Annotated in this window: 61 protein-coding genes and 1 tRNA gene (1 of these 62 cut by a window edge); 35 read left to right on the forward strand and 27 right to left on the reverse strand. The window is 52.5% G+C overall.

Features of this window, described 5'->3' with window-relative positions; all coding sequences use genetic code 11:
* Together ABU190_RS10090 and ABU190_RS10095 are read right to left on the reverse strand one after the other, a co-directional pair.
* Positions 1-613 (reverse strand): helix-turn-helix domain-containing protein (locus ABU190_RS10090; RefSeq protein ID WP_354691212.1); only part of this gene is annotated, 613 nt, incomplete at its 3' end.
* Between the two features lie 265 nt (positions 614-878).
* Positions 879-966 (reverse strand) — tRNA-Ser (locus ABU190_RS10095).
* A gap of 271 nt (positions 967-1237) precedes the next feature.
* Between ABU190_RS10095 and ghrA the strand changes: the two genes are divergently transcribed.
* The 4 genes from ghrA (at position 1238) to ABU190_RS10115 (ending at position 4159) form a co-directional block, all read left to right on the forward strand.
* On the forward strand, positions 1238-2176 hold the full coding sequence (gene ghrA, locus ABU190_RS10100) for a glyoxylate/hydroxypyruvate reductase GhrA (protein ID WP_354691213.1): 939 nt from the start codon (positions 1238-1240) through the stop codon (positions 2174-2176).
* A gap of 85 nt (positions 2177-2261) precedes the next feature.
* Positions 2262-2999, forward strand: a complete 738-nt coding sequence (locus ABU190_RS10105; protein WP_296428705.1) for a phosphatase — start codon at positions 2262-2264, stop codon at positions 2997-2999.
* A gap of 20 nt (positions 3000-3019) precedes the next feature.
* Positions 3020-3574, forward strand: a complete 555-nt coding sequence (locus tag ABU190_RS10110; RefSeq protein ID WP_354691214.1) for a molecular chaperone — start codon at positions 3020-3022, stop codon at positions 3572-3574.
* Between the two features lie 102 nt (positions 3575-3676).
* Complete coding sequence (locus tag ABU190_RS10115; protein WP_296428701.1) at positions 3677-4159, forward strand: DUF1097 domain-containing protein; 483 nt, start codon at positions 3677-3679, stop codon at positions 4157-4159.
* A 35-nt stretch (positions 4160-4194) separates the two neighbouring features.
* On the opposite strand, the gene csgG is transcribed toward ABU190_RS10115, so the two are convergent.
* Genes csgG through csgD form a run of 4 tightly spaced genes read right to left on the reverse strand, consistent with a single transcriptional unit; the run spans position 4195 to position 6542 of the window.
* Positions 4195-5031, reverse strand: coding sequence for a curli production assembly/transport protein CsgG (gene csgG, locus ABU190_RS10120; RefSeq protein ID WP_193793778.1), 837 nt, complete (start codon positions 5029-5031; stop codon positions 4195-4197).
* Between the two features lie 26 nt (positions 5032-5057).
* Positions 5058-5471: a curli production assembly/transport protein CsgF gene (gene csgF, locus ABU190_RS10125; protein WP_193793777.1), complete on the reverse strand. Its 414-nt coding sequence runs from the start codon at positions 5469-5471 to the stop codon at positions 5058-5060.
* A 26-nt stretch (positions 5472-5497) separates the two neighbouring features.
* Complete coding sequence (gene csgE, locus ABU190_RS10130; RefSeq protein WP_296428697.1) at positions 5498-5887, reverse strand: curli production assembly/transport protein CsgE; 390 nt, start codon at positions 5885-5887, stop codon at positions 5498-5500.
* 4 nt (positions 5888-5891) lie between these two features.
* Positions 5892-6542, reverse strand: a complete 651-nt coding sequence (gene csgD, locus ABU190_RS10135; RefSeq protein ID WP_354691215.1) for a biofilm master transcriptional regulator CsgD — start codon at positions 6540-6542, stop codon at positions 5892-5894.
* 763 nt (positions 6543-7305) lie between these two features.
* On the opposite strand from csgD, the gene csgB reads away from it, so the two are divergent.
* From csgB to ABU190_RS10165, 6 genes are all read left to right on the forward strand, one after another.
* A complete protein-coding gene (gene csgB, locus ABU190_RS10140) occupies positions 7306-7761 on the forward strand; it encodes a curli minor subunit CsgB (protein WP_041851774.1) in 456 nt (151 codons plus the stop codon).
* 40 nt (positions 7762-7801) lie between these two features.
* Positions 7802-8245, forward strand: coding sequence for a curli major subunit CsgA (gene csgA, locus ABU190_RS10145; RefSeq protein ID WP_041851773.1), 444 nt, complete (start codon positions 7802-7804; stop codon positions 8243-8245).
* A 56-nt stretch (positions 8246-8301) separates the two neighbouring features.
* A complete protein-coding gene (csgC, locus tag ABU190_RS10150) occupies positions 8302-8631 on the forward strand; it encodes a curli assembly chaperone CsgC (protein WP_354691216.1) in 330 nt (109 codons plus the stop codon).
* A 158-nt stretch (positions 8632-8789) separates the two neighbouring features.
* Entirely contained in the window at positions 8790-9101 is a 312-nt protein-coding gene (locus ABU190_RS10155) for a hypothetical protein (RefSeq protein ID WP_354691217.1), read from the forward strand.
* Positions 9102-9205: 104 nt separating this feature from the next.
* Positions 9206-9754 (forward strand): O-acetyl-ADP-ribose deacetylase, encoded by a 549-nt coding sequence (gene ymdB / locus ABU190_RS10160; protein WP_354691218.1) that lies wholly within the window; start codon positions 9206-9208, stop codon positions 9752-9754.
* Positions 9755-9980: 226 nt separating this feature from the next.
* Positions 9981-11465 (forward strand): phospholipase D family protein, encoded by a 1485-nt coding sequence (locus ABU190_RS10165; RefSeq protein ID WP_354691219.1) that lies wholly within the window; start codon positions 9981-9983, stop codon positions 11463-11465.
* A 22-nt stretch (positions 11466-11487) separates the two neighbouring features.
* Here the strand turns inward: ABU190_RS10165 and mdoC are convergent, their stop codons facing one another.
* Positions 11488-12636, reverse strand: a complete 1149-nt coding sequence (gene mdoC, locus ABU190_RS10170; RefSeq protein WP_354691220.1) for a glucans biosynthesis protein MdoC — start codon at positions 12634-12636, stop codon at positions 11488-11490.
* A gap of 273 nt (positions 12637-12909) precedes the next feature.
* On the opposite strand from mdoC, the gene mdoG reads away from it, so the two are divergent.
* From mdoG to ABU190_RS10185, 3 genes are all read left to right on the forward strand, one after another.
* Positions 12910-14445: a glucans biosynthesis protein MdoG gene (gene mdoG / locus ABU190_RS10175; RefSeq protein ID WP_103245499.1), complete on the forward strand. Its 1536-nt coding sequence runs from the start codon at positions 12910-12912 to the stop codon at positions 14443-14445.
* Positions 14438-16966, forward strand: a complete 2529-nt coding sequence (gene mdoH, locus ABU190_RS10180; RefSeq protein ID WP_296428648.1) for a glucans biosynthesis glucosyltransferase MdoH — start codon at positions 14438-14440, stop codon at positions 16964-16966. Before mdoG ends, mdoH begins: the two co-directional genes overlap by 8 nt.
* A 71-nt stretch (positions 16967-17037) precedes the next feature.
* Positions 17038-17265: a YceK/YidQ family lipoprotein gene (locus tag ABU190_RS10185; RefSeq protein WP_354691221.1), complete on the forward strand. Its 228-nt coding sequence runs from the start codon at positions 17038-17040 to the stop codon at positions 17263-17265.
* Here the strand turns inward: ABU190_RS10185 and ABU190_RS10190 are convergent, their stop codons facing one another.
* The 3 genes from ABU190_RS10190 to ABU190_RS10200 form a co-directional block, all read right to left on the reverse strand.
* Positions 17266-17640, reverse strand: coding sequence for a MysB family protein (locus ABU190_RS10190; RefSeq protein WP_041851766.1), 375 nt, complete (start codon positions 17638-17640; stop codon positions 17266-17268).
* Positions 17641-17734: 94 nt separating this feature from the next.
* Positions 17735-18967 carry a multidrug efflux MFS transporter MdtG gene (mdtG, locus tag ABU190_RS10195; protein WP_354691222.1) on the reverse strand — a complete coding sequence of 411 codons (1233 nt, stop codon included), beginning with the start codon at positions 18965-18967 and terminating at the stop codon, positions 17735-17737.
* 149 nt (positions 18968-19116) lie between these two features.
* Positions 19117-20037 carry a Kdo(2)-lipid IV(A) acyltransferase gene (locus ABU190_RS10200; RefSeq protein WP_354691223.1) on the reverse strand — a complete coding sequence of 307 codons (921 nt, stop codon included), beginning with the start codon at positions 20035-20037 and terminating at the stop codon, positions 19117-19119.
* Between the two features lie 217 nt (positions 20038-20254).
* Between ABU190_RS10200 and ABU190_RS10205 the strand changes: the two genes are divergently transcribed.
* Positions 20255-21304, forward strand: a complete 1050-nt coding sequence (locus tag ABU190_RS10205) for a rhodanese-related sulfurtransferase (RefSeq protein WP_354691224.1) — start codon at positions 20255-20257, stop codon at positions 21302-21304.
* 90 nt (positions 21305-21394) lie between these two features.
* Here ABU190_RS10205 and ABU190_RS10210 read toward each other — a convergent pair whose 3' ends face one another.
* The 10 genes from ABU190_RS10210 to mdtH all read right to left on the reverse strand — a co-directional run bounded on the left by ABU190_RS10210 (position 21395) and on the right by mdtH (position 28947).
* The gene (locus tag ABU190_RS10210) at positions 21395-21970 is read right to left on the reverse strand and encodes a YceI family protein (protein ID WP_041851762.1); all 576 of its coding nucleotides are present in this window, start codon (positions 21968-21970) and stop codon (positions 21395-21397) included.
* A gap of 1 nt (position 21971) precedes the next feature.
* Positions 21972-22538, reverse strand: a complete 567-nt coding sequence (locus ABU190_RS10215) for a cytochrome b (RefSeq protein WP_354691225.1) — start codon at positions 22536-22538, stop codon at positions 21972-21974.
* A gap of 269 nt (positions 22539-22807) precedes the next feature.
* Positions 22808-22924 carry a YceO family protein gene (locus tag ABU190_RS10220; RefSeq protein WP_064572418.1) on the reverse strand — a complete coding sequence of 39 codons (117 nt, stop codon included), beginning with the start codon at positions 22922-22924 and terminating at the stop codon, positions 22808-22810.
* A 64-nt stretch (positions 22925-22988) separates the two neighbouring features.
* Positions 22989-24107, reverse strand: a complete 1119-nt coding sequence (gene solA / locus ABU190_RS10225) for an N-methyl-L-tryptophan oxidase (RefSeq protein ID WP_354691226.1) — start codon at positions 24105-24107, stop codon at positions 22989-22991.
* 115 nt (positions 24108-24222) lie between these two features.
* Positions 24223-24477 (reverse strand): biofilm formation regulator BssS, encoded by a 255-nt coding sequence (bssS, locus tag ABU190_RS10230; RefSeq protein WP_354691476.1) that lies wholly within the window; start codon positions 24475-24477, stop codon positions 24223-24225.
* A gap of 270 nt (positions 24478-24747) precedes the next feature.
* Positions 24748-24993 (reverse strand): DNA damage-inducible protein I, encoded by a 246-nt coding sequence (gene dinI, locus ABU190_RS10235; RefSeq protein WP_041851758.1) that lies wholly within the window; start codon positions 24991-24993, stop codon positions 24748-24750.
* A 74-nt stretch (positions 24994-25067) separates the two neighbouring features.
* The gene (gene pyrC / locus ABU190_RS10240; RefSeq protein WP_041851757.1) at positions 25068-26114 is read right to left on the reverse strand and encodes a dihydroorotase; all 1047 of its coding nucleotides are present in this window, start codon (positions 26112-26114) and stop codon (positions 25068-25070) included.
* A 236-nt stretch (positions 26115-26350) separates the two neighbouring features.
* Positions 26351-26911 carry a lipoprotein gene (locus ABU190_RS10245; protein ID WP_271849083.1) on the reverse strand — a complete coding sequence of 187 codons (561 nt, stop codon included), beginning with the start codon at positions 26909-26911 and terminating at the stop codon, positions 26351-26353.
* 115 nt (positions 26912-27026) lie between these two features.
* Positions 27027-27674 (reverse strand): glutaredoxin 2, encoded by a 648-nt coding sequence (gene grxB, locus ABU190_RS10250; protein ID WP_354691227.1) that lies wholly within the window; start codon positions 27672-27674, stop codon positions 27027-27029.
* 64 nt (positions 27675-27738) lie between these two features.
* Positions 27739-28947 (reverse strand): multidrug efflux MFS transporter MdtH, encoded by a 1209-nt coding sequence (gene mdtH, locus ABU190_RS10255; protein ID WP_296428619.1) that lies wholly within the window; start codon positions 28945-28947, stop codon positions 27739-27741.
* Between the two features lie 232 nt (positions 28948-29179).
* On the opposite strand from mdtH, the gene rimJ reads away from it, so the two are divergent.
* The 4 genes from rimJ (at position 29180) to murJ (ending at position 32995) form a co-directional block, all read left to right on the forward strand.
* On the forward strand, positions 29180-29764 hold the full coding sequence (gene rimJ / locus ABU190_RS10260; RefSeq protein ID WP_041851753.1) for a ribosomal protein S5-alanine N-acetyltransferase: 585 nt from the start codon (positions 29180-29182) through the stop codon (positions 29762-29764).
* Between the two features lie 9 nt (positions 29765-29773).
* On the forward strand, positions 29774-30427 hold the full coding sequence (locus ABU190_RS10265; RefSeq protein ID WP_354691228.1) for a YceH family protein: 654 nt from the start codon (positions 29774-29776) through the stop codon (positions 30425-30427).
* 2 nt (positions 30428-30429) lie between these two features.
* A complete protein-coding gene (locus ABU190_RS10270) occupies positions 30430-31353 on the forward strand; it encodes a Gfo/Idh/MocA family oxidoreductase (RefSeq protein WP_354691229.1) in 924 nt (307 codons plus the stop codon).
* A 106-nt stretch (positions 31354-31459) separates the two neighbouring features.
* Complete coding sequence (gene murJ / locus ABU190_RS10275) at positions 31460-32995, forward strand: murein biosynthesis integral membrane protein MurJ (RefSeq protein ID WP_354691230.1); 1536 nt, start codon at positions 31460-31462, stop codon at positions 32993-32995.
* A gap of 60 nt (positions 32996-33055) precedes the next feature.
* Here murJ and flgN read toward each other — a convergent pair whose 3' ends face one another.
* From flgN to flgA, 3 genes are all read right to left on the reverse strand, one after another.
* A complete protein-coding gene (gene flgN / locus ABU190_RS10280; protein ID WP_041851749.1) occupies positions 33056-33478 on the reverse strand; it encodes a flagella biosynthesis chaperone FlgN in 423 nt (140 codons plus the stop codon).
* A gap of 3 nt (positions 33479-33481) precedes the next feature.
* A complete protein-coding gene (gene flgM / locus ABU190_RS10285) occupies positions 33482-33772 on the reverse strand; it encodes a flagellar biosynthesis anti-sigma factor FlgM (RefSeq protein ID WP_354691231.1) in 291 nt (96 codons plus the stop codon).
* A 96-nt stretch (positions 33773-33868) separates the two neighbouring features.
* Complete coding sequence (gene flgA / locus ABU190_RS10290) at positions 33869-34534, reverse strand: flagellar basal body P-ring formation chaperone FlgA (RefSeq protein ID WP_354691232.1); 666 nt, start codon at positions 34532-34534, stop codon at positions 33869-33871.
* 165 nt (positions 34535-34699) lie between these two features.
* Here flgA and flgB point away from each other — a divergent pair, with 165 nt between their 5' ends.
* From flgB to flgL, 11 genes are all read left to right on the forward strand, one after another.
* Entirely contained in the window at positions 34700-35116 is a 417-nt protein-coding gene (gene flgB, locus ABU190_RS10295; RefSeq protein WP_041851746.1) for a flagellar basal body rod protein FlgB, read from the forward strand.
* Between the two features lie 2 nt (positions 35117-35118).
* Positions 35119-35523, forward strand: coding sequence for a flagellar basal body rod protein FlgC (flgC, locus tag ABU190_RS10300; RefSeq protein ID WP_041851745.1), 405 nt, complete (start codon positions 35119-35121; stop codon positions 35521-35523).
* A 12-nt stretch (positions 35524-35535) separates the two neighbouring features.
* A complete protein-coding gene (flgD, locus tag ABU190_RS10305; RefSeq protein WP_041851744.1) occupies positions 35536-36222 on the forward strand; it encodes a flagellar hook assembly protein FlgD in 687 nt (228 codons plus the stop codon).
* Between the two features lie 26 nt (positions 36223-36248).
* On the forward strand, positions 36249-37514 hold the full coding sequence (flgE, locus tag ABU190_RS10310) for a flagellar hook protein FlgE (RefSeq protein ID WP_354691233.1): 1266 nt from the start codon (positions 36249-36251) through the stop codon (positions 37512-37514).
* 20 nt (positions 37515-37534) lie between these two features.
* Complete coding sequence (locus ABU190_RS10315) at positions 37535-38290, forward strand: flagellar basal body rod protein FlgF (RefSeq protein WP_354691234.1); 756 nt, start codon at positions 37535-37537, stop codon at positions 38288-38290.
* A gap of 15 nt (positions 38291-38305) precedes the next feature.
* On the forward strand, positions 38306-39088 hold the full coding sequence (gene flgG, locus ABU190_RS10320) for a flagellar basal-body rod protein FlgG (protein ID WP_041851741.1): 783 nt from the start codon (positions 38306-38308) through the stop codon (positions 39086-39088).
* Positions 39089-39145: 57 nt separating this feature from the next.
* A complete protein-coding gene (locus ABU190_RS10325) occupies positions 39146-39844 on the forward strand; it encodes a flagellar basal body L-ring protein FlgH (protein WP_354691235.1) in 699 nt (232 codons plus the stop codon).
* Positions 39845-39856: 12 nt separating this feature from the next.
* Positions 39857-40951, forward strand: coding sequence for a flagellar basal body P-ring protein FlgI (locus tag ABU190_RS10330; protein ID WP_041851739.1), 1095 nt, complete (start codon positions 39857-39859; stop codon positions 40949-40951).
* Positions 40951-41907 carry a flagellar assembly peptidoglycan hydrolase FlgJ gene (gene flgJ / locus ABU190_RS10335; protein WP_296428381.1) on the forward strand — a complete coding sequence of 319 codons (957 nt, stop codon included), beginning with the start codon at positions 40951-40953 and terminating at the stop codon, positions 41905-41907. The genes ABU190_RS10330 and flgJ overlap by 1 nt, the downstream gene beginning before the upstream one ends.
* Before the next feature lie 75 nt (positions 41908-41982).
* Positions 41983-43623, forward strand: coding sequence for a flagellar hook-associated protein FlgK (gene flgK / locus ABU190_RS10340; RefSeq protein ID WP_335257235.1), 1641 nt, complete (start codon positions 41983-41985; stop codon positions 43621-43623).
* A gap of 14 nt (positions 43624-43637) precedes the next feature.
* Positions 43638-44588 carry a flagellar hook-associated protein FlgL gene (gene flgL / locus ABU190_RS10345; protein WP_354691236.1) on the forward strand — a complete coding sequence of 317 codons (951 nt, stop codon included), beginning with the start codon at positions 43638-43640 and terminating at the stop codon, positions 44586-44588.
* 76 nt (positions 44589-44664) lie between these two features.
* Here the strand turns inward: flgL and ABU190_RS10350 are convergent, their stop codons facing one another.
* On the reverse strand, positions 44665-45879 hold the full coding sequence (locus ABU190_RS10350; RefSeq protein WP_354691237.1) for an MFS transporter: 1215 nt from the start codon (positions 45877-45879) through the stop codon (positions 44665-44667).
* Between the two features lie 118 nt (positions 45880-45997).
* Between ABU190_RS10350 and ABU190_RS10355 the strand changes: the two genes are divergently transcribed.
* The gene (locus tag ABU190_RS10355) at positions 45998-46936 is read left to right on the forward strand and encodes a LysR family transcriptional regulator (protein ID WP_354691238.1); all 939 of its coding nucleotides are present in this window, start codon (positions 45998-46000) and stop codon (positions 46934-46936) included.
* 40 nt (positions 46937-46976) lie between these two features.
* Here the strand turns inward: ABU190_RS10355 and rne are convergent, their stop codons facing one another.
* Positions 46977-50186 (reverse strand): ribonuclease E, encoded by a 3210-nt coding sequence (gene rne, locus ABU190_RS10360; RefSeq protein WP_354691239.1) that lies wholly within the window; start codon positions 50184-50186, stop codon positions 46977-46979.
* Positions 50187-50758: 572 nt separating this feature from the next.
* On the opposite strand from rne, the gene rluC reads away from it, so the two are divergent.
* Positions 50759-51715 (forward strand): 23S rRNA pseudouridine(955/2504/2580) synthase RluC, encoded by a 957-nt coding sequence (gene rluC, locus ABU190_RS10365; RefSeq protein ID WP_354691240.1) that lies wholly within the window; start codon positions 50759-50761, stop codon positions 51713-51715.
* A gap of 30 nt (positions 51716-51745) precedes the next feature.
* Here rluC and ABU190_RS10370 read toward each other — a convergent pair whose 3' ends face one another.
* Together ABU190_RS10370 and ABU190_RS10375 are read right to left on the reverse strand one after the other, a co-directional pair.
* Entirely contained in the window at positions 51746-52990 is a 1245-nt protein-coding gene (locus ABU190_RS10370; RefSeq protein WP_354691241.1) for an MFS transporter, read from the reverse strand.
* A 43-nt stretch (positions 52991-53033) separates the two neighbouring features.
* Positions 53034-53618, reverse strand: a complete 585-nt coding sequence (locus tag ABU190_RS10375; RefSeq protein ID WP_041851731.1) for a nucleoside triphosphate pyrophosphatase — start codon at positions 53616-53618, stop codon at positions 53034-53036.
* Between the two features lie 141 nt (positions 53619-53759).
* On the opposite strand from ABU190_RS10375, the gene yceD reads away from it, so the two are divergent.
* From yceD to ABU190_RS10395, 4 genes are all read left to right on the forward strand, one after another.
* Positions 53760-54281 (forward strand): 23S rRNA accumulation protein YceD, encoded by a 522-nt coding sequence (yceD, locus tag ABU190_RS10380; protein WP_354691242.1) that lies wholly within the window; start codon positions 53760-53762, stop codon positions 54279-54281.
* A 51-nt stretch (positions 54282-54332) separates the two neighbouring features.
* Positions 54333-54506 (forward strand): 50S ribosomal protein L32, encoded by a 174-nt coding sequence (gene rpmF, locus ABU190_RS10385; protein WP_020457446.1) that lies wholly within the window; start codon positions 54333-54335, stop codon positions 54504-54506.
* Positions 54507-54570: 64 nt separating this feature from the next.
* Positions 54571-55605 (forward strand): phosphate acyltransferase PlsX, encoded by a 1035-nt coding sequence (gene plsX, locus ABU190_RS10390; RefSeq protein WP_354691243.1) that lies wholly within the window; start codon positions 54571-54573, stop codon positions 55603-55605.
* A gap of 6 nt (positions 55606-55611) precedes the next feature.
* Positions 55612-55891, forward strand: the start of a protein-coding gene (locus tag ABU190_RS10395) for a beta-ketoacyl-ACP synthase III (protein WP_354691244.1). 674 nt of this gene lie beyond the right edge of the window; the window shows 280 of its 954 coding nt (coding positions 1-280); the start codon lies at positions 55612-55614; its stop codon lies beyond the right edge, outside the window.

A 55891-nucleotide genomic window follows, 5' to 3' on the forward strand; every position in this document is an offset into this window, starting at 1 on the left:
TCATCCGCTCCGGCAGACCGTAACGTTCAAACACCCTCATCAGCTGTTGCCGGACGGTTGTGAGCTGTTCATCAGGGCAGTGCGCGAGGCAGAGTGAGAACCGGGAATGGTCATCCAGCAGGGTGAGCGGGTGGCAACGTCCACCGGCAAAAGGAAAATGGCCTTTAAAATCCATCTGCCAGAGCTGGTTGGGGGCGCTGTGTTCGAAGCGCCCGGTGGCGGGAATACCGGGGGGGCCTCCCGGCAGCAGGCCGTGGCGGGCCATCAGGTTATGCACGGTGCTGAACGCGGGCAGCACGTGTCCGCGGTCCTCAAGCCAGCGCTTAATCTTGCGGGCGCCCCAGCGGTCATGGGCGCAGTGGGCCATGCGCAACAGGTCCGTAATGCTGTCATCGGTTCGCCGGGGCGAATGGAGAGGCGCCCGTGAACGGTCGGCAAGACCGGCTGCACCGTCCTCAGTCCACCGGCGAAGCCACTTGTAGCCGGTGGAAGGCGAAATGTTGAAATGACGGCAGAATGCCCGGAGGTTCGCCCCGTCCTGCGAGGCGAACAGTACAAACTCAGAACGTAATGACATGGTATCTCTCGCATCCCAGGGCATAAGTGACTCCATAAACGGGTTCTTATGCCTCAGTTGTAAGTGTCTACCATGTCCCCGAACAAGCGTTCACTATGTCTCCGGACCGTACAATGATGGCGGTGAGGGGGGGATTGACTCGCTTCGCTCGCCCTGCGGGCAGCTTCCTCGCAGGCTCGTCATCTGTCCACCCGGCTGGCGCCGGTTGTCGCCCCCCGGTCGGGAGTTCTCATCCCCCCTGGTATGGGAGACTATAAAAGAAAAAAGCCCGTACTTTCGTACAGGCTCTTATCTGAAATGATGGCGGTGAGGGGGGGATTCGAACCCCCGATACGTTGCCGTATACACACTTTCCAGGCGTGCTCCTTCAGCCACTCGGACACCTCACCACATTGTCTTCCCGATGTTGTCGGGACGGGCGCTAATGTAGGGAAAACCGGGACTTCCGTCAATCTTCTTTTTCAATAAATTAGTGCGTTTAGACAAACTTCAATCAAGTTGCTTCTTAAATGTTCTGAAACTGGCTTTTTTCCCCGCGAAACACTTTTATGATGACTTTCAGTGATATTTGCTAAGGTGATGTGTGAACATAAGCATCTAATAAAACGGCAAGTAAACCCGACATTTACCGGGAAACAACACCATCAATCTGGAGCAGAAATGGAGATTATCTTTTATCATCCGACCTTCGATCCCACCGCCTGGCTGCCAGCATTGCGCAAGGCATTACCCGGCGCGAACGTACGTGAATGGCGCAAGGGTGATGATGGCCCTGCCGATTATGCTTTGGTCTGGCATCCGCCTGTTGAGATGCTGCGTGGCCGTGAGCTGAAAGGCGTGTTTGCGCTGGGGGCCGGCGTCGACTCTATTCTGAGTACGCTCAAGGCACATCCGGAAATGCTGGCACAACACATCCCGCTATTTCGCCTGGAAGATACTGGCATGGGGTTGCAGATGCAGGAATATGCGGTGAGCCAGGTACTGCACTGGTTCCGTCGCTTTGATGATTACCAGGCATTAAAACAGCAGGCCAGGTGGCTGGAGCTGGAAGAATATCGGCGCGAAGATTTTACCATTGGCATCCTTGGCGCCGGAATACTGGGGGCGAAAGTGGCCGCCAGCCTGAGCGCCTGGGGTTTTCCACTGCGCTGCTGGAGTCGGTCACGTAAAGATCTGCCGGGCGTGGTCAGTTTTGCAGGGGCGGAAGAGTTTGGCGCGTTTCTGCACGGAACACGCGTATTGATCAATTTACTGCCTAACACCCCAGAAACGGTGGGACTCATTAACCTGAGCGTGATAAACCAACTGGCGGACAATAGCTATATTATGAACCTGGCGCGCGGTGTTCACGTTGATGAAGACGATCTTCTGCAGGCGCTTAATAGCGGCAAAGTGAAAGGGGCAATGCTGGATGTCTTTAGTCGCGAGCCGCTGCCAGCCGACCATGCGCTCTGGACGCATCCCCGTGTTGCCATGACGCCGCATATTGCGGCCACCACCCGTGCAGATGAGGCCATTGCTTTTATTGCCACTGCGATCGACAAACTTGAACGTGGCGAAAGTGTGAAAGGTCGTGTCGATCGCATTCGCGGTTATTAATGACACTTGCGTGTCAGACCGGGTTTTTCATTAAAAATGGCGGCGATAACTGCTATCCTTGCAGAAACAACTACAGGAGAGTTTCATGTATCCCGTTGACCTGCATATGCATACCGTCGCCAGCACCCACGCCTATAGCACCCTGCAAGACTACATTACCGAAGCAAAGCAAAAAGGGATTAAGCTTTTCGCTATTACCGATCATGGCCCTGACATGGAAGATGCGCCGCACTACTGGCACTTCATCAACATGCGTATCTGGCCACGCGTTGTGGATGGCGTAGGCATTCTGCGCGGCATTGAAGCCAACATCAAAAATATTGAAGGGGAAATCGATTGTAGCGGTCCTATGCTGACTTCGCTGGATCTGATCATTGCGGGTTTTCACGAACCGGTGTTTGCCCCACAGGATAAAGACACCAATACTCAGGCAATGATTGCGACAATGGCGAATGGCTATGCGCATATCATCAGTCATCCGGGTAATCCAAAATATCCGGTCGACATCCCGGCGATTGCCGCTGCTGCTGCGAAGTACAACGTGGCGTTGGAAATCAACAACTCCTCTTTCCTTCATTCGCGGAAAGGCAGCGAAGCGAATTGCCGAGCGATTGCTGCCGCCGTGCGTGATGCGGGCGGGTGGGTTGCGCTGGGGTCCGACTCGCATACAGCATTTACGCTGGGTGAATTTGCGCAGTGCCGTGAAATCCTTGATGAGGTCGACTTCCCGGAAGACCGTATTCTGAATGTTACACCGCGCCGGATGCTGAGCTTCCTTGAAGCGCGCGGAATGACGCCCATTACTGAATTTGCCGACTTTTAATTAGCCACTGGAATCATTGCATGAACGAATTTTCCATCCTTTGCCGCGTACTGGGTTCACTGTTTTATCGTCAGCCACAGGATCCCTTACTCGTGCCGCTCTATACCCTCATCCGTGAAGGGAAGCTGGCGAAAAGCTGGCCGCTGGAGCAGGATGAAATGCTGGAGCGTCTGCAAAAAAATTGTGATGCGCAGGCGTTGGCCGCTGATTTCAACGCGCTGTTCGTCGGCAACGAATGCCGCGTTTCCCCGTATCGTAGCGCGTGGGTGGATGGGGCTACGGAAGCCGAAGTGCGAGCATTTCTCTCGTCTCGCGGTATGCCGCTGACAGACGCACCTGCGGACCATTTTGGTACGTTGCTGCTGGCCGCCTCGTGGCTTGAAGATCAGTCAGCAGAAGATGAAAGTGAAGCGCTGGAAACGCTGTTTGCAGAATATCTGCTGCCGTGGTGTGGCACCTTCCTCGGTAAGGTGGAAGCGCATGCGACTACCCCATTCTGGCGTACTATGGCGCCGCTGACGCGTGATGCCCTCTCTGCCATGTGGGATGAGTTGCAGGAATCCCCAGAGGAATAAATGTGACTTTAATCACATTTAAACTGCAACAGAGAATGCAATATTGCAATTATTGCGTTTCTTGTCACATAAATAAGGTGCGTATCTGCTAAGATGCGCGCCATGAACATACTCCTCTCTATTGCATTAACAACAGGTATTCTCTCCGGTCTCTGGGGTTGGGTTGCCGTCTCTCTCGGTCTGATCGGCTGGGCCGGATTCCTTGGCTGTACCGCCTACTTTGCCTGTCCGCAAGGTGGTCTTAAAGGCCTGTTAATCTCTGCCTGCACGTTAATGAGTGGGGTAGCCTGGGCGCTGGTGATTATTCACGGTAGCGCGCTGGCTCCGCATCTGGAGATTGTAGGGTATGTCATGACCGGGCTGGTGGCGTTTCTGATGTGTGCCCAGGCGAAAAATCTGCTGCTTTCTTTCGTTCCGGGTACCTTCATTGGCGCATGCGCAACTTTTGCGGGGCAGGGCGACTGGCGCATGATAGTGCCTTCGCTTGTGGTCGGGTTGTTGTTTGGTTATGCCATGAAAAACAGCGGTCTGTGGCTCGCAGCCCGTAACGCTGATGGGATGACAAAAGAACAAAAAAAAGCGTGACGATTTAACCCATCACGCTTTTTCTGCGTTTGCAGTCAGGATTCCGGAGGCATCGCCGCCATCTCGCGATATTTAACCAGCACTTCGTTTTTGTTCTCTGCCTTGTTCTGCAGATCCCAAAGCCCACGGTCGATACCGTCGTTAATCAGCAGAATTACCCCTGTCTCAATCGCTGACATCAGGCAAAGCATGACCGGTTCGTTAGCCGTGTAGCCCACTTCTCCTTCCAGCAGACGCTGATAGTCAATAAAGCGGAATACCCCGGCCTGCACTTCATAGGACAAAATAGTCTTGCTGGTATTCACCGACGAAAGCACTTCCCCGGTACTCACGTTGACCACACGCAGGTTAACGGCAATCTGATCGAGCTGGTATTGCGTATCCGCACCTATACCAAAATAACGCGCGCCAACGCCCCCCGATTTCACGTTACTTTCATAACCGATAATCGATCCCTCAATCATGACATTTGCTGCGGTCAATGACTGGAGCGGGAAGCGGTTATTAATTGCAACCGTGCCATTTTCCTGCGCCGCGCGAATGATTTTGCGCTCATTCAATAAATTCTGCAGTCCCTGGCGTTCCAGTGGAACAAACCAGCGTGAATCTTTTAGCGCCGTCACCAGCATGGAGGTCGCGCTCTGCGGAACGGCGGTCGAGAAGTTACTGGCCGGATAGGGTTTAAACTGCCCGGTTTCATCCTGAATGTTATACACCGACACATATATTTTACCGGAAGGCAGCGGCAAATGTGTCAAATCACTGTAGCTTTGTGCCCGAGGTAATAGCGTAGGTTTGGCGGCTTGTTTTGGCGGCGCAGTTAAGCATCCGCTTAATAAACACACGGCCAGAAGTATTAATAAGCGCTGCATGATTATTGTCCTGTAATGGCGATGCTTTAAAAATCGGTTGAACCGTTTTGTAAACCTGAAACCTGAATAGTCGACGTTTTGCCTGTTTTTCTATCAGTTACATTTAATTGTAACTGTCCATCTTTGTTGGCAATATCAACAATAAAGTCGCTGGTTACCATTCGACCTGGTTTACCGGAATTTATATTTGTTAATAATCCACCCAGTATTTGTGATTGAATAGCCTGAGTGAAATTATCAAGCGCTGATGGGCTATCAACGCCAAGATCTTTATAGCTGGGATCTTTATAAGAATTTTGTGCCTGCGCGCTATTTAATAAAAATGCGCCGTTATTAGGGTTACCACCGAAATTAGGATTACGGAACTGAAAAGTCATTTGTCCCGCCCAACTTAGTGGTGTTATCAACATTAATGAAATGACGGCATATGCGATACGCATGTTACCCTCCGGATATTTATCGTGTTTTAGAATTCATCTGTCGCTAAATCGTGGGTGCTCAGTAATGCCTGATCAATTTGGCGACGGTCGAGTGCTTCGTGTGTCTGTGCAAGTGCAATATCAACGTTTTTTTCAAAATCACGCCGCGTTGGAAACATAAATGTCTGATAAACAACACTTTGATTAATCGTGATGGTTATCCAACTTCCCCAACGAGCACTTGGTCTTTCATTGATAGTTAAATTCCCTGTCCAGGTACTTTCCCATTTATCACTAAAAGCACGATAAAAATCGTGTCCGATCGAAGAAACCGTATGGTCGGTTAATAAACCGGGAATCTCCACTTCGACAGCGTGCAGATTCCCGGCAGCGAGCAATAATGTTGCTGCCGCAAGGTAATGCGATGCGCGTTTCATGGCGTTAACGCCTGAGATTATCGTTGGCCCAGGAGACTGCCTGAGTTCGGTTTTTAACCGCTATCTTTTTGAAAAGATTATAAAGATGCGTTTTTACCGTATTCTCGCTGATAAACAGAGAGCGGGCGATTTCAATGTTGGATGCGCCAATGCGCAGCTTATTCAAAATCTCTTTTTCTCTGTGGGTCAGCAACGCCGACTCCGAGCTGCTGTAACGATAATTTCCAGAGTGGGTAATTAAGTAGCTGGCAAGTTTTTGTGAAAAGTAACACTCGCCGCGCTGGATCCCTTGTAATCCCTCAACCATGCGGGATTCGTCTTCCGAGACGTAAAATACCCCATTGATATGTGGCCAGTTTTCGATTTCACGGAACGGATATTCATCCGGCGTATTCATTAACAATAACTTTAAATTATTGTTTTTTCTGGACAAAACGTCCTGCCAGTATTGAATGATTTTCTTATCCGCTTCCATCATATCGAATAACACCAGACAATCGCCGGGAATATCATCCAGAGAGCGCTGAATATTATGCAATTTTCCTGTCATCGACAGAGAATGCTTCAGATGCTGCAACAAAGCTGTTGCCTGCAAGGAGGGTTTGGTAATTAACAACAATGCATGATTGTACGAACTTTGGACTTCACTAAACATGATGAAACCCCGCGTTAAAGACATCCGCAGCTTCCCCACCCAAAGGTGGGGAACCAGAGGTACTGACAGATGTTGTGTTGCTGTGTGTAGTAATAAATAGTTAATCCCTAACAATTAAGGGAAATTAATAAAACTAAATGAGTGCTGCTAATTCCAATCTAGTCATTGCCATTCTTAAAGCAAGTGTTAAACATGTAACGGAATGTAAAAATAAATATTAAAATATTTCTCATGCGTTTTTTTATTGTTTATTTTTGATAGGTAAGTTGTACACGTAATCATACTTGCACAAATTTAAAAAATCATACAAATTAATATATATCATTGTATTTTAAGTATATTGCTGATACTTAAAAAGTAGCATTGTTCATACCATAACAAAGATTTTGGTATGAGAGATGATGTCCAATTTGTGCAGCGAAGAAAAGGAGGTGTTGTGACGGTCGAGCGAAGAAATGTTATCACCTTCGCAGAACATACTTGCTGATTACTTCGTTACAACCAAATTGTTATAAGCAAATTCACCTTTTTAAAAAGGTTTAAATACTCGCTCTCAATACCCGCGCCCGTAACAATACGATTATTAATACTTTGGTATTAATTAGTGAGTAAAAAATACGAATCACGGGTGAGATATTTTATTTTACGACCTGACCATACTGATTTCCGTAACGCAGCGTTAACAAATTAATTGAGTGTGTTATCGCCAGCGGAACAAATATTTAAACTGTTTTTTATAAACGACCAGGTCCAGGGTGACAACATGAAAAACAAGTTGTTATTTATGATGTTAACAATGCTGGGTGCACCTGGGTTCGCCGCCGCTACAGGTTATGATATGGCAAGTTCGGAATATAACCTGGCGGTGAATGAATTAAGTGCCGCTGCCTACAATAAAGCGGCCATTATTGGTCAATCCGGTGCAAATAATAACGCACAAATTAATCAAACTGGCTCGAAGTTATTGTCAGTTATTTCCCAGAACGGCGGGAGCAATTCGGCAAAAATTGACCAGTCAGGAGCATATAACCTTGCATATATCGATCAGTCAGGCAGTGCTAATGACGCGAATATTACGCAAGGCGCTTACGGCAACACCGCAATGATTATCCAAAAAGGGTCGGGTAACAGGGCGAGTATTACTCAGTACGGTACACAGAAAACAGCAGTCGTTGTCCAGAGACAGTCGCAAATGGACATACGCGTAATACAACGTTGATGTCATTGCGGCTTTAAAATCAATCCGATGGGGGTTTACCATGAAACTTTTCAAAGTGGCAGCAGTAGCAGCGATCGTCGTTTCAGCCAGTGCTTTTGCAGGTAGCGTCCCGCAGTTCTCAGGTCATGGCGGCCATAACTATGGCGGTCCCGATTCAGAACTGAGCATCTACCAGACTGGTAGCAGCAACTCCGCGCTGGCACTGCAATCCGATGCTCGCGACTCTACAACGACAATTCGTCAGAATGGCTCAAGCAACGGTGCTGATGTTGGCCAGGGCTCTGATGACAGCACCATCAGCCTTTCACAAAACGGTTTCCATAACAGCGCAACTATTGACCAGTGGAACAGCAGAGACTCTACAATTTCTGTCAGCCAGTATGGTGGTGGCAACGGCGCGCTGGTAAACCAGACTGCTTCTGGCTCTACCGTAAACGTACATCAGGTTGGTTTCGGCAACAACGCCACTGCCAACCAGTACTAACAGACATACCGTTTGAAGAAACAGGGCTGCGGCCCTGTTTCTTTTTGGGAGGCGTTATGAATACGTTGTTATTACTTGCCGCGCTGTCCAGCCAGATTACCTTCGACACGACCCGCGATGGCGATATGTACACGATTACCCCACAGGTTTTACTCACTGAAAATTGCCTCTGTCAGGTGCAGATTCTGGCAACGCGACAGGGGGAGGGCGGCCAGAGTCGCACCCAGCAGCGTAAGACGGTTCAATTTATCGCGAATCAACCGACATCGTTGATGCGCTTAAGCATGAATATTGAAGCGCAGGATAGTGTCGACATCATAGTTACCGTTACGGATGGCCAGTCAGTGAATTTGTCTCAGCGCTGGACATCACAACAAACGCTGTAACCTATTCATTTAATGAATGTTTCTCAAAAAATAATTTGTTTCATTGCTGTTAAATTTGGTTAATTAATGTATACATAAAGTTGACATCTTGTTTTAAAAAGGTGTCTGCGCGGTGCTCCTCTCACCACCTGCAAAGACCACTCATTATTGAGGTATATATGTCAACTTCCCGTATGCTGCTTATTCCAGCAGCCCTTTTCTGTGCCGCCGTATGCAGCTCTCTTGCAATGGCGGCGACCGGTGGTGTTATCTATTTCGAAGGGGCCGTTGTTGAAACCCCGTGCGAAGTCCGTGTCGACGCCCACCGTGCGACGGTAGCCTGTGACCGCCAGGGACAGGCGAAAACCCAACAATTCTCCCTGAAAAACCTTGCCCAGGAGCAGAGCGGCTTCGACAACCTTGTGACGATGAAAATTAACTACCTCAACCCCGCGCATACGCTGGCTGTAATGGACATCACCTATAACTGATCTTTTTACAGGCTCAATGTGCGAAATAATGCAGACTGGGCCTGATCAATTTTCATACCTGGCTGCGCTACACTTGAGAGAAGAGAAAGCCACGAGGCAGAAACATGCAAGCGACAATGCAGGTTATTCAGGGGGATATCACCACCGTCAGCGTGGACGTTATCGTTAATGCGGCGAATTCATCACTGCTCGGCGGTGGTGGGGTGGATGGTGCCATTCATCGTGCGGCTGGCCCGGCATTGCTGGAGGCCTGTCGGCGCGTACGTCAGGAGCAGGGAGATTGCCCGCCTGGACATGCGGTGATCACCACCGCCGGAAATTTACCCGCAAAAGCCGTAGTGCATACTGTCGGTCCGGTATGGCATGGCGGAGATGACCATGATGTTCACCTGTTGGAAGATGCCTACCGCAACAGCCTGATGCTGACCGAAGCCAATAACTATGAATCCATTGCCTTCCCGGCGATCAGTACTGGCGTCTATGGCTATCCGAAAGCCGCCGCCGCAGAAATCGCCATCAATACCGTCGAGGCCTTTCTGGCTGACCATCCGCAAATACGTCGGGTGGTGTTTGTCTGCTTTGATGAAGAAAACGCCGGGTTGTATCGGCGACTGCTGACACAGCGTGGAACGCAGACGAATGCCGGAGGATAAGGTGCCGGCAGGTTGCTGATATCGCCTTTACGAAAACCATTCTGATCCTGATATGCGGCTCGGACAGCCGCGCTTTATGGAAAACGGGCTGGCCAGCGCATCGTTGCGATACTTTTCCTTTTACAGACCCATTTTCTTGTTAATGAACGCAGGCAACGCCTGCGGCGATGCGTTTCGGATTATCTACCCCACCAGACGCGGCGCTGGCAGATATACTTTGACAGCTATGACAATAAAAATATTCGATGAATCTGATTTCCCCTCGCAAGAGCCTGCGACCCCGCCGCCAGATACGCGGCTGGGACGGGCTGTCACGCCGTTGTGCGCGGGCCACCCTGGCCTGTGCGGTCTGGTGGCGCTTGATGACAGCCTGGATGCTTTTGTGGCGCGTTATCGCCTGGCGGAAATGGCCCAGCGAACCCTGGATGTGCAGTATTACATCTGGGAGGATGACATGTCCGGGCGGCTGCTGTTACTGGCGCTCGTGGAGGCTGCGGATCGCGGTGTTCACGTCCGGTTGTTGCTTGATGACAACAATACGCTTGGCATGGATGATGTTTTACGCCAGCTTGACGCCCATCCGCATATTGAGGTTCGCCTGTTCAATCCCTTCTCATTTCGCACGTTACGAGCGCTGGGATATCTTACCGATTTCGCTCGCCTCAACCGTCGTATGCACAATAAAAGCTTTACTGCGGATGGTGTGGTGACGCTGGTCGGTGGTCGCAACGTAGGAGATGCCTATTTTGGCGCCGGGGAAGAGCCATTATTTACCGACCTTGATGTTATGGCGATAGGCCCGGTGGTGCGTGATGTCAGCGAGGATTTTTCTCGCTACTGGCACTCTGAGTCCGTGTCGCCGCTGCATGCGGTGCTTGATTTGCCACGCGAAGAGATCGCCGGGCGCATCCGTTTGCCGGTGGCCTGGTATCAGGATATCACCGCAGTGCGCTACCGGAACAAGCTGGAATCTACCCCTTTTGCCAGTCAGCTTGAGTCCGGGACGCTCCCCATAGTCTGGGCGAAGACCCGGCTACTGAGCGATGACCCGCGTAAAGGGCAGGGAAAAGCACGTACGCATACCTTGTTACCGGAGCGTCTGAATAATGTGATGGGTACGCCGGAACGGCAGGTGGATATTATCTCGGCCTATTTTGTTCCAGGACGTCGGGGGGTTGCCCAGCTTATTCGTCTGGCGCGCAAAGGTGTAAGTATCGCTATTCTCACAAATTCTCTGGCGGCGAACGATGTCTCAGTGGTTCACGCGGGGTATGCGCGCTGGCGCAAGAAGCTGCTTCGCCACGGAATAGAACTGTATGAACTTAAGCCAACCCGTGATGAGGCACACCCGGTCCATGATCGTGGGCTGACCGGGAATTCCGGCTCCAGTTTGCATGCCAAGACATTCAGTATCGACGGTGAAAAGGTCTTTATCGGATCGTTTAATTTTGACCCCCGCTCGGCCATGCTGAATACCGAGATGGGTTTTGTGATCGACAGTGCCGATCTGGCGCAGCGGATTCACCACCGTTTTTTGCGCAGCCAGCGTGCGGCAGCCTGGCAGTTACGCCTTGATCGCTGGGGACGTATTAACTGGGTGGAGTTGCAAAACGGCAAGGAGACGGTATTGAAAAAAGAACCGCAGACGCGATTCTGGCAACGGATGCTGGTACGGCTGGCGTCACGCCTGCCGGTTGAGTGGCTGCTCTGATTCTCAGGCAGCCACTCTGCGATTAACGCGCTGTCGCATGAGTGTTGCTGGTTTTACCTTCCGGCTTACCCGAGAAGAGGAAACGCAGCACCGGAATACGCAGGTGTGCTTCATAGAGCAGTAGCGCAGAACCAATGACAAACACCAGGCCGGTGGTAAATCCAAGCAAGTTAGAGTGAATGTGTGGGGTTATCCACGCACCGAACAGCAGCGTTAACGGATGATGTACCAGATAGATAAACAGCGATGCGTTAACGAAATAGCTCACGCGGGCAGACTGGAAATTCAGCATGCGATAGCCCAGCGAAAAGACCACATTCACCATCCATAAACCCAGCAGCATGGTAATCACCGATTCGGTTTCATACATCCAGCCATCGCCGCTGCCGTAACGTTGATTCAGCAGATAGGCGGCAAAGCCGATAAGTGAAGCAATAAAACAGGCAGGGGAGGGGTTAATAAAGAGCGATTTGAGGCGCGGATTAATGAAGGTCAGCGCGCCCAGCAGGAAAAATGGGATATAAAACAGCGATTGCATGACGGCGAAATTGAACAGCGCGTCGCGCAATATATCAGGATAAATAATGAATACGAATCGGCGGAATGCCGCGTAAATGATACCGAATGCCAGAAACGCCAGGGAGAGTTTGCCCAGCGTAATGTTGTCGAGCAGACGGGCCGCATTACTTTTAATTCTGCGGAACAGCCACATGCTGACCGTCGTGAGAACGACCAGTACCAGCAAAAACCAGAGATGAGAAATCAATTCCCACACCAGGGTGTTAAATTTGTCGTACAGCGATAACGTATGCCAGTCCTGCGCGCGTCCGTTGACATATTGCAACATAATAAATTGCGGAAGCGTGAGCAGTGGAATGGCGGTCAGCATCGGGATACCAACGCGCTCGACGCGTACCGTCCACCAGCGTTGTAGCGGATAGCGCAGATAAAGCATATAAGAGAAGTAGCCGGAAATGACGAAGAACACCTGCATACGGAAGGCGTGGATCGCGTCATTGAACAAGGTCAGCCACCACGAGGGGTGCGCGCTGTTCACGTGCCACATGTGACTCGAATAAATCAGCGAAATGTGAAAAGGGATCCCAAGCAACATTAACCACGCGCGGATGGAATCAAGGAAATATTCACGTTGTGCGGGTATTCTGCTCATATGACTCCTTTAACTCTCAGACTTTTCGTCTTATCCATAAGACAAATAATGATTACATTCCTAATCAACCCTACACTATGACCGATAGACTGTCTCCAGGATAAGTACGCAAAACGATAAAGGGTTAGTTTCATTTGCTTATTCACTGAGCCAGCGCGCTGAACAAAGCGGGGATTCAGTTGTCGGAATGCCAAAGTTTCCATTAAAATGGATCGGATCGATTTAAGCACACAAAGGGGGAAGTGCTTAGTTATTATGAAACCTAAATTACGAATGATGAAAATGCGTTGGTTGGGTGCTGCGGTTCTGTTGTCACTTTATACGTCATCAGGCTGGGCTTTTTCCATTGATGATGTCGCAAAACAGGCACAATCCTTAGCAGGCAAAGGTTACGAAGCGCCAAAGAGCAATCTGCCGTCCGTATTCCGTGAGATGAAATATGCGGATTATCAGCAGATTCAATTCAACCATGATAAGGCCTACTGGAACGCCATTAATACCCCATTTAAACTTGAATTTTATCACCAGGGCATGTACTTCGACACGCCGGTTGCTATCAATGAAGTGACTGCTACCGCTGTTCGCAAAATTAAATACAGCCCGGATTATTTTAACTTTGGCAACGTGCAGCACGATAAAGACACGGTCAAAGATCTCGGATTTGCCGGTTTCAAAGTCCTCTACCCCATTAATAATAAAGATAAAAACGATGAAATCGTCAGTATGCTGGGTGCCAGCTACTTCCGTGTGATTGGTGCGGGCCAGGTATATGGTCTTTCCGCCCGTGGTCTGGCGATCGATACGGCTTTACCGTCAGGGGAGGAGTTCCCTCACTTTAAAGAGTTCTGGATCGAACGTCCAAAACCGACGGATAAACGCCTGACCATTTTTGCACTGCTGGATTCCCCGCGTGCGACGGGCGCCTATCGTTTTGTGATCATTCCAGGGCGCGATACTGTCGTTGACGTGCAGTCTAAAGTCTATCTGCGTGACAAAGTGGGCAAACTGGGCGTAGCGCCGCTCACCAGTATGTTCCTGTTCGGGCCGTCTCAGCCATCTCCGGCAACCAACTACCGTCCGGAATTGCATGATTCCAACGGTCTGTCGATGCTGGCCGGAAACGGCGAGTGGATTTGGCGTCCGCTGAATAACCCGAAACACCTGGCGGTAAGCAGTTATGCCATGGAAAACCCGCAGGGCTTTGGTCTGCTGCAGCGTGGTCGCCAGTTCTCCCGTTTTGAAGATATTGATGACCGCTACGACCTGCGTCCGAGCGCCTGGATCACTCCGAAAGGCGACTGGGGTAAAGGGAAGGTAGAGTTGGTGGAAATTCCGACCAACGACGAGACCAACGATAATATCGTCACTTACTGGACGCCGGATCAACTGCCGGAACCGGGTAAAGAGATGAATTTCAAATACACCATCACCTTTAGCCGTGATGAAGACAAGCTGCACGCGCCTGATAACGCATGGGTAATGCAGACCCGTCGCTCTACTGGCGATGTCAAACAATCCAACCTGATTCGTCAGCCGGATGGCACACAGGCTTTTGTGGTGGACTTCACCGGTCAGGATATGAAGCAACTGCCGAAAGACACCCCCGTCACCGCGCAGGCCAGTATCGGTGATAATGGCGAAATCGTTGAAAACACCGTTCGCTATAATCCTGTCACGCAAGGCTGGCGTTTAATGCTGCGCGTCAAGGTTAAAGATCCGAAGAAAACCACCGATATGCGTGCTGCGCTGGTCAATGGTGACAAGACCCTGAGTGAAACCTGGAGCTATCAGCTACCTTCCAATGAATAAGACAACTGAGTATATCGACGCGCTGCCGCTTCCGGATGCGGAAAAGGCAGCGCTGCCGACAGAGAGTCTTCGTGCCGTGCATGAAGCCCTGGACGAGGAACGTCATAGCTGGACTCGTGATGATGATTCGCCGCTGGGTTCAGTGAAAGCGCGTCTTGAGCACAGTTGGCCTGATTCCCTCGCGAAAGGTCAACTCGTTAAAGATGATGAAGGGCGTACACAACTGGAGGCGATGCCAAAAGCGAAGCGCTCTTCGATGTTCCCTGATCCCTGGAGAACCAACCCGATTGGGCGTTTCTGGGATCGGCTGCGCGGTCGCGATGTTCAGCCGCGCTATATGTCGCGTTTGACGAAAGAGCAACAGGCCAGCGAGCAAAAATGGCGTACGGTGGGTTCTATTCGCCGTTACATCCTGCTGCTGCTGACCCTGTCACAAACCGTGGTTGCTACCTGGTACATGAAGACCATCCTGCCGTACCAGGGCTGGGCGCTGATTAACCCGTCGGACATGGTGGGTCAGAATCTGTGGGTTTCCTTTATGCAGCTACTGCCATATGTGCTGCAGACCGGGATCCTTATTCTGTTCGCCGTCCTGTTCTGTTGGGTGTCGGCCGGTTTCTGGACCGCGCTTATGGGCTTCTTACAGTTGCTGATAGGAAGGGATAAATACAGTATCTCCGCTTCCACTGTCGGTGATGAGGCGCTCAACCCTGAGCACCGTACTGCGCTGATCATGCCTATCTGTAACGAAGACGTTGATCGCGTTTTTGCGGGCCTGCGTGCGACCTGGGAGTCGGTTAAGGCAACCGGTAACGGTGAGCATTTCGATGTTTACATCCTGAGTGATAGTTACAACCCGGACATCTGCGTTGCCGAGCAGAAAGCCTGGATGGAACTGATCGCCGAGGTGCAGGGCGAAGGGCAAATTTTCTACCGCCGTCGCCGCCGTCGCGTGAAACGTAAAAGCGGTAACATCGATGATTTCTGCCGTCGCTGGGGTAGCCAGTACAGTTACATGGTGGTGCTGGACGCCGACTCCGTGATGACCGGTGATTGTCTGACCGGGCTGGTGCGTTTGATGGAAGCGAACCCGAACGCGGGTATCATTCAGTCGTCGCCGAAAGCCTCCGGTATGGATACGCTCTACGCACGTTGTCAGCAGTTTGCGACACGCGTGTATGGCCCACTGTTCACTGCGGGTCTGCACTTCTGGCAGTTGGGGGAATCGCACTACTGGGGTCACAACGCGATTATCCGCGTGAAGCCGTTTATCGAGCACTGTGCGCTGGCACCGCTGCCGGGTGAAGGCTCCTTTGCCGGTTCGATTCTTTCGCATGACTTCGTGGAAGCCGCGCTGATGCGTCGTGCGGGGTGGGGCGTCTGGATTGCCTATGACCTGCCAGGTTCTTACGAGGAACTGCCGCCGAACTTGCTCGATGAGCTTAAACGTGACCGCCGCTGGTGTCATGGCAACCTGATGAACTTCCGTCTGTTCCTCGTCAAGGGGATGCACCCGGTACACCGTGCGGTGTTCCTGACGGGGGTAATGTCCTATCTGTCCGCGCCGCTGTGGTTTATGTTCCTGGCCTTGTCGACTGCGCTGCAGGTGGTACATGCATTAACGGAGCCACAGTACTTCCTGCAACCGCGTCAGCTCTTCCCGGTGTGGCCGCAGTGGCGCCCGGAACTGGCTATCGCGCTCTTTGCCTCAACGATGGTTCTGCTGTTTTTACCAAAACTGCTGAGTATCATTCTGGTGTGGTGCAAAGGGCCGAAAGAGTACGGTGGATTTGTGCGAGTGACGCTCTCCCTGTTGCTGGAAGTGCTGTTCTCTGTACTGCTGGCGCCGGTGCGTATGTTGTTCCACACAGTGTTCGTGGTCAGCGCATTCCTCGGCTGGGAAGTCGTCTGGAACTCACCGCAGCGTGACGATGATTCGACTCCGTGGGGCGAAGCCTTCATGCGCCATGGTTCTCAGCTATTGTTGGGGCTGGTATGGGCAGTGGGTATGGCATGGCTGGATCTGCGCTTCCTGTTCTGGCTGGCGCCGATCGTCTTCTCGCTGATCCTCTCTCCATTCGTGTCGGTCATTTCCAGTCGTTCAACGACGGGCCTGCGTACTAAGCGCTGGAAACTGTTCCTGATCCCGGAGGAGTACTCTCCGCCGCAGGTGCTGGTAGATACCGACAAGTATCTGGAACTGAACCGCGGCCGTTCGCTGGAAGATGGCTTTATGCACGCGGTGTTCAACCCGTCGTTTAACGCGCTGGCAACGGCAATGGCAACGGCACGTCACCGTAGCGGGCATATTCTGGAGATCGCCCGTGAGCGTCACGTTGAGCAGGCGCTGAACGAGACCCCGGACAAGCTTACCCGTGACCGTCGTCTGGTGCTGTTGAGTGACCCGGTTACTATGGCGCGCATGCACTATCGCGTATGGGCATCGCCTGAGAGATATCTCTCCTGGGTTAACTTTTATCAGGATGTGAAGCTTAATCCGCTTGCCCTGAAAACAAAGTAAGCCGACATTAAGGAAAATACCGGCCTCAGGGCCGGTATTTTTTTACGTAAATAATGTATGTGAGGTAGTCAGTGAGAATAGTCATTGTGGCGCTTATGGCATGTCTGCTGAGTGGATGTGGTAGCATCATCAGCCGGACGTTCCCAGGCCAGGGGCATGGCAATCAGTACTACCCTGGTGTCAAATGGGATGTCCGCGACTCCGCATGGCGCTATGTCACCGTACTCGACCTGCCATTCTCGCTGGTGTTCGATACGCTCTTACTGCCCATTGACGCCCATCATGGCCCGTACGAATAATTAACGCTCGTCCCACTCATCCGCAGCAGCCTGGCCTTCTTCGGTATCAAGTGGAGGCTCAAGCTGGAATTCCCCTTCATCCCACTCGTGCAGCGTGTTCTCTTCCAGCCACTCCTGACGTAGCTCTATCTCATCAAAATCGCCGTCAAACACACTCTGTGCGGCTTCGCCCGATAACATTGGCAGACACTCGCCTTCCTCTTCGTCTGTGGCGAAGAATTCTGCCTGCCACATAATGTCTCCATCCTGGAGAACATATTTCTGGACGTTGAATTGCTGCACATTCGCATCTTCTTCCTCAACGCCTGGATTATTGGCGAGGAACTCTTCGCGAGCAGCGTCAATTGCTTCTTCGAGCGTAGCGTACATAGTCATAAGTTTCTCCCTGTGGTTTGAAGAGGTATTCAGGGAAAGAATAGTTGAATATGAGGTTTTGCAAGTACCCGAACAAAAAAATCAGTCATCTGTGTTAATCATCGATGATCCGGTCAGCGACCCTCTGGCGCGCAGGGCGTTGTAAACTGACCCAGGAGTAAAAGGCGTTAAACAGGACAATGCCCGCCGTGACGCAGAATACCGCACGAAAACTGTAGTTTGCCGAGACCGCCGCGCCGAGCAGCGGACCGGTCACGTTACCGATATCGCGAAATGACTGGTTGTAGCTGAATACGCGGCCTGCGATTTGTTGGGTCGTGTTATAGACCAGCAGCGTTTGTACCGCTGGCAGTAGCGCGCCATCGGCAGCACCGAGTAAAAAGCGCAGTAGCCCAAGCTGCCACGGCGTTTGTACGAAGGCCATCGGTACCAGCAGCAAGACGGAAATCAGCAGTGCGGCAACCAAAATCTTTTCCGGACCGATACGATCGCCCAGGCGGCCAAGTCGCGGTGCACTCATCAGCGCCGCCACGCCGGGAACCGACGCTATCATGCCGCTGATAAACGCGATATTACCGACATTACCCGCCAGTTCACGAACATAGAGCGTCAGAATAGGCGCGATAGATCCGGTTGCGACCTGGATTATCATGGTTGTGACAAACAGGCTTAGCACCAGTCGCGGACTTTTCAGTGAAGCTAAAACCTCTTTTGCGTGGAGCATCTCTTTTTTCGCCACCGGGGTGAAATTTTCCCGAATGCAAAAGAGCGTCAACAAGAAGCAGACAAACAGAACCGAGGCGGTGATAAAAAAGACCATCCGCAGCCCATATACATCGGCCAGCAGACCGCCTGCCAGCGGTCCAAGCAGTGCTCCGGCTACGCCGCCCGTCGATAATGTTCCCATCGCCCAACCACTGCGGTTTCGTGGCATCTGGGTCGCGATCAGCGCGTTGGCATTAGGTATAAAGCCGCCGAGTAAGCCGAGCAGCGCACGCAACACAAGAAATTGCCAGATATTTTGCGCAAAGCCCATCAGGGCCATGACAATCGCCATCCCGAGTGCAGAACGCAGGAGCATAATTTTACGCCCTTTACGGTCAGCGAGGCCGCCCCAGAAGGGTGAAGCCATGGCGGAAAAAAGAAAGGTAATACTAAAGACCAGACCAGACCACATGTTGAGCGCGCTATGCCCGGTAACGCCAAGTAGCTCAACGTAGAGAGGCAAAAAAGGCATAACCAGACTAAATGCCGCGCCAGTTAAAAAACAGCCGACCCAGGCCACGGTCAGATTACGTTTCCAGTTTATGGGAGCAGGAGATGACATTACCGTTCACGTTACGCGTGTCACACGCGAAGAATTAGTGATTGAAAATAATAAGCCTGCTAATTATGCGCCTGGGTGATGACACCTGCAACGGAAAGCATGTGTAGAAATGCAACAAACATAGCCCGGCGTACCGGGCTAAGTCGGTTTTAATAGCGCGAAGGGACACCGTCCGGGCGGGTTTTGAAGCGACGATGCAGCCACATATATTGCTCCGGGGCCATCAGAATACAGCGCTCAACAACCTTATTCATCCAGGCGGCGGTCTCTTCTGCAGTCTCCAGCGGCGGGGTGGTTTCACCTTCCAGCATGATCAACTCATAACCTTTACCGTTCGGTTTACGACGTGGTACGAAAGGTACCAGGCAAGCTTTAGACATTTTCGCCAGCATCCAGGTACCGGTCGTGGTCGCGGTCTGCTCGACCGCGAAGAAGGGCACAAAGACGCTGGAACGCGGGCCGTAGTCGTGGTCTGGCGCGTACCAGACGACATCGCCGCTTTTTAGCGCACGTACCATTCCTTTCAGGTCTTTACGATCAATCATCGTCTTGTTTGAGCGTAACCGTCCCCACGTTTGCAGCCAGTCCAGCAGCGGGTTGTCATTAGGGCGGTACACACCGATGCCCGGAATATGCATGCCGAAGACGCGGGCACCCAGTTCGAGCGTTAAAAAATGTACACCAATCAGCAAAATGCCCTTACCTTCGGCGAAGTGCATTTTGGTATTGTCCATGCCCCTAACATCAACCCAGCGATTGATCCGGCTGTCCGGCCAGAACCACGCCATCCCGGTTTCCATCAACCCCATCCCAACAGACTCAAAGTTCTTTTTGACCATTTCCTGACGCTCTTGCTCAGGCATCTGTGGGAAACAAAGCTCAAGGTTGCGATGTGCGATACGGACGCGGCGCTTCATCAGGCGCATTGCCAGCCGCCCCATACCGCAACCCAGGCGATAGAGGACCGGATAAGGCAGTTGTACCACCAGCCACAACAGCCCAATTCCGCACCAGGTTAGCCAGTAACGCGGATGGAGCAGTGACGGGGAAAATTTTGGTAAATGCGTCATATCGTTCCTTACTCAGCAAAAATCTCCTGCATTGTCGCATTTTTATCGAATCAACCAAAATCTCTACCAGTTGAATGCGTAATTGCCAGGCTATTGTTATTGAAAGATGATTTTAATGAGGGAAATGTAGCGCAAATTGTGTGGATGTAAATTGCCACTAATTGCTTTATGATGCCGCCCGATTTTATTGACTACCGCATTGCAGGATACGTACACCATGCCAGTGTTACACAACCGCATCTCGAATGATGAACTGAAAGCGCGCATGCTCGCCGAAACCGAGCCTCGCAAGACCGTCTCATTCTATAAATATTTCTCCATCGTCAACCCGCAGGCTACCCGCGACGTACTCTATACCGCTTTAACAAAGCTGAATGTGTTCGGTCGCGTATATTTAGCTCATGAAGGGATCAACGCGCAAATCAGCGTGCCGGAAAGCCAGTTCGAAGCGCTGAAAGCTTATCTGTACAGTTTCGATCCTGCGCTGAATGGCCTACGTATGAATATCGCCATTGACGATGATGGTAAATCATTCTGGGTACTGCGCATGAAAGTGCGCGATCGCATTGTCGCGGACGGGATTGAGGATGCCTCGTTTAATGCCAGTGACGTCGGTGAATACCTGAAAGCCGCCGAAGTGAACGCGATGCTGGACGATCCGGAAGCGGTCTTTATCGACATGCGCAACCACTATGAATACGAAGTGGGCCATTTTGATGGTGCGCTGGAAATTCCTGCCGATACCTTCCGCGAGCAGTTGCCAAAAGCGGTCGAAATGATGCAGGAACATAAAGACAAAAAGATTGTCATGTACTGCACCGGCGGGATCCGCTGCGAAAAAGCCAGCGCCTGGATGAAGCACAACGGCTTTAGCAAGGTCTGGCACATCGAAGGCGGGATCATTGAATATGCCCGTCGCGCCCGTGAGCAGGGGCTGCCGGTACGCTTTATCGGTAAGAACTTTGTTTTCGATGAGCGTATGGGGGAGCGTATCTCTGATGATGTGATTGCTCATTGCCATCAGTGCGGTGTGCCTTGTGACAGCCATACTAATTGTGTGAATGACGGCTGCCATTTGCTGTTTATTCAGTGCCCGTCGTGCGCTGAAAAGTTCAAAGGATGCTGTAGCGAAGCCTGCCTGGAAGAGAGCCAATTGCCGGAAGAGGAACAGCGTAAGCGGCGAGCCGGGCGGGAAAATGGCAACAAGATTTTCAACAAATCACGCGGCCGTCTGAATACAAAACTCGGTATCCCGGACCCTGAGTAAAAGATTTTCGCCTGCGTAAGCAACAGGCTCGCAGGCGAATTATCAGGGGCGGATAATTATGTATGATCCGCCCCCGCTGTGTGCGTGGTCTTACTTCTGCTGTACGCCTTCCACAGAGATGATCAAATCGACTTCCTGCGATGCAGGACCAAGGTCGGTAGTGATATTAAAGTCTTTAAGTTTAATTTTCCCTTCTGCTTCAAAACCGGCGCGTTTGCCACCCCACGGATCATCACCCTTGCCCATCAGTTTGGCTTCCAGTTTCACGGGTTTGGTTACGCCGTTTAAGGTCAGATTGCCGGTGATATCCAGCTCATCACCGTCTTTTTTTACCTCAGTAGAGGTGAAGGTTGCCTGCGGGTGTTTCGTCACATTAAGGAATTCGCCACTGCGAAGGTGTTTGTCACGTTCCGCATGGTTGGTATCGACACTGTTGGTATTGATGGTGACGTTGACTTTATCGGCGGCAGGGTTTGCCTCATCAAAAGTAAAAGAGCCGTCAAAATCTTTAAATGTGCCGTACAACCAGCTGTAACCGAGGTGCTGGATGCGGAAATTGATGAAGGCATGTTGGCCTTCTTTGTCGATTTTATATTCCGCTGCCATCGCGGAACCCGCAGAGAACAGTAACGAAGCGAGGGTGAAACCCAGCAGGCTTTTCTTCATATCATACTCCAGAGTCAGATGACGATTTACCCAGCATGCGCTTTAGGGTGTCGTCTTTATCGATGAAATGGTGTTTAAAGGCGGCAAGGCCGTGTAAGACCGATAGGATAACGACCGTCCATGCCAGCCACAGGTGAATATCTCCGGCAAGGTCTGCCTGCGAGCCCGCATCAGCAAAGGTGGCAGGCACCTCAAACAGGCCAAAAACGCTGATGGGCTTGCCGTCAGCCGTGGAGATGAGGTAGCCACTGAACAGGATGCCGAACAGCAGCAAATAAAGTGCGATATGTGCAACAACCGCGCTGACGCGGGTCAGTCGCGAGTAGCTTGCGAGTGGCGCGGGCGGTGGAGAGAGACGACGCCAGATAAGGCGAACCACCAGTACCAGCATCAGTACAATGCCAATGCTTTTATGCACTTCGGGCGCCTGGTGGTACCAGCCATCATAATAGCTGAGCGTGACCATCCATAAACCCAGTGCAAACATGCCATAGACTGTAATCGCGACCAGCCAGTGCAGGGCAACAGAAATTGCGCCATAGCGAAATGGAGAATTACGGAGTTGCATAATGTGAACCGCAAGAGTGTAAAAGTTAATTTAAAATGGCGTCAGAAAAATAATATTGCAACTTAAAAATAACAATTAATAATCTTATTTTTTATATATCAAAAATTTTGAATTAACTATCAAAAATATGTTCAGTTCATTCGAGTAGGTGGGGGTGTTCAGAAGCTGTATAGGGCTAAAGCCAGAGATGGTAAAGGGGGCTTCTATTTCAAAAAATCTGTCGTAACTTTAAGTTTTTTTAAATGAATGTCAGTAAATGTCAATGTTCGTCATTCGGCCCAGACAACATAAATTAAGTCCACAAGGGCGATGAGTGACCATAAAGCGATATATACCATTAAATGCTCACGGACGTTATTAACAAGAAAGAAGAACAAGCGGCGCATAATCTCTCCAGATATTCGGCCAAAAGAAAAGGCGACCCAAAGGGAAAAGGGTCGCGGGAAGGAATTATCCTGCAAAGCGCGCTAAAGAGAAGGGGGTTAAATCAAATTTACTGCTTTCACCCTGGGCGAACTGGGCCGCAATTTCCCCAAGAACTGGCGCAAATTTGAAGCCATGTCCGCTCAGTCCGGTGACCAGTAGCGCATGGGGGCAATCGGGAAGGGTATCGATGATGAAATCTTCATCAGGCGAATTATCATAGGTACAAGAGGTCCCGTACAGACAACCACCGATGCCCGGTAAGAACTGGCGCAGGAAGGGAAAACATTCTGCACCATCTGAGGCCACTGCGCCAAACGGTACGCGTTCACTGGCCTCGTTAATAAGTTGTCCGCCGTTATGCTTGCCGATTTTTAACGCATTATCCTCAGCCGGGAAACCATAGTATTGAGAACCATCCGCCATTTCGCCGGTAAAGGCCGGGAAGCGATTCTTGGTGCTGTAACGACCATCAGCCTGGAACCAGGCAAAGACTTTTCGTACCGGCTGGACAGGTAAGCCGGGAACCAGGTTTGCAACCCATGTACCGCTGCTGATGAGGATCTTTTTCGCGCTGAATGTTCCCTCAGATGTATCAATACTCACGCCATCATCGGTAGTATGCAGGGCTGTCACCGGGCAGTTAAACAGTTGGGCGCACCCGGCTTCTTGTGCCAGGCGAATCCAGGTTTTGATTGCCAGTTCGCTGCGAAGTATACAGGAGTCCGCTTCGAACAAGCCGATATAGTCATCCGGGACGGTGATTTCTGGCCAGCGTGCCATCAGTGACGGCGCATCTAGTTTTTCCACGGTCAGATTCCAGTGCAGCGCACTTTGCGCGACATTTGCCAGAAAAGAGGAATGTGCCGGGCCAAGATTAAGTACCCCGGTGCGCTCAAAGACGGCTTCGCCGCTGTCAGCAACCAGTTGATCCCACAACTCCTGGGCGCGCAATACCAGCGGAACGTACTTTTCCCCCTCCCCATATGCATGGCGGATTAAACGAGTATCGCCATGGTGGCTTCCTTCCTGATGCGGTGGCCGGTGCGCATCGGTCATCAGTACGTTGAGACCGGCGCGGGACGCATAATAGCCCGCCGCCGCACCGACAGATCCACTGCCAATGATGATCAAATCGTATTTCATGTCGTTCTCCATCAAGTCGTAATCGGGAGGGTAAATAACCGGGAGGCGTTATACAAGACGGGAAATAAATAAGGCACCACGTGGGTGCCTGTTGAGTGATTATTGAGCATTATCGCTAATGCCTACGATACTCATTTTCCTGGTACTTGCCTGATTCTATTTTGGCGATACCCGCTTCTAAAATCGAAATAAACTGGCGGGCAACTTCGGTCGTTAACCACAACGTCTGGCCTACTTCGGTGTCCTGAGAAGCGGCTCTGTTTGGGGTCTGGTAATGTAAGCGCAACATCAGTGCGTCGTAACTGTCCACTGTGCTGATATCCCATCCAACCAGAGGATGGGTCTGGATGACTTCATTATTCTTTTCCATCATAACCCCCTTATGGCGTGTTAACTGACAACGACTTTCGAGGTTCAATGCGTGTTTTTGTGAAGCCTTTTCAGTATACCAATATTTAACCTTGCTGATCGAATAAATAACACTCTGCAACATAATTTTATTTCAGTTGGATTTTTTTGAACAAGAAAACGCTAACTTACGCGTGATTTTTAAGCAGGTCAGGAGGAAAGTAAGATTTTTGCTTAAAAAACAAAAAAGCCGGGGCGACCCGGCAAAAACATGCACAATACAAACTCTTTTTTAATCGCGGATAAACCAGTCGTCGGCGCTTTCCCACGTTTCTTGCAGAATTTCACTGACGCGCTCTTTATCTTCTTTTGCTCCGCCCATCACCGATAAGTTATTCGCTGTCGCATAACGAACCGTAATTTTATTTTCGCTATCAGGATAATAATTATTCAGTCGGCGGGATAACTCGCTCGCCAGGGCATCAATAGCACCTGGCGGGAGCGGTGTAGTTTTGGCAATAGTCACTTCGATGCGCATGGCAACCCCCTGTGTTATTTACTGTATGTTTATACAGTTACCTTGCAAGATTTACAACAGGGGGGTGAAAAAAATCAGGATTTCACTGTCCAGCGGACTGTCTCACCGGCGAGGAATGGGATAATCGCGTCTTCCGGCAAAGCAATACTGTCGATGACCGTTGAATCTTCACGCACAAGTTCAATGAAAGTTTCATTCACCGGCAGGCCATAAAAATGCGGACCGTTGAGTGAACAGAACGCTTCAAAATGCTGCAGGGCATTCATCTCTTCAAACACGGTGGCATAACTTGCCAGCGCAGTCGGCGCGTTGAAACAGCCTGCACAGCCACAGCTTGCCTCTTTACGATGGCGGGCGTGTGGCGCAGAGTCCGTGCCGAGAAACGCGCGGGTAAAGCCGCTGGCGACCAGTTCACGCAGCGCCTGCTGATGCACGTTACGTTTCAGGATAGGCAGGCAATACAGATGCGGACGTACACCGCCGACCAGCATATGGTTGCGGTTGAACATCAGATGCTGCGGTGTGATGGTGGCCGCTAACAGCTCATTGCCGTCACGGACATATTCCGCGGCATCTTTGGTGGTGATGTGCTCGAAAACCACTTTCAACCCTGGCAGGCGCTGGCGAAGTGGTTCCATGACCGTCTCGATAAAGCGGGCTTCGCGATCGAAGATATCGATCTCTGCCTGGGTCACTTCACCGTGAACCAGCAGTGGCATCCCCAGTTTTTCCATGCGCTCAAGTACCGGCATGATGGCATCAATACTGGTCACCCCATGGCTTGAATTAGTCGTGGCATTCGCCGGGTAGAGCTTGGCGGCGGTAAAGACATTCTCGCGAAAACCGCGTTCCACTTCGTCGGGATTGAGTGAATCGGTCAGGTAGCAGGTCATTAGCGGCGTAAAATCATGTCCGGCAGGTACGGCATCAAGAATGCGCTGGCGATAAGCAATTGCCGCCTCAACGCTGGTCACCGGCGGGACAAGATTGGGCATGACGATGGCGCGAGCATAAATTTCGCTGGTCCACGGCACGACGGTTTTTAACATATCGCCGTCACGTAAATGAACGTGCCAGTCATCAGGGCGGCGGATTTTTAAAACCTGGGAATGTGCTGTCATGGGAGTGCTCCGGCTGGGTGAGAATCAGTCAATATGGCTGGTTTTTTGCCGGGCACTAAGCATAAGCGCATCCCCAACATACTTCAAGCTGCATCTGCGCCACTTCGCGCTTGTCCCGGTTACTAACGTGAATAAGCTCCCGGGTGTTCATGGCGTCTTCGCTTTCCCGCAACGCTAATGATTGTGGGTATAAACGTTTCGGCTTGCTTCTTTTCCTGAAAAAAGCCCTGACGGGCTTAATCGGTGAGCGGGATGATAATTTCACCCGGCTTCACTTCGATACCCTTGGCATATTTTTTCGCCAGCGCTTCGCCTTTACTGCTGTCTTCACGCAGAATGTAAGCGGGGCGCTGATTAAAGTAGTTACGCAGGGACTGATTCAGGTAGGGCAGCAGGGTTTGCAGAATGGACTGCATTTTCTCCGGTGTGACGGTTGCGTCAACCACTTCCATCTCCTGGAGATAAATTGCCCCTTTTTCTTTATCGAAGACCGGCAGCGCCTTCATTTTGAGCTTCATGGTCGCTTTCTGATTACCGAAAAGAGAGTTCATCTCCAGATTGGCATCGCCGGAAAGGGTAATCTTATTCGGTTCCTCACGGCCAATCTGACTGACCAGATTACTGAGGACGATGTGCGCGTCCGCCACGCCGGGCAGGCCGATGTCTTTGGCGAAATCGTTGCGTTTTTGCAGTGACTGGTTAATTTCCTGCTCGCTGATGCTGTACTGTGTTAACTGGTTACAACCCACCAAAACGCCGCTTAAAATCAGAGCCGCGGCGAAAATAATCTTTTTCATTATGTTCCTCAAGAGAGTGCCTGTGTATTCATCCTTGTCTGTAGCATCAGTCCAGGGCAGAGGATAAGCCAGCAGAAAAAGCTGAAAGCGGAAGCGTACGCTTCCGCCTGGGGCATTATATCGCCATTGATGAGAGCAGGTTAATCTGCGTTTGTTTCGCCATGTTATCGCGGTAGTCGGCCACGCGCGTCGGCCAGTTAATCCCCGCCACAATGGTCAGATTACGCAGTAAGGGGAACAGGTGAATATCATCATCCGACAGCTCTCCGTTTACCGCATTAGGCTGAACGATAAGCTTATCCAGTGCACGCAAGTCATCGCTGATTTTTTTGATAAGCCCGGCTGAGTGGGCCATGTGCTCGGCAAAATTGCCGATCGCCGCCTCTTTCTTTGCCACAAAATAGGCTCTGGCTTCTGGCGTAGCGAACTCGTCGAAGGGGCTTTTTGCAAAACGCGGAATGAGCAGACGATTGACGTAGCCATTGACTTTTCTGAGCCAGGCGTCGAGGGCTGGATTCTGCTTCCCGGTCAGCAACGGCTTACCGTTAAGTTTGTCTACGTAATGGACGATATCCATGCTTTCAGGTAGATAGCGGCTGTCGTCTTTTTGAAGTATCGGCGCCATTTTTTGGCCGATCATTCGGGTCGGCGTTGCTTCGTCATCATTGAGCAACACATTGAGTTCGACGGGGATATTCTTGAGGCCGAAAATCATGCGGGCCTTAACGCAGAACGGGCAGTGATCATAAATGTAGAGTTTCACGATTCTCCTCCATACTGATTGTCCATCACAAAAAAGTATGGAAGAGATTAAAAGGGCTGGCAAATCATGCGCCCGGTTCGAGCAGGCGAGACGGGGTGCGTTTTTGCGCGAATTGCCACAGCAGGGCGAAAAAGGTGATAAGGCCAATCAGCGCCAGCATCATCCAGGGTAACGTCGGTTGACTCAGTGCTTTACCCACGTCAAACAGCCAGCCCCCGCCGGCATAACCCAGCGCGCCGCCAAATGCCAGCCCCAGGCGACTGAACCCCATATAACTGCCACGGGCACGGGAATCAGCCAGCGCAGCGCCTAACGTTTCACGTGCCGGTTCAGCAATAATGGAGCCGATATAAAAGGTGCAAATCAGCGTAAACAGTTGCTGCAGGCTGTTGACCAGGCCTATCGGCAACAGACTGAATGACATAAACAGCAGCCCGGCCATCAGTCGATGTTCCAGGCGAAAACGTTTTTCACTCCAGCGGGCAATAGGGTACAGCAGCGTCAGCGACAGGCTGGCTTCAATGGCATACATCCATTTTACTGCCGCAGGCGAACCGGCGATATCATTCACCATGATTGGCAGCATCAACATCACCTGTACCGCCAGCATGTAATACCCGGTGAGTGTCAGTACGTAGGTGACAAAACGTTTATCACGTAAAACGCGGCTCAGCCCTTCACGCACCGGCGTTTTTACCGTCGATAATTTCCATGCAGGCAGCAGCCAGGCGTTAAAGCCTGCACAAAGGACAAATACGGCGGCACCGACGATACAGACCAGACGGAAATCGTATTGCAGCAACCAACTGCCAATCAGTGCGCCGATCACCGCCCCCGCGCTGTCCTGCATCATCAATAGCGAGAAGAAGCGGCCGCGCTGCGATGGGCGAATCAGTTTAACCACCAGCGCCGTGCGCGGCGGATCGAAGAGCGTACCGCCGAGTCCGGATAATATGCAGGAGCACCACAGCAGCCAGGGTTCATGGGCGATACCCATGGTGGCAAAACCGGCAGCACGCATTAGCATGCCGGTGACGATCAGTGGTTTAGCACCAAAACGGTCCGCGATGGCGCCGCCGAAAACGCCCAGCCCTTGCTGCACGAATTGCCTTAACCCAAGGGCAATACCAACCATCAAGGCAGCCCAACCGAGTTGATCAACAAAACGTATAGAAATAAGCGGGAAAACGACGAAAAAGCCCAGCACCACCAACATATTATCGACGAGCAGGAAATATTTACCCAGGCTCCTTGCCTGCGATACGCGTGACATTTCCCCTCCCGGGAAATAAAAGTAAGTACATTGATATTCTGCCGGGTCGCCTGATTTTTTCCCATCGTTGCCGCGACAATATTTTTTTATCAAAAGCGGGCTTTAATTCAGACTTCTCATCGAAAAAGCTTATGTATTGCGAAAATGCAGGTTGTTGTTTTCACAGAGTGGCTGCGCAAATGTATAGTAAAGGGAAGGGGTTGAGAGTGGTAACCGGAAGGAGAAGGAATGAATGTTTGGCTATCGCAGTAATGTGCCGAAAGTACGCCTGGTCACAGACAGGCTGGTGGTTCGCTTAGTTCATGAGCGGGACGCCTGGCGGCTTGCGGACTATTACGCTGAGAACCGTCAATTTTTAAAGCCCTGGGAACCGGTTCGTGACGAGAGCCATTGCTATCCGTCTGGTTGGCAGGCCCGCCTGGGTATGATTAACGAATTCCATAAACAAGGAACCGCTTTTTATTTCGCGTTACTCGATCCAGAAGAAAAAGAGATCATCGGTGTCGCGAATTTCTCCAATGTGGTACGCGGTTCTTTCCATGCCTGCTATCTGGGGTATTCCATCGGGCAAAAATGGCAGGGGCAGGGGTTAATGTTCGAAGCGCTTACGGCAGCCATTCGCTATATGCAACGAACGCAACATTTGCACCGCATTATGGCGAATTATATGCCGCACAATAAACGCAGCGGCGATTTACTGGCGCGCCTTGGTTTTGAAAAAGAGGGCTACGCAAAAGCGTATCTGCTGATTGACGGGCAATGGCGTGACCACGTGTTAACGGCGTTGACCACCAAAGACTGGACCCCGGGTCGTTAAGGAGAAAACATGAAGTACCAACTCAGCGCCATGGAAGCGCGCGTTATTGGATGCCTGCTGGAAAAACAGATCACTACCCCTGAACAATATCCATTGTCGGTCAATGCCGTGGTGACCGCCTGTAACCAAAAAACCAACCGTGAACCGGTAATGAACCTCAGCGAGCATGAGGTGCAGGAGATACTGGATACGCTGGTAAAGCGCCACTACCTGCGCACAGTCAGTGGTTTCGGTAACCGTGTCACTAAATATGAGCAGCGTTTCTGCAACTCCGAATTTGGCGACCTGAAACTCTCCCCGGCAGAAGTGGCCATTATTACCACGCTGTTGCTGCGTGGCGCACAAACGCCGGGTGAACTGCGCGGGCGCGCGGCGCGGATGCATGAATTTAACGATATGGGTGAAGTGGAAAGCGCGCTGGAGAATCTGGCGCAGCGCGAAGATGGCCCGTATGTTGTGCGTTTACCACGCGAGCCGGGCAAACGGGAAAGCCGCTATATGCATCTGTTCAGCGGTGATGTGGAGACGCTGATTAACGTTGTGGAGACGGTAAGCCCGCTGGATAGCGACAACGATCTGGCTTCGCGGATTGAAGCGCTGGAAAACGACGTCGCCGAACTGAAACAGCGTCTGGCTTCACTACTCGAACATCTGGGGGATTAATCGTGGCGGCATTACGTATAGGGGTTGTGGGATTAGGCGGTATCGCGCAAAAGGCCTGGTTACCGGTACTGGGGGCGGCGACCGACTGGACGCTGGCGGCGGCCTGGTCACCCACGCGAGAAAAAGCGCAGCGTGTGTGCGACACCTGGCGTATTCCTTATGTCGGATCGCCAGGCGAGCTCGCCGCGCAGTGCGACGCGGTTTTTGTTCACACCTCTACCGCCTCGCATTATGCGGTGGTGAGCGAACTCCTCAATGCAGGTGTTCATGTTTGTGTCGACAAACCCCTGGCAGAAAATCTGTCGGATGCGGAAAAGCTCATTGAACTGGCGGCACGCAAAAAGCTGACGCTGATGGTGGGGTTCAACCGCCGTTTTGCTCCGCTGTACCGTCAGTTAAAAAGTCATTTGCCGCAGGCAGCATCACTGCGTATGGATAAACATCGCAGCAACAGCGTTGGTCCGCACGATCTGCGCTTCACCTTACTCGATGATTATCTGCATGTTGTGGATACGGCGCTCTGGCTGGCCGGTGGCAGTGCGTCGCTTGCCAGCGGCACATTGCTGACCAATGACCAGGGTGAAATGATTTATGCCGAGCACCATTTTGCGCAGGGCGCGTTGCAAATCACTACCAGTATGCATCGCCGTGCCGGAAGTCAACGCGAATGGGTGCAGGCGGTAACGGACGGTGGGCTGTATGACGTTACCGATATGCGTGAATGGCGTGAAGAAAAGGGGCAGGGGGTTGTGACTCCGCCCATACCCGGCTGGCAGAGTACGCTGGAGCAACGAGGCTTCGCCGGATGCGCGCGCCATTTTATCGAATGCGTGCAAAATCAGACGGTTCCGGAAACGGCGGGTGAGCAGGCTATCCTGGCCCAGCGTATCGTTGAAAAACTCTGGCGTGAGGCGATGAGCGAATAACCCTCTGTAACATATGGCGGTAGAAATTCGCGTTATTCCAGGTAGACTAAGCGCTTCGCGATACCAACGCCTGCTTTGTGCAGGCGTTGTGTTTATGGAACCTTAAATGAACTTATTAAAATCGCTGGCGGCCGTCAGCTCAATGACCATGTTTTCTCGCGTGCTGGGTTTTGCGCGCGATGCCATTGTGGCGAGGGTATTTGGTGCAGGGATGGCGACCGATGCCTTCTTTGTCGCCTTTAAACTGCCAAATCTCTTACGACGTATTTTTGCCGAAGGGGCATTTTCTCAGGCCTTTGTGCCCATTCTTGCGGAATATAAAAGTAAACAGGGCGAAGAGGCGACGCGCGTTTTTGTCGCCTATGTATCGGGGCTGCTGACGCTGGCACTGGCGATTGTCACCGTTGCCGGGATGCTGGCGGCGCCCTGGGTGATTCTGGTGACGGCGCCGGGATTTGCCGACACGGCTGATAAATTTGCATTGACCTCTCAGCTTCTGCAGATAACTTTCCCCTACATTTTGCTGATTTCACTGGCGTCGCTCGCCGGGGCGATTCTCAATACCTGGAACCGTTTCTCCGTCCCGGCATTTGCGCCCACGTTCCTTAATATCAGCATGATCGGTTTTGCGCTGTTCGGTGCGCCGTATTTCCATCCGCCGGTGCTTGCGCTGGCATGGGCGGTGACGGTGGGCGGCATCCTGCAATTGTTTTATCAACTGCCGCATCTGAAAAAAATTGGCATGCTGGTGCTGCCGCGTATCAGTTTCCGCGATGCGGGCGCGATGCGGGTGATGAAACAGATGGGGCCGGCGATCCTTGGCGTATCGGTCAGTCAGATTTCCCTGATTATCAACACCATTTTTGCCTCCTTCCTGGTCTCCGGTTCGGTCTCCTGGATGTATTACGCTGACCGACTGATGGAGTTTCCATCCGGGGTACTGGGTGTGGCGCTGGGGACGATTTTACTGCCGTCGCTCTCGCGAAGTTTTGCCAGCGGTAATCATGATGAATATTGCCGTCTGATGGATTGGGGGTTGCGGTTATGTTTTTTGCTGGCGCTGCCCAGCGCGGTGGCGTTAGGCATTCTTGCGAAGCCGCTGACGGTTTCGCTTTTTCAGTACGGTAAGTTCACCCCGTTTGACGCCCAGATGACGCAGCGAGCGCTGATCGCCTATTCGGTTGGCCTGATGGGCCTTATTGTGGTGAAAGTATTGGCTCCAGGGTTCTATTCACGACAGGACATCAAAACGCCGGTCAGGATTGCCATTGTCACGCTGGTGATGACGCAGTTAATGAACCTGGCATTTATTGGCCCGCTAAAACATGCCGGTCTGTCACTCTCGATTGGCCTGGCGGCCTGTCTGAATGCCAGTCTGCTCTATTGGCAGTTGCGTAAGCAGAATATCTTTACCCCACAGGCCGGTTGGGGCCGCTTCCTGACACGTCTGTTTATTGCGGTGATCGTAATGGCTGCCGCACTGCTGGGCATGCTGTATGTGATGCCTGACTGGGCGCAGGGCAACATGGCGCATCGCCTGGCTCGGCTCATGGTCGTGGTGGTGGTAGGCGTTGTGGCTTACTTCGCGACGCTTGCGGTGCTGGGGTTCAGAGTTAAAGATTTTGCCCGCCGGATAGCGTAAGCGCAAAAGGGAGTCGACCATGACAGTCGACTCCCGCATAAAAGAATGTGAACGCGTTAGCTAAATGGAAATCTTTTTTCCGCCCCTGCTACCCGTAAAGGTCTGACCGTCCGCACCATAAAGCCCTGGCTCCTGGTGAGGTTTCAGTACCTCGAGCGCTTTTCGGTTAAGGGCAATTTGCCCTTCGAGCAACCAGCCGTTGTGTTGGTTCAGATCACGCAGGTGTTGCGTTTTTCGTGTGATTATCTGCCAGCGATCGGCGATATCGTCATTCGCGCTACTTTGCACCTTTTGCGCTTCGCGGCGTTGCTGCTCAAGATAATCCAGTGTGGCAAGCAATGAGCTTTTCTCTTCCGTAATGCGTTGCAACGTGCTGCTATGCACGTGGCCCACAGAGAGTTGTTTTTGCTCAGCATCCATCACGTCTTTTAATGCGTTCAGGATAACTGTCATCTGATCAAGAATATCTGACAGTTGATTCATACATTATTTACTCAAGTAACTCTGCACTTCGTTAATCAGGGCATCGGCGATTTTGCCGGTGTCCATCTTTAGCTCACCATTAAGGATTGCCGTTTTCAGTTGTTCAACGCGTTCCATATTGACGTCGCTGCTACCCGGCTGCATCAATTTGGATTGGGCATCACTGAGCGTTACGCTCGTGCTGTTGGCGGTTTTCGATTTTTCCAGACGTACTTTCGTTGCCTGGGTGTCGCTGGTTTCACGTGGTTGTACGGTGCTAACCGGCTTTAAAGGCGATGTACGATCAATGCTCATAGTGTTTTGTCCTCATAGAGGTTTTCCGGCGTTTTGGGTCTGCCATCTTCAGTCGTTGCTTATTTATCGGCAGATGCCGCGAATTCTTTAAAAAGATTATAGGTTAATCAGAATATTCCCATCAGCGCCGACAATTCCACTTACAATTTGCCCTGAAGACATGCGTACCCGGGCACTTTGCGACACCGCCGCATTGTTCAGCGCCTGGCCTTCACTATTGACACTAAAGCCTTCGCCATTGGCTACAACCATCACTCGCTGGCCGGCTTTTACTCGCCAGGCCTGGCGCAGCATCGAAAGCTGAACCGGTTGATCGGGTGAGAGATCGCGCAGGCTTACGGCATCTTGTGCCTGAGAAATATCGAGCATTGTTTTCGGCGGTAACTGATCGAGCCTGCCGCGTTTGAGCTTTACGCTTTCCGGCGTCAGTACACTACCACGGGCAATCGCCTGAGCGGCGACAACATAATTACCCGTCGCCTGGACGTTTACCTGCAAATAGCGCTTTTCGCTACCGCAGTTTGTCAATACGTTGACGTTCCCCCAAAGCTGAGCGTAGCCCGTCAAACTTAAAGCCGGTTGCTCACAGGTGGGATAAAGATTTTTCGGCGTACGTATTGTTACCACCACCTCGTCACTAAAGCCAGCCAGTCGTTGTGCAAAAAACGCGGTGAGCTGCGCTTTTAAGTCTTGCGCCAACACTTGCGGGCTTAAAATCAAAAACAGCAATGCCGCGGCTAAACCGCTTTTCAACGTGTTCATCGCAGACCCCTGCCTGTTGTTTGTTGAAGAGATGACAGGATTCTACCCGTCACGCAAATCTATCAACGCAATAAATAGCGACGCATTTTGCGCTTATTCCGTCGATAAGGCATGGGTAAGGAGATTTAAGCTGTTGACTAAATAATTGTCATCAGCGGGGAAGCCATGCTCGATAAACTTGATGCCGCGTTACGGTTCCAGCAAGAAGCACTGAATCTGAGCGCGCAGCGCCAGGAAATCCTGGCCGCCAATATTGCGAACGCCGATACCCCGGGGTATCAGGCGCGTGATATGGATTTTTCCAGCGAACTGAAAAAGGTGATGGAACGTGGCCGTGCAGAGAACACAGGCGTCTCGCTGGCGTTAACTTCCAGTCGCCATATTCCGGCGCAAGCCATTTCCACCCCGTCTCCAGACCTGCTTTATCGTATCCCGGATCAGCCATCTGCCGATGGCAACACCGTGGATATGGATCGCGAGCGTACGCAGTTTGCGGATAACAGCCTTAAGTATCAGACAGGGCTGACCGTGCTGGGCGGGCAGATTAAAAGCATGATGTCCGTGTTGCAGGGGAATAACTAACCATGGCATTGCTGAATATTTTTGATATCTCCGGCTCCGCGCTTGCCGCACAGTCCAAACGTCTGAACGTGGCTGCCAGTAACCTGGCGAACGCCGACAGCGTCGCCGGACCGGACGGTCAACCTTATCGCGCTAAACAAGTCGTTTTCCAGGTGGATGCTGCACCAGGCCAGGCAACGGGTGGCGTAAAAGTGGCTGGCGTTGTTGAAAGCCAGGCACCCGACAAGCTGGTTTATGAACCCGGCAACCCACTGGCGGATGCAAAGGGCTACGTCAAAATGCCTAACGTTGATGTTGTCGGGGAAATGGTGAACAGCATGTCCGCGTCTCGCAGCTATCAGGCGAACGTGGAGGTGCTCAACACCGTTAAAAATATGATGCTCAAAACGCTTACTCTCGGCCAGTAAAAGGAGACATAAATGTCTATCGCCGTAAATGTGAACGACACGTCCAGTAGTAGTGTCAGCTCCACCAGCAGCAGTAGCAGCTCGTCTCAACTGACTACGAGTAGCGCGTCAGACCTACAGAGCAGCTTCCTGACCCTGTTGGTCGCACAGTTAAAAAACCAGGACCCAACCAATCCGCTTCAGAACAACGAACTGACCTCGCAGCTTGCGCAGATCAGTACGCTGAACGGAATTGAAAAACTGAACACCACCCTGGGATCTATTTCCGGGCAGATCGATAACAGCCAGGCGCTGCAGGCCAGCAATCTGGTAGGTCACGGTGTAATGATTGAAGGTACGACGATTCTGGCTGGCAGCTCAACCACAACGCCGTTTGGTGTTGAACTGACCCAGGCCGCAGATAAAGCGACCGCGACTATCACCAGCAAAGACGGCACCGTGGTACAGACCGTCAACCTGGGGCCGCTGACCGCTGGCGTCCATACCTTCAGTTGGGATGGAAAGCTTTCGGACGGCACCACCGCCCCAGATGGCTCTTATAAAGTTTCTATCGCCGCCAGTTCAGGCACTACGCAACTGGTTGCTCAGCCGCTGCAATACGCTCTGGTTCAGGGGGTCACGCTGTCGGATTCTGGCAACAAGTTAGATTTAGGTACCTACGGCACCACTACGCTCAACGAAGTTCGGCAGATTATTTAAGCCTTAACACTTATCAGGAGTAAGTCATGGCCTTTTCACAAGCGGTCAGCGGTCTGAATGCTGCGGCCACCAACCTCGATCTTATTGGTAACAACATCGCCAACTCCGCTACGTATGGCTTTAAATCCAGTACTGCGTCCTTCGCTGACATGTTTGCGGGTTCTAAAGTAGGTCTGGGTGTTAAAGTCGCGGGCGTTACCCAGGACTTTAACGACGGCACCACCACTAGCACGGGACGCGGCCTGGATGTCGCGATTAGCCAGAATGGCTTCTTCCGCCTCGTTGATACCAACGGTTCTGTTTATTACAGCCGTAACGGTCAGTTCACGCTGGATGAAAACCGCAACCTGGTAAACATGCAGGGTCTGCAAGTAACGGGTTTTCCGGCAAGCGGTACGCCTCCGACCATCCAGTCGGGCGCTAACCCAACGGGAATCAATATCCCGACGACGCTGATGTCGGCACAAATCACCACCACCGCAACGATGCCGGTTAACCTGAACTCGTCTTCTAAGACGCCGACGGTGACCACGTTCGACCCGACTAACGCTGACAGCTACAACTTAAAAGGGCCGATCACCGTTTACGACAGCCAGGGTAACGCTCACGACATGAACGTGTTTTATGTCAAAGCAGCAGACAATACATGGGATGTCTACACGCAGGATTCCAGCGTAACGGGTTCTACGGCGACCAAAGCGGCGCAGATGGTCTTTAATCAGAACGGTAGCCTGCAAGGTGTATACAACTACACCTTTAATACCACGACTGGTAACTACGATCTGTCCACGACGGCGAATACGAACCCTGCCATTACTGTCACTTCCGGTACGCTTAGCGGCGCGACTCCGGCGACATTCTCCCTGAGTTTCCTGAACTCCATGCAGCAGAACACCACCAGCACAGTCGTGAGCACCTCGCAGAACGGCTACAAGCCGGGTTCTATGGTGAGCTACACCATTAACGATGACGGTACCGTCGTGGGTTCCTACTCCAACGAACAGAAACAGGTGCTGGGTCAGATTGTCCTGGCGAACTTCGCCAACAACGAAGGCCTGAAATCTGAGGGTGATAACGTATGGTCTGCCACTAACGCATCTGGCGTGGCGCTGTTGGGTACGGCAGGTACGGGTAACTTCGGTTCGCTGACCAACGGCGCACTCGAAGCCTCTAACGTGGATCTGAGTAAAGAACTGGTCAATATGATCGTCGCGCAGCGTAACTATCAGTCGAATGCGCAGACCATCAAAACCCAGGATCAGATCCTTAACACGCTGGTTAACCTGCGTTAATCGGCTGACGGGATGGTCTAATGGATCACGCAATATACACAGCGATGGGTGCGGCAAGTCAGACGCTGAACCAGCAGTCTGTCACCGCCAGCAACCTGGCCAACGCTTCAACACCGGGCTTTCGTGCGCAGCTTAGTGCGCTGCGTGCGGTACCGGTAGAAGGGTTGTCGCTGCCGACCCGTACACTGGTCGCTGAGACCACACCTGGCGCTGATATGACGCCAGGCGATCTGAACTACACGTCACGCCCACTGGATGTTGCCCTGCAACAGGATGGCTGGCTGGCGGTGCAGAGCGCGGATGGTTCCGAAGGGTATACCCGTAACGGTAACATTCAGGTCACACCGACCGGGCAACTGACCATTCAGGGGCATCCGGTCATGGGTGAGAACGGGCCGATTGCTGTTCCGGAAGGTTCACAGGTCACCATTGCCGCGGACGGGACCATTTCCGCCCTGACCGCCGGTGATCCGCCGAACACGGTCTCCCCGGTTGGCAAACTGAAACTGGTGAAAGCGAACGGCAGTGAAGTGGTGCGTGGCGATGACGGTCTTTTCCGCGTCAGCCAAAGCGCGCAAGCCACACGTGGTCAGACGTTACAACCGGATCCAAATGTCCGCGTCATGTCAGGTGTGCTGGAAGGCAGTAACGTTAAACCTATGGCGGCAATGGCCGATATGATCGCCAGCGCGCGCCGCTTTGAAATGCAAATGAAAGTTATTGGTAACGTTGATGAGAATGCGCAGCGTGCCAACCAGTTACTGTCCATGAGCTAATAAACAGGATTTCCTATGATAGGTTCATTATGGATCGCTAAAACCGGCCTCGATGCCCAGCAAACCAATATGGACGTTATCGCCAACAACCTGGCGAACGTCAGCACCAATGGTTTCAAGCGTCAGCGCGCGGTATTTGAAGATCTGCTTTACCAGACGATTCGTCAGCCTGGTGCGCAATCTTCTGAACAGACTACGCTGCCTTCTGGCCTGCAGATTGGTACCGGTGTTCGCCCGGTGGCCACCGAACGTCTGCACAGCCAGGGTAACCTCTCCCAGACTAACAACAGCAAAGATGTGGCTATCAAAGGCGAGGGCTTCTTCCAGGTCCTGCTGCCGGACGGCACCTCTGCTTATACCCGTGATGGCTCATTCCAGGTTGACCAGAATGGCCAGTTGGTAACGTCGGGCGGCTTCCAGGTTCAGCCTGCCATTACCATTCCGGCTAACACCCTGAGTATCACCATTGGTCGTGATGGTGTGGTCAGTGCCACGCAGCAGGGGGCGACAGCGCCTGTGCAGGTGGGGCAGCTTAACCTGACAACCTTTATGAACGACACCGGTCTGGAAAGTATCGGTGAAAACCTGTACCTCGAAACACAGTCTTCCGGCACGCCGAACACCACCACGCCGGGGCTGAACGGAGCGGGTCTGCTGTATCAGGGGTATGTGGAAACCTCGAACGTAAACGTGGCGGAAGAACTGGTGAACATGATCCAGGTTCAGCGCGCTTATGAAATTAACAGCAAAGCGGTATCGACCACCGATCAGATGCTGCAGAAACTGTCGCAACTCTAAGGCGTTATCCGGTGCGGCGCAGGCTGCACCGGAACCCTGATTTCGAAGATGAATGTAATGCAAAAAAACGCCGCGGGCCGCTACCCCCTGTTAGTTTTACTGGCACTGATGTTGAACGGATGTGCCTGGGTTCCCTCAACACCGCTGGTGCAGGGCGCAACGACCGCTCAACCGATGCCGGGACCCGTTCCGGTCGTCAATGGCTCTATTTACCAGACTGCGCAGCCTATCAACTATGGCTACCAGCCGCTGTTTGAAGACCGTCGCCCGCGTAACGTCGGGGATACATTGACGCTGGTGCTGCAAGAAAACGTGAGCGCCAGTAAGAGTTCATCAGCGAATGCCAGCCGCGATGGCAAAAGCAGTTTCTCAATGGATACCACACCTCGCTATCTGGAAGGCTTGTTCGGCAATGCGCGTGCAGACCTGACGAGCGAAGGCAGCAACTCGTTTAACGGCAAAGGCGGCGCTAACGCCAGCAATACATTTAGCGGCACGTTGACCGTTACGGTCGACCAGGTACTGATCAACGGCAATTTACACGTGGTGGGTGAAAAACAGATCGCCATCAACCAGGGCACTGAATTTATCCGCTTCTCAGGTGTTGTGAACCCACGCACCATCAGCGGCAGCAATACGGTTCCGTCCACACAGGTGGCGGACGCGCGCATCGAGTACGTCGGCAACGGCTACATTAACGAAGCGCAGAATATGGGCTGGCTGCAGCGTTTCTTCCTCAACTTATCGCCGATGTAACCGGGGTGAATTATGTTTAGATTTCTGGCTGGAATAGCGTTAGTGCTGGTGGCGTTTGTCGCCCAGGCCGACCGCATCCGGGACCTCACCAGTGTACAGGGCGTACGTGAAAACTCCTTAATTGGTTATGGCTTAGTGGTTGGCCTTGACGGAACGGGTGACCAGACCACCCAAACGCCATTCACTACTCAGAGCCTGAATAACATGTTGTCGCAGATGGGGATCACCGTCCCGGCTGGCACCAACATGCAGCTCAAAAACGTTGCGGCGGTCATGGTTACCGCCCAGCTTCCGGCGTTTGGCCGCCAGGGGCAGACCATCGACGTGGTGGTCTCTTCTATGGGTAACGCCAAAAGCCTGCGCGGCGGTACGTTGCTGATGACCCCACTGAAAGGGGTGGATAGTCAGGTCTATGCTCTGGCGCAGGGGAATATCCTGGTCGGTGGCGCAGGCGCATCCGCCGGTGGCAGCAGCGTGGCGGTTAACCAGCTTAACGGTGGACGTATCACTGGCGGTGCCGTGATTGAACGCGAGTTGCCTTCCCAGTTTGGCAATGGCAACACCATCAACCTGCAATTGAACCAGGACGACTTCACGATGGCGCAGCAGATTGCTGACACCATCAACCGTCGTGGCATGGGTGGCGCAACCGCGCTGGATGCCCGTACCGTTCAGGTCCGCGTGCCGCAAGGCGGCAGTTCGCAGGTGCGCATGCTGGCGGATATCCAGAACCTGGAAGTGGGTGTCGCGCCGCAGGACGCTAAAATTGTTATCAACTCCCGTACAGGTTCTGTTGTTATGAACCGCGAAGTAACGCTGGATAACTGCGCCGTGGCACAGGGGAACCTCTCGGTCACAGTCAACCAGTCAGCCAATGTCAGCCAGCCGAACACACCGTTTGGCGGTGGTCAGACGGTGGTCACGCCGCAGACACAGATTGACCTGCGTCAGAGTGGCGGCTCCCTGCAAAGTATTCGTTCCAGCGCCAACCTGAATAGTGTGGTACGCGCACTGAATGCGCTGGGCGCGACACCTATTGATCTGATGTCCATTTTGCAATCAATGCAGAGCGCAGGTTGCCTGCGGGCTAAGCTGGAGATCATCTAATGCTGACTGACAGCCGCTTGATGGCGAGCGCGGCATGGGACGCGCAATCGCTTAACGATCTGAAAACCAAAGCCGGACAGGACCCGCAGACTAACCTGCGGCCTGTGGCGCGTCAGGTAGAGGGGATGTTCGTGCAAATGATGCTGAAAAGCATGCGCGAAGCCCTGCCTAAAGACGGTATTTTCAGCAGCGATTCCACGCGGATGTACACCAGCTTATATGACCAACAAATTGCCCAGCAGATGACGGCAGGCAAGGGACTGGGACTGGCCGATATGATGGTCCAACAGATGTCCGGCGGGCAGGCGCCGGTTGCTCCGGGTGACCAGATGCAGCAGGTGCCGATGAAATTCGATCCCGAAACCATCAACACCTATCAAAGCCAGGCTATTACGCAAATGGTGCGTAAGGCACTGCCGAAAGCGCCGGAAAATAGTGACGAGCCGCTGAGCGGTGACAGTAAAGACTTCCTGGCTCAACTTTCCCTGCCTGCTCGTCTTGCCAGTGAGCAAAGCGGGGTTCCTCACCATCTGATTCTGGCGCAGGCCGCGCTGGAATCGGGTTGGGGCCAGCGACAAATCACCCGTGAAAACGGTGCGCCGAGCTTTAACATTTTCGGTGTGAAGGCGACGCCTGGTTGGAAAGGGCCGACTACCGAAATCACCACCACTGAATATGAAAATGGCGAAGCCAAAAAGGTCAAAGCCAGGTTCCGTGTCTACAGCTCGTATCTGGAAGCGCTCTCTGATTATGTCAGCATGTTAAGTCGCAATCCGCGGTATGCGGCGGTGACGACAGCGGCAACGCCGGAACAAGGCGCACAGGCGTTGCAGAACGCGGGTTATGCCACCGATCCGAAATATGCGCAGAAACTGACAAGTATGATTCAGCAGCTTAAGTCGATGGGCGAGAAGGTCAGCAAGGCCTACAGCAATGATATTGAAAATCTGTTCTGAAACGACTCAAGTTCAGCTCAGGGTTGCCGATAATCGTTAGCAGGACTTATGTCTCAAAGTTTATAAGGAACCTCAATGGCCAACTTGATTAATACCGCGATGAGTGGGCTCAGTGCAGCCCAGGCGGCGCTTAATACCACCAGTAATAACATTTCAAGTTATAACGTGACGGGCTATACCCGCCAGACAACAGTCCTGACTGCGGCGAATAGCACTCTGGGTGCTGGTGGGTGGATTGGCAACGGTGCGTTTGTCTCTGGTGTGCAACGTGAATATGATTCGTTTATTACGAACCAGTTACGCGCAGCGAATACCCAGAGCAGCAGCCTGACGACCCGTTATAACCAGATGTCAAAAATTGACAACATGCTGTCGGGTTCAACCAATACGCTGGCTACTGCGCTGCAAGGTTTCTTCTCCAGCGTTCAGACGCTGGTCAGTAACGCCGAGGATTCATCATCCCGCCAGAGTGTACTGGGTAAAGCCGATGGCCTGGTTAACCAGTTTAAAGTGGCTGACCAGTACCTGCGCGATCAGGACAAACAGGTTAACACATCTATCTCATCAAGCGTTGATCAGATTAATAACTACACCAGCCAAATCGCTAATCTGAACGACCAGATTTCACGTCTGACGGCAGTAGGTGGCGGCGCATCGCCGAACGACCTACTGGATCAGCGCGACCAACTGGTAAGTGAGCTAAACGGCATCGTGGGCGTTGAAGTCAGTGTCCAGGACAACAGCACGTTTAACATCACAATGGCGAATGGCTATACGCTGGTTCAGGGCAGTACTGCCCGTCAACTGGCCGCGGTGGCCTCCAGTGATGACCCTGCCCGTACGACGGTTGCATATGTTGACCCGACCGCAGGGAACATTGAAATTCCGGAAAAACTGCTGACCACCGGTTCGCTGGGGGGCGTGTTGACTTTCCGCTCTCAGGATCTGGATAAGACACGCAATACGCTGGGCCAACTGGCTTATGCGTTCGCCGATGCGTTCAATGCTCAGCATAAACAAGGCTATGATGTCGATGGTGATCCGGGTACCGACTTCTTCACGATTGGCACGCCGTCCACCCTGAGCAATGCGAAAAACAGCGGTACTGGCGCGCTGACAGCAGCCATCAGTGACCGTACACAAGTGCAGGCGACGGATTATAAACTGATTAAAACCGATACTGGCTGGAATGTGACCCGACTGGCGGATAACACGGCGTTTGCCGTTACGCCGGATGCCAGCGGCAACCTCAGTTTTGACGGTCTGACTATCAGCGTTTCCGGTACAGCGAACAAAAACGACAGTTTCACGGTGAAACCGGTCGTGAACGCCATTACCAATATGAGCGTGGCCATCACCGATGAGTCGAAAATTGCCATGGCCGCCAGCGCGACTTCCGGTAAAAGCGACAACACCAATGGTCAGGCGCTGTTAAATCTGCAAAACAGCAAAGTCATCGGCAATACAAAAAGTTTTAACGATGCCTACGCGTCAATGATCAGCTATGTCGGTACAACGACTTCGACGCTGAAAACCAGCAGTACGACGCAGGCGAATGTGGTTACGCAGCTTTCTGACCAGCAACAATCGATTTCTGGCGTCAACCTCGACGAAGAGTACGGTAACCTGCAGCGTTACCAGCAATATTATCTCGCAAACGCGCAGGTGTTGCAGACGGCAAACACGCTGTTCGATGCGATACTGAACGTACGCTAAGTAAGGGGTAAGAGATGCGTATTAGTACTCAGATGATGTATGACCAAAACATGCGTGGCATTACCAATTCACAGACTAAGTGGATGGATTATGGCTTGCAAATGTCGACAGGCCAGCGCGTGAATAAGCCTTCTGACGATCCGATTGCCGCCTCCCAGGCTGTAGTGGTTTCTCAGGCGCAGCAGCAGAACGAACAGTATAAAACCGCGCGTACTTTCGCTACCCAGAAAGTATCGCTGGAAGAGAACGTGTTGTCGCAGGTAACCACTGCTGTAACTGCGGCACATACCTCACTGGTTGCGGCTGCGAACGGTACACTGAGCGACGATGACCGTGCGTCTATGGCGACAGAGCTACAAGGTGTTCGCGATCAATTGCTCAACCTGGCTAACAGCACTGATGGTAATGGTCGCTATATTTTTGGTGGCTATAAAACCGACACTCCACCGTTTAATGCCGCAGGTACTTACAACGGCGGCAATGTTGCGATCAGTCAGCAGGTGGATGCGTCCCGTAGCATGGTCATTGCCCATACGGGTAACCAGGTTTTCAATAGTATTACCAGCAATGCGATCCCGGAGCCGGATGGTAGTACTTCGCAAACCAACGTGTTCAGTATGTTAGATGACGCAATCGCAGCGCTGAAAGTCCCGGTTTCAGGTGACGAGGCAGCACAGGCTGTTTCCCAGGCAGCCCTGGATAAAGCCAACCGTGGCCTGACTAACTCGCTGAATAACGTATCGACCGTTCGTGCACAGTTGGGTACGCAGTTACAAGAGCTGACCAATCTCGATGAGTTGGGTGATGACCGTTCGCTTTCGCTGAAAACACAGATGAGCGATCTCGTTGATGTAGACTGGAACTCGGTCATCTCGTCTTACACCATGCAGCAGACGGCATTGCAGGCATCCTATAAAACATTTAGCGACATGCAAGGCATGTCGCTGTTCCAGCTCAATAAGTAATCTTCGCTTTAGAACATGTCTGGAAACTGGAACATGTTCTGTGTGCCTGCACCGGTATCCGGTGTGGGCCTTTTTTTTAGCCGATATTGCGCGATTGTGCAGTAACACGACGGTTATCCACTAAACGGATCACCAGGGCGACTGCGCCAGTCAACGTCGCCAGCGCCACCACGCCAGGCCATGCGGCGATAGTGTAGACTTTACTGCCCAGCGCTGAACCCAGCGCCATCCCAATGAACACGACAGTAAAGAGAAGGGCGTTCAGACGGCCACGCGCCTTTGGCTCCAGGCCATACACCAGATTCTGGTGCGCCACGAGACTGGACTGTAAGCCAAGATCAAAACCAACAGCCGACAGGGCTATCAGTGCCAGTTGCCCATGCGGTGGCAATGCTGGCAGTGCGAACATCAGCGCAAAGGATATTGTGACCAGCCCGGCACCCAGTTGAGTCACTTTTTCAGCACCGACTTTATCTGCCAGCCCCCCTGCTAAAGGTGCCGCCAGTGCGCCTGCTGCACCTGCGATACCAAACATACCTGCGACGGCGCTTCCGAGCTGATAGTTATCCAGCAACATTACAGCGAGCGTTGACCAGAAAGCGCTAAACGCGATGGATAAAAAGCCCTGCGCAAACGCAGCACGGCGTAGGGCAGGGTAACGCTGCCAAAGATGTGCCATCGTTTTCATCAGCGCGGGATAACCGAGCGTTGAATGCGCGGCGAATCGCGGCAACACAAACCACATCAGAACGGCGATAAATGCAATGCTGACAGCAGCAAGCTGGAACATAATGCGCCAGCCAAACGCTGCGCCGACAACGCCGCTCACGGTACGAGAAAGTAAAATACCCAACAGTAACCCCGTCATCACTGTACCGACGGTTTTTCCTTGCTTACCTTCGGGGGCAAGAATGGCGGCGGCGGGAACAATATCCTGCGCCATGGTGGCCGCCATCCCGATCAAAAGACTGATAAGTAATAACCCCGGCAAATGTGCCATCAGGCTACAGGCCAGCAGCAGTAAAGCCAGCGCCACGCTTTTCGCAAGAATAAGATGACGACGATCGTAGCGGTCGCCCAGTGGCAATAAAAAGAGGATGCCCAGCGCGTAGCCTGCCTGCGTCAGCGTCGGAACCAGCCCCATTCCGTTAACGGTCAAATGCAGATCGCTGCCCATCAGTGGTAATAAGGGTTGTGCATAATAAATCGCGGCGACGCTAAAACCCGCCCCCAGCGCCAGCGCAAAGATAATCCACTGCGCCGGATTTAACGATTGAGAACGACGGTTCATAACTTTTCCTCAAACATATTCATAGTTGGTGTGAATGTATTTTTGTCGATTACAGCGTGACGCGGTAGCCAGCAGAGTGGTAAAACGGTTATACGTGAAACGTATGGGGGAAATTTAAATGCAGCGTGCAGAACGTATAGACCGCGTTGATCTGATGCGCACGCTGGTGCGCATTGTTGAGGCGGGGTCGCTATCGGCCGCAGCGCGTCAGCTCAATACCACGCAGGCCACGGTGAGTCGTCGTCTGCAGTCGCTGGAAACCATGCTCGGGGTCAAACTGGTTCTTCGGACCACCCATGCGATGAAGCTCACCGACGATGGCGAGCGCTGCTATCAACATGCGAGACGTGTCATTGATGCCTGGCTTGCGCTGGAAGATGAACTGAGCCAGACAGAAGACGAGCCCGTCGGGATGCTTCGTGTACGGGCGCCTCATGCCTTCGGTCAGGAACAGCTCCTGGTCCCGCTGACGCATTTTCTGGAGCGCTATCCGCAGCTTTCAGTGCAATGGATGCTTAATGATAAGACCGTCAATTTTCTCAGCGAGAATCTTGATTGCGCTATTCGGGTTGGGGCCGAAGTGGACCCGGCGACGGTTTCCGTCCTGCTTGCCGAAGTTCCGCGTTCCATTGTCGCATCGCCGACGCTACTGGCCCGTTTTGCGGAAATCCGCACGCCTCAGGATCTGGCGGCGCTGCCGTGGATTGCGTTAAGCACCTTTTACCAGCATAACGTTGCCGTCACCAACGCGCTTAGCGGGGTAACAGAGCAAATAACTATTGCGCCCAGGCTCTATACCGACAGTTTGTATGTGGCACGTAATACCGCGCTGTCAGGGCTGGGTGTGGCCGTTGTCTCAAGCTGGACGGTGGAAGAGGATATCGGCAATGGCAGACTGGTGGCTTTACTGCCTGAGTGGCAGATCCCACCGTTGCCTGTGCATCTGGTGTACCCCTGGGCGCGTTATTATCCGGCACGTTTGCGGATGTTTCTCCAGTTGATGCGCGAGGTGATGCCGGGCCTGAGCGGAATGCGACAGCCTGCGCTGAAAGCATAAAAAAGCCGACCCGGAGGTCGGCTTTTTATCAGCAGAGTGCTTATTCCGCTGCGTTCGGTCGTGTAGCTGGCGCTGTTGCGGTATGCGTGGCGCTGTGACCGCCTGCAGAACCTTTGCCGTCAAAGTTGAACTGTGGACGGACCCAGTCACTGTGACGCGGCGCTTCCGGCACATAGGCCGGTGCAGGTGCTTTGGTCATCGGCGCAGTGGCGTGATGGACCTCGCTGGCTGCCACAGGGGCTACGCGCTCAATCGCTGCAGCAACCGGTACCACAGGTTCAACAACCGGGGCTACCGGGGTAGCTTCTGGCTGTTTTTCCTCGACAGCGACAGGCGCTTGCGGTTGCTCTGCAACAGGTGCTGTTTCTTCAACAACCGGTGTAACAACCGCAGGTTCAGCGGCTTGCGCCACCTCTTCGGCGACCGGACGGTCTTCCTCTGCGATCAGTTCCGGCTGTGCTTCAACCGGGGCTTCGATCACTTCCGGATGCGTGGTTTCGACCACAACAGGCTCTGGCTCGATAACCGGTGCCTGCGGTGCGACTTCAACCACTTCCTCAACCGGTGCCTGTACATCAGCTACGACGGACTGCTGCTCTTGCTGAGCGGTGGCGGCCACAACTTGTTCGACTTCGGCAATGGCAGGTGCGACATCGTTAGCGATGGCACTGTTTTGCTGCTCAACAACCGGCGCTTCTTGCGCCTCGTCCTGAGGACGCGTAACCGGATAGCGAACCCACACTTTGCCGGACGCCATTTCCGGAGAAGCACAGGCAATCTCCAGCGGCATTGCGGACTGTGCCGGATAACGCTCATCACGGTAACGGCGACGACGCTGACCGCTGACGCGCAGATGACGCGGCGAACGGCGAGAACGACGCGGCATGCCTGCGGTATCACGGTTTTCTGCGGTTTCTTCTTGCTCAGCGACGTTTTCTACAACAGCCGGCAGGTCCAGTTTGGCCAGTTCTGTACGCTGTACAGGAGCTTCCGTGGCGACCGGTTCTACGGCAACACTCTCTTCACTTGTGCTTGCCGGAGCATCACCGAAACGGACTTTTTGGTTCAACTGACGCTGTTTACGACGCGGCATCACCTGAACGCGCTCTTCCTGTTCGGCTTCCTGCTCAGGTTGTTCTTCACGGTTCAGCGCTTTCACATCCTGCGGTGCCTGGCGTTTTTCGTCGCTATTACGACGACGATTACGCTCGCGGCGGGAAGGCTGCTGCTCATCACGCTGTTTCGTTTTTTCCGTCTCTTCTACAGCCACAGGTACAGGCTGACGAGCTTCACGCGCTTCGGCATTCTGCTGCGGTTTCTCACGGCGATTACGGCGATTGTCATCGCGGTTCTCGCGCCCTTCATTACCTTCTGCACGCGGCTCACGACGTTCATTGCGATCGCGACGGTTACCCTGGCGCGATTTGCGGCGATCTTGCTGGCGCTCCTGCTTCTCTTCTTTCTTCTCTTCCTGAACTTCGGCTGGTGCGGCAGTTTCACTTCCGGCAAACAGGTTTTTCAGGGCGGAGACAAGACGGCTAAGAAGACCCGGGGCAGCCGATGCCGCTACCGAAGGCTCGCTGCTGGCAGCCGGTTGCGGCTTCGCTACAGGGGCTTCAGGTGCCGTTGGCGCAGGCGGAACTTCCGGCATGACAAAGGTCGCCAGTGCAGGCTGCTCAGGGCGTTTACGCTCAGCAGATTCTTCGTCTGACGGCATAGCCATCTCTTCTTCATGCAGCTTCGGCAGCATGTAGCTGAGGGTGGTTGTCTCTTCGCCTTTACGCACGCGCAGTACGGAATAGTGCGGCGTTTCCATCTGGTCGTTCGGTACGATTACGCAACGCACGCCACCCTGACGGGTTTCAATAGCGCTTACGGCGGCGCGTTTTTCGTTCAACAGATAGGAGGCGATCGGCACCGGAACGATGGCATGCACTTCCTGTGTATTCTCTTTCAGCGCTTCTTCTTCGATGAGACGCAGAATAGAAAGTGACAGGGATTCGTTGTCACGGATAGTCCCGGTTCCGCTACAACGCGGGCACACATGGTGGCTGGACTCGCCGAGTGACGGGCTCAGGCGCTGACGGGACATCTCCAGCAGGCCGAAGCGAGAAATATGGCTGATTTGAATACGCGCACGGTCCTGACGAACGGCTTCGCGCAGACGGTTTTCCACCGCGCGCTGATGGCGTACCGGCGTCATATCGATAAAGTCGATAACGATCAGACCGCCGAGGTCACGCAGACGCAACTGACGTGCAATTTCGTCGGCCGCTTCCAGGTTAGTGTTAAAGGCGGTCTCTTCGATATCACCGCCACGGGTTGCACGCGCGGAGTTGATATCGATGGCGGTCAACGCTTCGGTGCTATCGATAACGATAGAGCCGCCGGACGGCAGACGGACTTCACGCTGGAAGGCGGATTCAATCTGCGATTCGATTTGGTAGTGGCTAAACAGCGGGATTTCACCGGTGTAGAGCTTAATTTTGCTGCTGAAATCCGGACGGCCCAGCGCGGAGATATGCTGGCGAGCCAGCTCAAGCACTTTCGGGTTATCGATAAGGATTTCGCCGATGTCCTGACGCAGATAATCACGGAAAGCACGAACGATAACGTTACTTTCCTGGTGAATCAGGAACGGAGCAGGGCGGTTTTCAGCGGCCTTCTGAATAGCTTCCCAGTGTTTCAGGCGGAAGCTCAGATCCCACTGTAGGGCATCGGCAGATTTACCCACACCGGCGGTGCGGACGATCAGACCCATGCCATCGGGCAATTCGAGGCTGGCCAGCGCTTCTTTCAGTTCGGTACGGTCATCGCCTTCAATACGACGAGAAATGCCACCCGCGCGCGGGTTGTTTGGCATCAGTACCAGATAGCTGCCTGCCAGGCTAATAAAGGTAGTTAGCGCAGCGCCTTTGTTGCCGCGTTCTTCTTTATCAATCTGGACGATAACTTCCTGACCTTCGCGCAACACATCTTTGATGTTCGGACGGCCATGAGAGTTGTAATTAGCAGGGAAATATTCGCGGGCAATTTCTTTGAGGGGAAGGAAACCGTGACGTTCAGCGCCGTAATCAACAAAGGCAGCTTCCAGGCTCGGTTCAATTCGGGTGATTTTACCTTTGTAGATGTTCGCTTTTTTCTGCTCGTGTCCAGGACTTTCAATATCCAGATCGTACAGACGCTGCCCATCAACAAGGGCGACACGCAACTCTTCTTGCTGAGTTGCGTTGATTAACATTCTTTTCATCGTAACTTACTCATTATTCTTACATTGACGACTAAGCTGCGGGCATGATGACGCCTTTCCGGGGGAGAACCGATGGCCTCGTGTCTGTTCACGTCGCCAACCTCACGGTTGTCGTTCGCTTAAGAGGCGCAGTGTGTCGGTTGCCTGTATTTCCTGTGGAAAACACAGCGCAATTATCAGGGGAACAGCCTGGGAAAAACTCTCCAGAGAAGATTCCATCTACCGGTAAGGACTGCAACCCGCAGCCCGCTAACTGCCTGAAAGTCCAATACGTCTTACGCCATTGCTGCGTGTATGGTCGGACAGGCAAAACTGGTCATTCCGCACAATTGCTTGTGATAACAAGATCCAACGCGGAAAACTGCAACATTATTCCTTGCGAACCCTGTTATAGCAAGCTGACTTTTACCTTTTATCACCCGGTTACTCACAGTTTTTTCACTTTTGCCTGGCGATTGGTTTAATAACCGCCAAAACGTCTGTGTCGAACGAAGCAGACCAGGATCAAAAGTAAATATAAGCATATAAAAATGAGTGGCGCTATTCATCGACGCTATTTAGAATCGCCTCCCATGAAAACTGAGACTCCTTCCGTAAAAATTGTTGCTATCGCCGATGACGAAGCGGGGCAACGCATCGATAACTTTTTGCGCACCCAACTGAAAGGTGTGCCAAAAAGTATGATTTACCGCATCTTGCGTAAAGGCGAAGTCCGCGTGAATAAAAAACGCGTGAAGCCGGAATATAAGCTGGAAGCGGGCGATGAAGTGCGTATTCCACCTGTCCGCGTTGCGGAACGGGAAGAGGAAGCGGTTTCGCCGCACCTGCAAAAAGTTGCCGCGCTGAGCGACGTCATTCTTTATGAAGATGAACATATCCTGGTGCTGAATAAACCCTCTGGTACTGCGGTACACGGCGGTAGTGGGTTAAGTTTCGGCGTCATTGAAGGGCTGCGTGCATTACGTCCGCAAGCGCGTTTTCTGGAACTGGTGCACCGTCTGGATCGTGACACTTCCGGTGTGCTGCTGGTCGCCAAAAAACGTTCCGCGCTGCGTTCGCTGCACGAGCAGTTGCGTGATAAAGGCATGCAGAAAGATTATCTGGCGCTGGTGCGCGGCCAGTGGCAGTCCCACGTCAAAGTGGTGCAGGCGCCTCTGTTGAAAAATATTCTCCAAAGCGGTGAGCGTATTGTGCGCGTCAACCAGGAAGGAAAGCCGTCAGAAACCCGCTTTAAAGTCGAAGAGCGTTATGATGTCGCGACATTGGTCCGTTGCAGCCCGGTAACGGGTCGTACGCATCAAATTCGCGTTCATACCCAATATGCGGGTCATCCGATCGCCTTTGACGATCGATATGGTGATCGTGAGTTTGATAAACAACTGGCAGGCACCGGGTTAACACGGCTGTTTCTGCATGCCGCAGCGTTGAAGTTTACCCACCCTAATACCGGCGAAACTATTCGTATAGAAGCGCCGCTGGACGATCAACTCAAGCGTTGTCTGCAAGTGCTACGCAACAAGAAAGCATAAGCAAGGGCGGTCATGGTGACCGCCTTTCTTTTATGCGCGAGTCGGTTTAAGCGGCACCGCAGTGTTCTTTTCCTTAATAGGCAGATTAACCAGCGCTGCCAGTAGGGCCAGGGCGATATCTGCATACCATACCCAGTCGAGATTTCCCGCATATTGCATGGCCAGTCCACCCAGCCACGCGCCAAAGAAAGCGCCGACCTGATGTGAAAACAAGGTAAAGCCAAACAGTGTCGCCAGATAACGGGTTCCAAACAACTTACCAACAATACCTGCCGTTGGCGGCACGGTAGCAAGCCAGGTTAAGCCTATCGCACAGGCGAAGAGATAGAATGCCAGCGTCGTTTTTGGTGACAGCAAAAAAGCGATGATCAGTATTGCTCGGGACGCGTATAGCACGGCGAGGATATATTTCATCGGGAATCGCTTTCCGAGAAACCCCGCGAAAATACTGCCTGCAATATTACAAAGACCGATCAGCGAAAGGCTAATGGCAGAGACTGAGGCATCGTGTCCACACAGGCTAACTTCACTCGGCAAATGCGTAGTGAGAAACGCCACATGGAAGCCACAGGTCAAAAAACCGGCATGCAGAAGCAGATAGCTGGGATGAAGAAAGGCCGCGCGAATTTGCTGTTTAAGCCCCGGATCGTCTGATACTGCAGGTTGAGTCAGCGTGGGCGAAGGTTTTTCGCTTTTCCGACACAGAAACCACGATGGAATTATTGTCGACAGCGCGGCGAGGGCCAGGAAAACCAGTCCTGCGGCGACACCACGCAGACTGACAATAAATTGTATTAACGGGGCGAAGATAAATTGCCCCATGGAACCACCGGCGTTAATCATACCGCTGGCAACGGAGCCTTTATCAGATGGCAATCTTCCCGCGACGATGCCGATCAATACAGAGAAGCTACCCGCGGCGGCGCCAGCCGGGCTTAACAGTCCCTGTGCGAGCGTCAGCGGTAAAAAAGAGGACGCCCACAGTGTGCCAAGCTGTCCCAGCGCTATCAGGACAGCACCGATGACCAACACGTTGAAAGCACCACGCTTATCCGCCCAGGCACCAAACAGTGGCTGAAATGCGCCCCACATCAGTTGGCCTATTGCCAGTGCCATACTGACTTCGGCAATGCTCACTGTGGTGGAGTGCACAATAGGGTGGACAAACAGCCCCACCGTCTGCCGTACACCCATGGTTATCATTAAAATCAGACTGGCCAGGGCAACCAGCGACCACAGCCCCGCTGACGGCTCTTGAGATACGCGACGTTTCACCACCGGGGCTTCCTTACATAACCTTAGTACATGAGTAGATTTATTAGCGCGATAGCGGGTTACAGCCTTCCCGGCGTAGCATCTGGCACAGTGCAATCAGCGGCAGGCCAACCAGCGTATTCGGATCGCGACCTTCCAGGCGGTCAAAAAGCGCAATCCCAAGACCTTCACTCTTAAAGCTTCCCGCACAGTGCAGAGGGTTTTCTTTACGCACGTAGTCTTCTATTTCCTGGGCACTCAGGTGGCGAAAATGCACATCGAAAGGTTCGCACTCGGTTTGTAAATGACCCGTTGCGGAATTAAACAGCGCCAGCCCGGTATAAAATGTCACAATATTTCCGCTTGCCCGGGTTAATTGCTGACGTGCATTTTCTTCGGTCAGCGGCTTGCCGGTAATTTCACCTTCCAGCATGCACACTTGATCAGACCCAATAATCAAATGATGGGGAAAACGTTGGGCCAGCGATTGCGCTTTCTCTTGTGCCAGTCGCAGCACGAGGTGGCGGGGGGACTCGCCGGGTTGTGGGGTTTCGTCGGTCAGTGGCGCGGCACATTCAAACGCCAGCCCGAGCTTCTCTAATAACGCACGACGCCAGGGCGATGTCGATGCAAGAACAATATCTGACATATTTTTTTCACCAAATATGGCTTAACCATGACAGGCATTTTAAACTGTAGGCCGCAATGTGTGCGAATTATTGGCAAAAGGCAACCTCAGGCTGCCTTTTTCTTTGACTCTATGACGTTACAAAGTTAATATGCGCGCCCTATGCAAAAGGTAAAATTACCCCTGACTCTCGATCCGGTTCGCACGGCTCAGAAACGCCTTGATTATGAGGGCATCTATCTGCCCAATCAGGTTGAGCGTGTCGCCGAATCTGTAGTCAGTGTGGACAGTGATGTGGAATGCTCCATTTCGTTCGCCATCGACAACCAACGCCTCGCGGTTATAACCGGTGATGCGAAAGTGACGGTGTCCCTCGAATGCCAGCGTTGCGGCAAGCCGTTTACCCATCATGTTCACACAACATATTGTTTTAGTCCTGTCCGTTCAGATGAACAGGCTGAAGCACTGCCGGAAGCGTATGAACCGATTGAGGTTAACGACTTCGGTGAAATCGATCTGCTGGCGATGGTTGAAGATGAAATCATCCTCTCCTTGCCCGTAGTTCCGGTGCATGATTCTGAACACTGTGAAGTGTCCGAGGCGGACATGGTCTTTGGTGAACTGCCTGATGAAGCGCAAAAACCAAACCCATTTGCCGTATTAGCCAGCTTAAAGCGTAAGTAATAGGTTTTCCCCGCTCAAACGGGGGTAAATCGTAATTAAGGAGTAAGGTCCATGGCCGTACAACAGAATAAACCAACCCGTTCCAAACGTGGCATGCGTCGTTCTCATGACGCGCTGACCGCAGTCACCAGCCTGTCTGTAGACAAAACCTCTGGTGAAACCCACCTGCGTCACCACGTTACCGCCGACGGTTTCTACCGCGGTCGCAAGGTAATCACTAAGTAATCACGCGCAAGCGTGATCAAACTTAGTGAGGATTTCCCCGTGAAAACGGGGATTTACCGATACCTTGACTCGTCTAACCCTGGCGTTAGATGTCATGGGGGGCGATTTTGGCCCTTCCGTGACAGTGCCTGCAGCTTTGCAGGCACTGAACTCTAATTCGCATCTTAATCTTCTTTTAGTCGGCGATCCCGACGCTATCACACCATTGCTCGCCAAAGCTGATTTCGAGCAACGCTCGCGTTTGCTTGTTATTCCCGCACAGTCAGTTATTGCCAGCGATGCTCGCCCCTCGCAAGCTGTCCGCAACAGTCGCGGCAGTTCAATGCGGATGGCGCTGGAGCTTGTAAAAGAAGGTCGTGCCGAGGCCTGCGTCAGTGCCGGTAATACCGGCGCGCTGATGGGGCTGGCTAAAATGTTGCTCAAACCCATTGAGGGAATTGAGCGTCCCGCGCTGGTGACTGTTTTACCGCACCAGCAGAAAGGGAAAACGGTGGTGCTCGATTTAGGCGCCAACGTCGACTGCGATGGCAAGATGCTGGCGCAGTTTGCAGTAATGGGTGCGGTGATGGCGGAAGAAGTCGTGGGGATCGCTAACCCCCGCGTGACGCTTCTGAACATTGGTGAAGAAGAGACCAAAGGCCATGACAACATTCGTGATGCTGCAGCGATTTTAAAAGCGGTTCCGACAATTAACTATATTGGTTATCTGGAAGCGAACGAATTACTCACCGGTAAAACGGATGTACTGGTTTGTGACGGTTTTACGGGAAACGTCACATTAAAAACGATGGAAGGTGTTGTCAGAGTGTTTCTTTCGCTGCTGAAATCACAGGGTGAAGGGAAAAAACGGTCGTGGTGGCTGATTTTATTAAAGCGTTGGTTACAAAAAAGCCTGAGCAGGCGATTCAGTCACCTCAACCCCGACCAGTATAATGGCGCCTGTCTGTTAGGATTGCGCGGCACGGTGATTAAGAGTCATGGTGCTGCCAATCAGCGAGCATTTACCGTCGCGATTGAACAGGCAGTGCAGGCGGTGCAGCGGCAAGTTCCCCGGCGAATTGCCGCTCGCCTGGAATCTGTGTTACCGGAAAAAGACTGAGCGTACATGTATACGAAGATTATTGGTACCGGCAGCTATCTGCCTGAACAAGTGCGAACTAACGCCGACCTGGAAAAAATGGTGGATACGTCTGACGAGTGGATTGTCACCCGCACAGGTATTCGTGAACGCCGGATTGCTGCGCCAGATGAAACCGTCTCCACCATGGGGTTTGAAGCTGCAAAGCGCGCCCTGGAAATGGCAGGTATTAGCGCGGATGAGATTGGTCTGATTATCGTCGCTACCACCTCCGCAACGCATGCCTTCCCCAGCGCCGCATGTCAGG

Origin of the sequence: Phytobacter sp. RSE-02 (assembly GCF_040578655.1) — a bacterium.
Lineage (GTDB): Bacteria > Pseudomonadota > Gammaproteobacteria > Enterobacterales > Enterobacteriaceae > Phytobacter > Phytobacter diazotrophicus.

Excerpts from the sequence above, each read along its gene's own strand:
- ABU190_RS10115 (WP_296428701.1), top strand. The coding sequence starts at position 3,677 with ATGAACATACTCCTCTCTATTGCATTAACAACAGGTATTCTCTCCGGT.
- flgE (WP_354691233.1), top strand. The coding sequence starts at position 36,249 with ATGGCCTTTTCACAAGCGGTCAGCGGTCTGAATGCTGCGGCCACCAAC.
- flgC (WP_041851745.1), top strand. The coding sequence starts at position 35,119 with ATGGCATTGCTGAATATTTTTGATATCTCCGGCTCCGCGCTTGCCGCA.
- flgM (WP_354691231.1), bottom strand. The coding sequence starts at position 33,772 with ATGAGCATTGATCGTACATCGCCTTTAAAGCCGGTTAGCACCGTACAA.
- yceD (WP_354691242.1), top strand. The coding sequence starts at position 53,760 with ATGCAAAAGGTAAAATTACCCCTGACTCTCGATCCGGTTCGCACGGCT.
- flgN (WP_041851749.1), bottom strand. The coding sequence starts at position 33,478 with ATGAATCAACTGTCAGATATTCTTGATCAGATGACAGTTATCCTGAAC.
- ABU190_RS10200 (WP_354691223.1), bottom strand. The coding sequence starts at position 20,037 with ATGACGCATTTACCAAAATTTTCCCCGTCACTGCTCCATCCGCGTTAC.
- ABU190_RS10375 (WP_041851731.1), bottom strand. The coding sequence starts at position 53,618 with ATGTCAGATATTGTTCTTGCATCGACATCGCCCTGGCGTCGTGCGTTA.
- ABU190_RS10220 (WP_064572418.1), bottom strand. The coding sequence starts at position 22,924 with ATGCGCCGCTTGTTCTTCTTTCTTGTTAATAACGTCCGTGAGCATTTA.
- ABU190_RS10350 (WP_354691237.1), bottom strand. The coding sequence starts at position 45,879 with ATGAACCGTCGTTCTCAATCGTTAAATCCGGCGCAGTGGATTATCTTT.
- ABU190_RS10355 (WP_354691238.1), top strand. The coding sequence starts at position 45,998 with ATGCAGCGTGCAGAACGTATAGACCGCGTTGATCTGATGCGCACGCTG.
- ABU190_RS10265 (WP_354691228.1), top strand. The coding sequence starts at position 29,774 with ATGAAGTACCAACTCAGCGCCATGGAAGCGCGCGTTATTGGATGCCTG.
- rimJ (WP_041851753.1), top strand. The coding sequence starts at position 29,180 with ATGTTTGGCTATCGCAGTAATGTGCCGAAAGTACGCCTGGTCACAGAC.
- mdtH (WP_296428619.1), bottom strand. The coding sequence starts at position 28,947 with ATGTCACGCGTATCGCAGGCAAGGAGCCTGGGTAAATATTTCCTGCTC.
- csgD (WP_354691215.1), bottom strand. The coding sequence starts at position 6,542 with ATGTTTAGTGAAGTCCAAAGTTCGTACAATCATGCATTGTTGTTAATT.
- ABU190_RS10190 (WP_041851766.1), bottom strand. The coding sequence starts at position 17,640 with ATGACTATGTACGCTACGCTCGAAGAAGCAATTGACGCTGCTCGCGAA.
- ABU190_RS10330 (WP_041851739.1), top strand. The coding sequence starts at position 39,857 with ATGTTTAGATTTCTGGCTGGAATAGCGTTAGTGCTGGTGGCGTTTGTC.
- ymdB (WP_354691218.1), top strand. The coding sequence starts at position 9,206 with ATGCAAGCGACAATGCAGGTTATTCAGGGGGATATCACCACCGTCAGC.
- flgJ (WP_296428381.1), top strand. The coding sequence starts at position 40,951 with ATGCTGACTGACAGCCGCTTGATGGCGAGCGCGGCATGGGACGCGCAA.
- csgF (WP_193793777.1), bottom strand. The coding sequence starts at position 5,471 with ATGCGTATCGCATATGCCGTCATTTCATTAATGTTGATAACACCACTA.
- ABU190_RS10205 (WP_354691224.1), top strand. The coding sequence starts at position 20,255 with ATGCCAGTGTTACACAACCGCATCTCGAATGATGAACTGAAAGCGCGC.
- csgE (WP_296428697.1), bottom strand. The coding sequence starts at position 5,887 with ATGAAACGCGCATCGCATTACCTTGCGGCAGCAACATTATTGCTCGCT.
- flgD (WP_041851744.1), top strand. The coding sequence starts at position 35,536 with ATGTCTATCGCCGTAAATGTGAACGACACGTCCAGTAGTAGTGTCAGC.
- csgG (WP_193793778.1), bottom strand. The coding sequence starts at position 5,031 with ATGCAGCGCTTATTAATACTTCTGGCCGTGTGTTTATTAAGCGGATGC.
- ghrA (WP_354691213.1), top strand. The coding sequence starts at position 1,238 with ATGGAGATTATCTTTTATCATCCGACCTTCGATCCCACCGCCTGGCTG.
- csgA (WP_041851773.1), top strand. The coding sequence starts at position 7,802 with ATGAAACTTTTCAAAGTGGCAGCAGTAGCAGCGATCGTCGTTTCAGCC.
- rne (WP_354691239.1), bottom strand. The coding sequence starts at position 50,186 with ATGAAAAGAATGTTAATCAACGCAACTCAGCAAGAAGAGTTGCGTGTC.
- ABU190_RS10325 (WP_354691235.1), top strand. The coding sequence starts at position 39,146 with ATGCAAAAAAACGCCGCGGGCCGCTACCCCCTGTTAGTTTTACTGGCA.
- flgL (WP_354691236.1), top strand. The coding sequence starts at position 43,638 with ATGCGTATTAGTACTCAGATGATGTATGACCAAAACATGCGTGGCATT.
- murJ (WP_354691230.1), top strand. The coding sequence starts at position 31,460 with ATGAACTTATTAAAATCGCTGGCGGCCGTCAGCTCAATGACCATGTTT.
- mdoG (WP_103245499.1), top strand. The coding sequence starts at position 12,910 with ATGATGAAAATGCGTTGGTTGGGTGCTGCGGTTCTGTTGTCACTTTAT.
- csgB (WP_041851774.1), top strand. The coding sequence starts at position 7,306 with ATGAAAAACAAGTTGTTATTTATGATGTTAACAATGCTGGGTGCACCT.
- pyrC (WP_041851757.1), bottom strand. The coding sequence starts at position 26,114 with ATGACAGCACATTCCCAGGTTTTAAAAATCCGCCGCCCTGATGACTGG.
- rpmF (WP_020457446.1), top strand. The coding sequence starts at position 54,333 with ATGGCCGTACAACAGAATAAACCAACCCGTTCCAAACGTGGCATGCGT.
- flgK (WP_335257235.1), top strand. The coding sequence starts at position 41,983 with ATGGCCAACTTGATTAATACCGCGATGAGTGGGCTCAGTGCAGCCCAG.
- mdtG (WP_354691222.1), bottom strand. The coding sequence starts at position 18,967 with ATGTCATCTCCTGCTCCCATAAACTGGAAACGTAATCTGACCGTGGCC.
- dinI (WP_041851758.1), bottom strand. The coding sequence starts at position 24,993 with ATGCGCATCGAAGTGACTATTGCCAAAACTACACCGCTCCCGCCAGGT.
- ABU190_RS10245 (WP_271849083.1), bottom strand. The coding sequence starts at position 26,911 with ATGAAAAAGATTATTTTCGCCGCGGCTCTGATTTTAAGCGGCGTTTTG.
- ABU190_RS10315 (WP_354691234.1), top strand. The coding sequence starts at position 37,535 with ATGGATCACGCAATATACACAGCGATGGGTGCGGCAAGTCAGACGCTG.
- ABU190_RS10165 (WP_354691219.1), top strand. The coding sequence starts at position 9,981 with ATGACAATAAAAATATTCGATGAATCTGATTTCCCCTCGCAAGAGCCT.
- bssS (WP_354691476.1), bottom strand. The coding sequence starts at position 24,477 with ATGGAAAAGAATAATGAAGTCATCCAGACCCATCCTCTGGTTGGATGG.
- csgC (WP_354691216.1), top strand. The coding sequence starts at position 8,302 with ATGAATACGTTGTTATTACTTGCCGCGCTGTCCAGCCAGATTACCTTC.
- rluC (WP_354691240.1), top strand. The coding sequence starts at position 50,759 with ATGAAAACTGAGACTCCTTCCGTAAAAATTGTTGCTATCGCCGATGAC.
- mdoH (WP_296428648.1), top strand. The coding sequence starts at position 14,438 with ATGAATAAGACAACTGAGTATATCGACGCGCTGCCGCTTCCGGATGCG.
- ABU190_RS10155 (WP_354691217.1), top strand. The coding sequence starts at position 8,790 with ATGTCAACTTCCCGTATGCTGCTTATTCCAGCAGCCCTTTTCTGTGCC.
- flgB (WP_041851746.1), top strand. The coding sequence starts at position 34,700 with ATGCTCGATAAACTTGATGCCGCGTTACGGTTCCAGCAAGAAGCACTG.
- ABU190_RS10215 (WP_354691225.1), bottom strand. The coding sequence starts at position 22,538 with ATGCAACTCCGTAATTCTCCATTTCGCTATGGCGCAATTTCTGTTGCC.
- ABU190_RS10105 (WP_296428705.1), top strand. The coding sequence starts at position 2,262 with ATGTATCCCGTTGACCTGCATATGCATACCGTCGCCAGCACCCACGCC.
- mdoC (WP_354691220.1), bottom strand. The coding sequence starts at position 12,636 with ATGAGCAGAATACCCGCACAACGTGAATATTTCCTTGATTCCATCCGC.
- ABU190_RS10110 (WP_354691214.1), top strand. The coding sequence starts at position 3,020 with ATGAACGAATTTTCCATCCTTTGCCGCGTACTGGGTTCACTGTTTTAT.
- solA (WP_354691226.1), bottom strand. The coding sequence starts at position 24,107 with ATGAAATACGATTTGATCATCATTGGCAGTGGATCTGTCGGTGCGGCG.
- flgG (WP_041851741.1), top strand. The coding sequence starts at position 38,306 with ATGATAGGTTCATTATGGATCGCTAAAACCGGCCTCGATGCCCAGCAA.
- flgA (WP_354691232.1), bottom strand. The coding sequence starts at position 34,534 with ATGAACACGTTGAAAAGCGGTTTAGCCGCGGCATTGCTGTTTTTGATT.
- ABU190_RS10210 (WP_041851762.1), bottom strand. The coding sequence starts at position 21,970 with ATGAAGAAAAGCCTGCTGGGTTTCACCCTCGCTTCGTTACTGTTCTCT.